This window comes from Lysobacter sp. 2RAF19 (assembly GCF_052115395.1).
Lineage (GTDB): Bacteria > Pseudomonadota > Gammaproteobacteria > Xanthomonadales > Xanthomonadaceae > Noviluteimonas.
The window spans coordinates 57672-115342 of record NZ_JBFRGO010000005.1 but is presented as its reverse complement, the minus strand read 5'-3'; the positions used below and the strand labels follow the sequence as shown (position 1 = coordinate 115342).

The following is a 57671-nucleotide window of genomic DNA, read 5'->3' as shown; positions in this document are numbered from 1 at the left end:
CACGATCAGGCGCGAGCCCGGACGCAGCACGCGTTGCGCCTGGTCGAGTGCGACGCCCAGGCCGGCGTCGTCTTCGGGCGGCGCGGCGTACCAGCGCACGAGCGCATCCAGCACGCGCAATGCGCCGCGCGGCCCGCCTGCCGGGGGAATCGGCGCTTCGCGCTGGCTGCCGCGCAAGGCGGCGACACGGTCGCCATCGCGCAACGCGGCCCATGCGGCGATCGCGCCCGCGCGCGCGGCCTGCACCGACTTGAAGCGCACGCGCGTGCCGAAATACAGCGTCGGCGCGGTGTCGGCGACGAGCAGCGTCAGGCGTTCGCGTTCGGCCTGGAACAACTTGGTGTGCGGCCGCCCGCTGCGCGCGGTGAGGCGCCAGTCGATGTGGCGTGCGTCGTCGCCGATCGCGTATTCGCGCGATTCGGCGTATTCCATGCCGCGGCCGCGCATCGGCGAGAGCGCATGGCCGGTGACGCCATGCCGGCCGCGACGCGGCGCGCGCCGCCCGAGTGCGAGCGCACGCAGCCCGACCAGTTCCTGCAGCGTGGGCACGATGCCTTCCTGCGGGGGCACGGCACGAGGCATGGTCAGGGCAAGGGCACCTTGTCGAGCAGCGCGCGCACGAGGCGATCGCCGTCCCAGCCTTCGGCCGTGGCTTCGTAACTGGGCAACACGCGATGGCGCAGCACGTCGGGCGCGATCGCACGCACGTCTTCGGGCGTGACGAAGTCGCGTCCGGCGAGCCATGCGCGCGCACGCGCGCAGCGCTCGAGCGCGATCGAACCGCGCGGGCTCGCGCCCCAGGCGATGCGGCGCGCAAGGGAAGCGTCGTAGCGCGTCGGCTCGCGCGAGGCGAGCACCAGTTCGATGAGGTAACGCTCCACCGGTGGCGCGAGATGCAGGTCGAGCACGGCGGCGCGCGCTTCGAAGACGTCGTCGATCGGCATGCGTTCGACCGCTTCGGTCGTCGCCTGCAGCACGTTGCGCGCGCGTTCGCGGGCCAGGCGCAGGATTTCGGTTTCCGCCGCCGCGGCCGGATAGCCGATGCGCAGGTACATCAGGAAACGGTCCAGCTGCGCTTCGGGCAGCGGGAAGGTGCCTTCCTGTTCGATCGGATTCTGCGTCGCCATCACCAGGAACAGCGCCGGCAGCGGATAGGTCTGCCGGCCCACGGTGACCTGGCGTTCGCCCATCGCTTCGAGCAGGGCCGACTGGACCTTGGCCGGCGCACGGTTGATCTCGTCGGCCAGCAGGATGGGATGGAAGATCGGCCCGGGCTGGAATTCGAAGCGGCCGTCCTGCGGGCGCCAGACCTCGGTGCCGGTGAGATCGGCGGGCAACAGGTCGGGCGTGAACTGGACGCGGGCGAAGGCGGCATCCAGGCGCGCGGCGAGCGCACGGATCGCGCTCGTCTTGGCCAGGCCCGGCGCGCCTTCGACGAGCAGGTGCCCGTCGGCGAGCAGCGCGATGAGGAGGCGTTCGATCAGTTCGCCCTGCCCGACGATCTCGGCCGAGAGCTGGTCGCGCAACGCGGAAAAGGCGGCGTGCAGGCGGGACGGCGGTGCGGTGTGGCTGTCGGCGCGATTGTCCATGCTGGGGCGGGGGATCCCGGGCGGTGTCGGGCCGAGTTTGACTGGTTCGCGGCCCGTTGGTTCACCCGGAAACGGCAACGGGGCCATGAGGCCCCGTTGCATTCATCCTTTGGCGAAGAAGATCAACCGCGCTGGGAGACCATCATCACCTTCGGCGTCACGAAGATCAGCAGCTCGGCCTTCTCCTTCGTGCGGCCCTTCTTCTTGAACAGGTTGCCGATCACCGGCAGGTCGCCCAGCCACGGCACCTTGGTCACGTCGGCGCGGTCGCGGAACTCGTACACGCCGCCGATCACGACCGTCTGGCCGTTGTCGACCAGCACCGCGGTGTTGATTTCGCGCTTGTTGATCTGCGGCACTTCACCGATGTCGGTATCGATGAAGCCTTCGATCTCGTCCTTCTTGATGGCCATGTTGAGGAACACGCGGCCGTCGTTGGTGATCGTCGGGGTGACCTTGAGCTCGAGCAGGACGTCCTTGAACTGCACGTTCGGGATCGCCGCACCGGAGCCCTGCTGCTGCGCGATCGTCACGTAGCCGACTTCCTGGCCCTGGCGGATCACCGCTTCCTTCTGGTTGCTGGTGACGATGCGCGGGTTGGAGATCACTTCGCCGCGGCCTTCGGTCTGCAGCGCGGAGAGCTCCATGTCGAGCACGTAGCCGGCGTTGATGATCGACAGGGCGAGCGAGCCGGCCGCACCGACGACCGGGAGGTCGACGTTGAGCGACTTGGCCGGCGGGACCGGGCGCACCGCACCGCTGTTGGCGGTGTTGCTGGCGACGTTGCCGTTGAACAGCACGTTGTTGTTGGCGCCGGCGATGCCGAACTTCGCACCCAGTTCGCGGGCGAAGGATTCGGTGGCGATCACGATGCGGGCTTCGATCAGCACCTGGTCGACGGGCTTGTCGAGCAGGCCCACGAGGCGGCGCACTTCGGCGACCTTCGACGGGATGTCGATGATCAGCAGCGTGTTGGTGCGGCGGTCGAAGCTCATGCTGCCGCGCGGCGAGAGGAAGCCGCGCTGGCTGTTCGCGCCACCGCCACCGCCACCGGAGCTGGACTTGCTTTCTTCGGTCAACAGCTTGGCGATGTCTTCGGCGTTGCCGTAGTTGATCGGGATGTACTCGGTGATCATCTCGGCGCGGTTTTCGATCGCGATGCGCGCGTCTTCCTTCGCCTGTTCGTACTTGGCGATTTCGTCCTGCGGGGCGACCCACACCACGTTGCCGTCGCGGCGCTTGTCCAGGCCCTTGGCGCGCAGGACGATGTCCAGCGCCTGGTCCCACGGCACGTTGATCAGGCGAAGCGTGACGTTGCCGGCCACCGTGTCGGAAGCGACGACGTTGAGGTTGGATTCCTCGGCGATCAGCTGCAGGACGGTGCGCACCGGCACGTCCTGGAAGTTGAAGGTCACCGGGCGGCCGCCGTAGACCTTGGCGGGCGCGTTGGACGTGGTGGCGCCGACGGCGGCGTTCGCACCCGGCTTGGCGGCGGCGCGCGGCACGACTTCGACGACGTATTCGTTGCCCGTCTGGTAGGCCATCGACTCGTACTGGCCGTTGGTGGCCAGCACCAGCTTGGTGCCCGCGCCGTCGGCCCGCGCTTCGATGCGCTGCACCGGCGTCGCGAAATCCTCGACGTTGAGCGGCTTGGCCAGCGAGGCCGGCAACCTGGCGTTGCCGACGTCGATGATCACGCGCGAGCCTTCATTGCGGATGTCGGGAACCGCGCCCGAACCGCTGAAGCGCAGGCTCAGCCGGCCCGAGCCGCCGTCGCCGCGCTTGAAGTCGATGTTGGAGACGGAGATCGTGCCGGGCACGTTCTTGCTCGGATCGACGTTGGGCGTGGGCGCGTTGGCCGCGGTGGCCGCGGACTGCGCTGCGAGGACGCCCGTTGCCTGGGCGGCATCCGCGGCGCCGAAGGCCGTCACGAGCCCGATCGCGAGCCCGAGCACCCCGGCCCGAAGGAAGGGGCGCCGTGCAGGCCGCATCGGTGTGGCGTTGTGCAAGGTCATCGTCCTTTCCCCTTATTGATCTTCGAGCGCGACGGTCGCAGGGCGTTCCAGCCAGCCGCCCGCACCATCCGGCACCAATTCCACGAGTTCGATCCGGTCTTCATAGACCGCGGTCACGCGACCGTCGGCCTGCCCCAAATACACGCCGGGGCGAACGCGATACGTCACCTTGTCCGGCGCCATGACCAGCGCGATGAGGTTGGACCCGCTGCCGAGCGTGCCGACCATGTCGAGGCTGTCGAGCGGGAACTGTTCGAGCGTCTGCTTCGGGCGGTTCGGGTCCGGGCGCGGGCCGCTGCCGCCACTGATGTCGCTGAAGGCTTCGCTGAAGGGATCGCGCAAGGCCTGGGCGGCATATTCGAAAGTCTCGAACTGCTGCATCACGGGCAGCGGATCGAGCGGCGGCGCGGGACGCGCCTTCACTTCGGCGACCCATTTCTCGAGGTCTCGCGCCGGTTCGGGGCCGCTGTTGACGCTGCGGCCGCAGGCGGCGAGCACGAGCAGCGCGATCGCCAACAGGACGCGGGAGGTGTGCTTGGAAGTCATCACTTCTTCCCTCCCTTCGGCGGAGGCGCCTTCTTGCCGCCCTTGGCGGGGGCACCGGCACCGGGCGTCTCGTTGTCGTCGAGATAACGGTAAGTCTTCACCGTACCGGCAAGCTGCAGGATGCTGTTCGGGCCGATCTTGGCGCCCGGCGTCGGGTTGCGCGGCGTCAGCACGATGTTGTGCATCGTCATGATCACCACGCGCGGCAGCGAAGCCACGCCGCTCACGAACGCGCCGAACTGGTGGTAGGTGCCCACCATGCGCAGCTGGATCGGCTTCTCGGCGTAGAACTCCTTCGGCGCTTCCGGACCCGGCTGGAAGAGCTCGTTGGTGATGCCGGTGGCGAGCGCGGTCTGCGAGATGTCGATGATCAGGTCCGGCATCTCGGTCTTGCTCGGCAACTGGCGCAGCATCTGCTGCAGTTGCTGCTCCATCTGCGCCAGCTGGAGCTTGAGCGGTTCGAGGTTGGCGGCCTGGCCCTGCTTGTCTTCGAACGTCGCGCGCAGGTCGGCTTCCTTGCGGTCCAGGTCGGCGAGCTGGTCGCGCTGCCCGGTGATCACGAAGTACCAGACCAGGCCGATGATGACCGCCGCGATCAGCGCGCAGAACGCGATCTTGTACGACTGCGGCCACGACGCGGTGTTGTTGAGGTTGACGTCCTTCAGCGCCATCTTCTTCTGGCTCATGGCGCGGCTCCATTCGTCGGGGCGGCGGCGGGCGCCGGCGCGGCCTTGGCCGGGGCGGCGGCGGTGCCGGCGCTGGCGGGCGTGACACCGGTGGGCGGCGCGACCGTCGGCGCGGCATCGGGGATGCCGTCCTTGTTTTCGTCCTTCGGCGCGTTGGGGTTGGCGAGCTTGACCTGCAGGTCGAACTCGTACGGCAAGCCCTTGTTGGTGCCGCGCGCTTCGATCACCGAGAGTTCGGGGTTGGTCATCCAGCCCGAGCTTTCGAGGTTGCGCATGTAGGTCGAGACGCGCGCGTTGGACTGCGAGCGGCCCTTGAGCGTGAGCATCTCGCCGTTCTGCTGGATCGAGGCGAGCGTGACGCCGTCGGGGATCGTGCGCACCAGCGAATCGAACAGATGGACCATCTGCGAGCGGTTGGCCTGCAGCTCTTCGATCACCGTCTTGCGCGCGAGCAGCTTGGCCTTCTTCTCGTCGAGCAGCTTGATCTCGTCGATCTTGGCCTGGACCTTCGTGATTTCGCCTTCGAGGTAGGCGTTGCGGTCGGTCTGCCCGTCGATCTGCGCGTTGTAGAACATGTAGATCAGGAAGGAGAGGACGACCGCGCCCAGCGCGGCCGCGCCCACCATCGCCATGAATTCCTTCTGGCGCTGGCGCCGGCGCTCGGCGCGCCAAGGGAGGAGGTTGATCCGTGCCATCAGTCGAAGCTCCTCATGGCCAGGCCGCAGGCGATCATCAGCGCGGGGGCGTCCTGGTTCAGCGCATGCGCCTGCACGCGCGGACCGAGCGTCATCTGCGCCAGCGGGTTGGCCATCACCGTCGGCACGCCCAGTTGCTCTTCGACCATCGCGGCGATGCCGGGGATGGAGGCGCAACCGCCGGCGAGGACGATCTGGTCGACGCGGTTGAATTCGCTGCCGGCGTAGAAGAACTGCAGCAGACGGCTGACCTGCTGGACCATCGCTTCCTTGAAGGGCTCCAGGACTTCGATGTCGTAGCTTTCCGGCAACCCGCCCTGGCGCTTGGCCAGGCCGGCTTCTTCGTAGCTCAGCCCGTAACGGCGCATCACTTCGTCGGTGAGCTGCTTGCCGCCGAACACCTGCTCGCGGCTGTAGAGGCTGCGGCCGTTGCGCAGGATGTTGAGCGTGGTCATCGTCGCGCCGGTATCGACCAGGGCGATGATCCCGTCGCGCGGCGCGCTGAGGGTATCGGCGAGCAGCGAGAAGGCGTTCTCGATCGCGAAGGCCTCCACGTCCATCACCTTCGCGGTGAGGCCGCCCAGTTCGAGCGCGGCGACGCGGGCATCGACGTTCTCGGTGCGCGAGGCCGCGAGCAGCACCTGCACCATGTCCGCGTTGCCCGGCATCTGGCCCAGCACTTCGAAGTCGAGGTTCACTTCCTCGATCGGGTACGGGATGTAGTTGACCGCTTCGAGCTCGACCTGCGATTCCAGGTCGGTCTCGTCCAGGTCGCCCGGCATCGGGATGATCTTGGTGATCACCGCCGAGCCGGCGACGGCCGCGGCCGCGTGCCGGGCGCGGGCGCCCGAGCGGTTGACGGCGCGCTTGATGGCTTCGCCGACGGCTTCCACCTCGACGATGTTCTTTTCCACCACGGCATTGGGCGGCAGAGGTTCGACCGCGTAGTGCTCCACGCGGTAACGGTTCCCGGATCGGGAGAGCTGCAGCAGCTTGACGGCAGTCGAGCTGATGTCGACCCCGATCAGCGGCGGCTGACTGTTTGTGATCAATCCCACGTTTTCTCCCCTATTCACGGGCGCTTACGCGCACTTCGTGCCCCGAAGCATTAAATAACGGACTTTAAACGATCTGGCAACCTCCCCTACCCCGGGCGCCCATCACAAGTCCGACATTCCCCTTCCTGAACGGCCTTGGCGGTCACTTCCGGCCGCCGAGGCATTCCCCACGCCTCCTCTATACTCCTTGTCCCAAGAAGCCCGCAATCGGATTGGTTTGATGTCTCGTTTTCGTCGTGTGCTGCGTTGGGGTTTGGTGGGTTTTCTGGGTGCGGCCGTCCTGGGGGTCCTCGGGCTCGGGCTGCTTTACTTCCTGATCGCGCCGAAGCTGCCCGACGTGGACCAGCTCCGGAACGTGGCTCTGCAGGAGCCGATGTACGTGTACGCGCGCGACGGGCGCCTGATGGCCCTGTTCGGCGAAACGCGGCGCTACCCCATCCAGATCGAGAAGGTCCCGCCGCGCCTGAAGCAATCCTTCATCGCCATCGAGGACTCGCGCTTCTACGAGCACCACGGCGTCGACTACAAGGGCGTGGCGCGCGCGGTGTGGCTGCTGGCCACCACCAACGACAAGCGCGTGCCGGGCGGTTCGACGATCACCCAGCAGGTCGCGCGCCAGTTCTTCCTGAGCTCCGAATACAGCTACTCGCGCAAGATCGCCGAGATGATGCTGGCGATGCGCATGGAGAAGGAGCTGACCAAGGATGAGATCCTCGAGCTCTATCTCAACAAGAGTTTCTTCGGCAATCGCGCCTACGGCGTGGCCGCGGCGGCGGAATTCTATTTCGGCAAGTCGCTCGACCAGCTCTCGCTCGACGAGATGGCCACGCTCGCGTCGATCCCGAAATTCCCGTCCAGCGGCAACCCGATCACCAATCCCGAACGCGCGAAGATCCGCCGCGACTACGTGCTGCAGCGCATGCGCGAGCTGCGTTTCATCTCGCCGGCCGAAGAACAGGCCAGCGCGTCGGTGGCGATGCACGCCACGCCGCATGAGCGCCCGATCGAGGTGTACGCGCCGTACGTGGCCGAGATGGTGCGACAGGAAATGGTCGCGCGTTTCGGCGGCGACGTTCTGACCAAGGGTTACCACGTCACCACGACGATCGACCCGACGCTGCAGGCCGCCGCCGACCAGGCGATCCGCGATGGCCTGTTGGTGTACGACCACCGCCACGGTTGGCGCGGCGCCGAGAAGCAGGTGGAACTGCAGGCGAACGAAACGCCCGAAGCACTGCGTGCGCACCTGCGCGGCGTCATCACCCAGGCCAATCTGTTGCCTGCGCTCGTCACCGGCACCGAAGGCGGCAACGCGACCGTCATGCTCGGCGACGGCACGGAACTGACCCTCGATGCCAAGTCGAGCCAGTGGACCGGCAAATCGCCGGGCGAGCTCCTCAAGCGAGGCGACATCGTGCGCGTGCGCAAGGACCTCCCGCGCGCCACGCTCGACAAGGACGGCAAGCCGGTGCCGCCGCCGGCCGATGCCACGACCACTTACGCGCTCGACCAGGTGCCGCGCGCGCAGTCGACGCTGATTTCGATGGAAGCCGACACTGGCGCGTTGCGCGCCCTCGTCGGCGGCTACAGCTTCGCCGCGAACAAGTTCAACCGCGCCACGCAGTCGCGTCGCCAGCCCGGTTCGAGCTTCAAGCCCTTCCTGTACGCGGCGGCGTTCGACCGGGGCTACAACCCCGCCTCGATCGTGCTCGACGCGCCCGTCGTGTTCCGCGACCGCGTCGGCCACCTGTGGCGCCCGCAGAACGACTCGGGCAACTTCGCCGGCCCGATGCGTCTGCGCGAAGCGCTCGTGCAGTCGCGCAACCTGGTCTCGGTGCGCCTGCTCGACGCGATCGGCGTGGACTACGCGCGCAAGTACATCAGCCACTTCGGTTTCCCGATCGACCAGCTGGTGCCGAACCTGTCGATGTCGCTCGGCAGTTCGTCGCTGCAGCCGCTGGCGGTCGCGCGCGGTTACGCCGTGTTCGCCAACGGTGGTTTCCTCGTCACGCCCTACCTCGTCGACGACGTGAAGGACCGCAGCGGCAAGGTGATCTTCAAGGAAAAGCCGCTGGTGGCCTGCCGCGGTTGCGGCATGCGCAACGGGCAGTTGGTGACCTCCACGGTCGTCGACGGTTTCGACCTGGGCAATGCGCCGGCGTCGCCCTCGACGGTGAAGACCTCCAAGCCCGCCGAACCGGTGAAGCTCGCCGAAGGCACCACGCTCGCGCCGCGCGCGATCGACGAACGCACGGCCTACCAGCTCGTGTCGATGATGCGCGACGTCGTGCAGCGCGGCACCGGCACGGCCGCCAAGGTCCTCGGCCGCGAAGACGTCGGCGGCAAGACCGGTTCGACCAACGACCATCGCGACGCGTGGTTCTCCGGCTTCGGCGGCAACATGGCGACCACCGTGTGGGTCGGCCGCGACGACTACAAATCGCTCGGCTACCGCGAGTACGGCGGCAAGGCCGCGTTGCCGATCTGGATCGACTACATGCGCGTCGCGCTGCAAGGCCGCCCGGTGATGGCGAACGACCCGCCCGAGGGCATGGTCGAAGTCGCGGTGGGTCCGGGCGGTCACCTCATCCCGGGCAGCACCGGCGGCATCACCGAATGGGTGAAGGCCGAAGACCTCGAACGGATGGAAAGCTACGTCGACTACGGCCCCGACGACCAGGCGCCGAGCGAAGACACGTACGACATCTTCTGAGCCCGCGCCGGCCACGGCCGGCGTGACGGTTCGCGCGCGGGTCGATGCGTTACAGTCGGCCCGGGTCGACTCGGGAGACGCACCATGCACCACGCCCAGCAACACGCGCAGACCCGAACCCTCGAACGCCGCCGCCGCCTCGCCCACGAGGCCGCGCGCCTGATGGCCGAAAGCGGCATCCGCGATTTCCACCAGGCCAAGCGCAAGGCCGCCGAACGCCTGGGCATCCACGACGACGCATCGCTGCCGCGCAACCGCGAGATCGAAGATGCGTTGCGCGAATACCAGCGCCTGTTCCAGGGCGACGCGCAGGCGGCCGGCTTGCGCGCGCGCCGCGACGCCGCATTGCGCGCGCTGGAATTCTTCGCGGTGTTCGACGCGCGCCTCGTCGGCCCGGTCCTCGACGGCACCGCCGATCGTTACTCGCCCGTCGCCTTGCACCTGTACACGGACGATGCCGAAGCCGTCGTGCGTTACCTGGAGCAGCACCTGATTCCCGCCGAGTCGCGTTCGCGCCGCATCCGCTTCGATCGCGAACGCGCCGACGACGTGTCGGTGTGGGTGTTCAGCGCCGAAGACCTGACTTTCGACCTGACCGTGCTGCCGCGCGATGCGCTGCGGCAGTCGCCGCTGTCGTCGATCGACGAGAAACCGATGAAGCGTGCGTCGCTGACGCAACTGCGCGAGCTGATCGCCGAAGACGAGATCGCCGGTTACGAAGCCGGGAAATAAAAAAAGCCCCGCGGACGCGGGGCTTTTCGTTTTCGCATCGATCGGTCAGCGCTTGGCCAGGTCGACGTAATCGCGCTCGGCGTAACCGGTGTAGATCTGGCGCGGACGGCCGATCTTGGCTTCCGGATCGGTCTGCTGTTCCAGCCAATGCGACACCCAGCCGGCGGTGCGCGCGATGGCGAACATCACGGTGAACATCTCCGTCGGGATGCCCAGCGCCTTGTAGATGATGCCCGAGTAGAAATCGACGTTCGGGTAGAGCTTGCGCTGCACGAAGTAATCGTCCTTCAGCGCGGCTTCCTCGAGCTTCATCGCCACGTCGAGCAGCGGGTCGTTGACCCCGAGCTCGCCGAGGACCTGGTAGGTCATCTCGCGGATGATCTTCGCGCGCGGATCGAAGTTCTTGTAAACGCGATGGCCGAAGCCCATCAGGCGGAAGCCCGATTCCTTGTCCTTCGCCTTGGCGACGGCCGAACCGACGTTCTCCGGACGGCCGATTTCTTCGAGCATCTTGAGCACGGCTTCGTTCGCACCACCGTGCGCAGGGCCCCACAGCGCGGCGACGCCGGCGGCGACGCACGCGTACGGGTTCGCGCCGGTGGAACCGACCAGGCGCACGGTCGAGGTCGACGCGTTCTGCTCGTGGTCGGCGTGCAGGATGAAGAGCAGGTCCAGCGCCTTGGCGGCGACCGGGCTGAGCTCCAGCGGCTCGCTCGGCACTTCCTTCATCATGTGCAGGAAGCGCGTGGTGTATTCGAGGTTGTTCTTCGGATAGCGGATCGGCCAGCCGATCGAATAGCGGTAGCAGGCGGCGGCGATCGTCGGCACTTTCGCGATCAGGCGGATCGCGGCGAGGCGGCGCTGTTCGGCGTCTTCCAGGTCGAGCGAGCCGTGGTAGAAGCTCGCCATCGAACCGAGCATGCCGACCATCATCGCCATCGGATGCGCGTCGTGGCGGAAGCCGTAGAGGAAGGTGCGGAAGGCCTCGTGCATCATCGTGTGATGCGTGACTTCGTGGTCGAAGGCTTCGAATTCGGTCTTCGACGGCAACTCGCCGTGCATCAGCAGGTAGGCCACTTCGAGGAAGCTCGAATTCTTCGCGAGCTGCTCGATCGGGTAACCGCGGTACAGCAGCACGCCTGCATCGCCGTCGATATAGGTCACGGCCGACTTGCACGCGGCGGTGGCGGTGAAGCCCGGATCGTAGGTGAAACAGCCGGTTTCCTTCGGCAGCTTCGCGATGTCGATGCAGGGCTGGCCGAGCACGGGATGCTGCACCGGCAGCGCGACGTTCTTGTCGCCGGCGGTCAACGTCACCTGGTCGAGTTTGGACACAAGACGCTCCTTCGAAAACGTAGAGCCGCGGGCGGCCGCGGAAGGCCGGAATTATTGCATGGGAACCGTTTTCCCGACGCGCGACTTTCGACCCGGCGCGCTGCCCCGGATTTGAAGGAATGCACTAAAAAACAGCCGCCCGAGGACCAGGGCCGGAAACGAAAACGGCCGCCCTGGGGCGGCCGTCGTCTGCATGCGGGCCCGAAGGCACGCCGCGGATTACTTCTGCGCGTAACGCTTGCGGAACTTGTCCACGCGACCGCTGGTGTCGACCAGCTTGTTCTTGCCCGTATAGAACGGGTGCGTGGCCGACGAGACTTCCACCTTGATCAGCGGATACTCGTTGCCGTCCTCCCACTTCGTCGTTTCCTTGGAGGCAAGCGTCGAGCGCGTGAGGATCTTGAAATCGGAAGTCACGTCGTGGAAAACCACTTCGCGATATTCGGGATGGATGCCGGCCTTCATGGCTGCCACCGGGTCTGAGCTGGGAAAGAGCGGCATTCTAGCCGGCCGGCTGAGCTCGGCGCAACCCATCCCACCCCCAAAAGGCTGAATCCCCCTACCCGGCCGCCAGCGCAGAGGCCACGCGGGCCTCGAACGCCGCCTGGTCGTAGCGCAGCAGGATCGCGACATTGTCGGGCCGGCCTTCTTCACGCCGCCAGTCCACGATCGTGGCGCCGCGTGTGTGGCGGCCTTCCAGTTCGATCGTCATCGGGCGCTGCGCGATGTCGAGCGTACTCGCCGGATCCAGGGCGTAAGCCATCGCCAGCGCGTCGGCCGAATGCCAATTCTCCCCGCGGCGCGCGGCGGCCCAGTCGCGCGTGCGGCGCGAGATCGCATCGTAGAAGCGCGCGCGCGGCGAATTCGCCTGCAGCCACTGCTCGAAACGTTCGTGCGGGAACCCGTGCGCCATCACCGCTTCCCAATCGACGAGCTCGGTGCGCGCGAACGAGGAAAACACGATGTGCGCCGCTTCCGGATCGAAAGCGATGTTGAACTCCGCCGCCGCGGTGATGTTGCCGTGCGCGGTCACCGCGCCGCCCATCACGACCAGGCGCGCGATGCGCGTGGGCAGCGTCGGATCCAGTGTCAGCGCGAGCGCCAGATTGGTCAGCGGGCCGAGCGCGACGAGCAACAGCTTGCCCGCGTGCGCATGCGACAGGCGCAGGATCGCGAGCGCCGCATGTTCGGTTTCCGCGGCGCGGGCCGGCGCGTCGTAGGCGATGTCGCCGAAACCATCGAGGCCGTGGACATAGCCCGCATCGCGCGCCGGATGGAGCAGCGGCGCCTGCGTGCCCGCGAACACCGGCACCGGATGCTGCGCGACTTCGCAGAGTTTCAGCGCGTTGCGCACCGTGTGCGCGAGGCCCACGTTGCCCGCGGCGATCGTCAGGCCGACGACTTCGTGCCGCGGGTCGTCGAAGGCCATCAGCAGCGCGAGCGCATCGTCGACGCCGGGATCGGTGTCGATCAGGAGGGGAATGCGGGTCATGTGTTCGAAACCTTGTGCCTATGCGGAAGCGTAGCGCGCCGCGCCGCCGACCCAACGGTCGATGACGCGATCGGCCAGCGCGGGGTCGTCGGCGAGCAAGCGATCGGCGAGCGCGCGCACCTGCGGCAACATCGCCGCATCGCGCGCCAGGTCGGCGACGCGGAACGCGGCCAGGCCCGTCTGCCTGGTGCCGAGTAGCTCGCCCGGCCCGCGCAGTTGCAGGTCCTTTTCGGCAATCACGAAGCCGTCGTTGGTTTCGCGCATCGTTTCCAGGCGCTGCCGGGCCATCAGCGACAGCGGCGATTGATACAACAGCACGCACGAAGACACCGCGCTGCCTCGCCCCACGCGCCCGCGCAACTGGTGCAACTGCGACAGGCCGAGGCGTTCGGCGTTCTCGATGATCATCAAGGACGCATTGGGCACGTCGACGCCGACTTCGATCACGGTGGTCGCCACGAGCAGATCGAGCGCGCCTTCCTTGAACGCGCGCATCGTCGCCTGTTTCTCGGCGGCCTTCATGCGCCCGTGCACGAGGCCGACGCGCACCTTCGGCAGCGCGGCGGACAGTGTCTCGAACGTTGACTGCGCCGCTTGCGCCACCACTTCGTCGGAATCATCGATCAGCGTGCACACCCAATACGCCTGCCGGCCTTCGGCGCACGCCGCGCGGATGCGTTCGATCAGTTCGGGGCGGCGATCGCTGCTCAGCGCGACCGTCTGGACCGGCGTGCGGCCCGGTGGAAGTTCGTCGATCGCCGAAACGTCGAGGTCGGCGTAGGCCGCCATCGCCAGCGTGCGCGGGATGGGCGTCGCGGTCATCACGAGTTGATGCGGCACGCTGTCGCCGCCGGCGCCCTTGTCGCGCAAGGCGAGCCGCTGGTGCACGCCGAAGCGATGTTGTTCGTCGACGATCGCCAGTGCGAGATCGTCGAACACCACGCCTTCCTGCATCAACGCATGCGTGCCGACCACGACCTGGGCTTCGCCCGAAGCCACCGCCGCGAGCACCTGCGTGCGCGCCTTGCCGGTGACTTTTCCCGCCAGCCATGCGACGCGCACGCCGAGCGGCTCGAGCCACCCGCGCAGGTTCACCAGGTGTTGCTCGGCAAGCAACTCGGTCGGCGCCATCAACGCGGCCTGGCGCTTGCCTTCGACCGCGAGCATCGCCGCGAGCGCGGCGACGACGGTCTTGCCGCTGCCGACGTCGCCTTGCACCAGGCGCAGCATCGGATGCGGTTGCGCGAGATCGTGGCGCAGTTGTGCGTAGACGCGCGCCTGCGCACCGGTGAGCGCGAAGGGAAGCGAGGCTTGCAAACGATCGGCCAACACGCCGGGCGCGTCGAGCACCGGTGCGCGATGCCGCTGCAAGGCGATGCGCTGGCGTCGCAGGCTCAGGTTGTGCGCCAGCAATTCTTCGAGCGCAAGCCGTTGCTGCGCCGGATGCGTGCCTGCGAGCAAGGCATGGATGTCCGCATCGCGCGGCGGGCGATGCATCGTGAGCAAGGCATCGCGGAGCGAGGGCAGGTTCAATTCGGCGCGCATCGCCGACGGCAGCAATTCCAGCGCGTCGGCGTCGGGCAACTTGTCGAGCGCCTGGCCGATCAACTTGCGCAATGCGCCGGGGCCGATGCCTTCGATCGCCGGATACACCGGGTCGAGCAATTCGCCGAGCGCGTCGTCGGCATCGCCGACCACGCGGTAACTCGGATGCACGATCTCCATGCCCTTCTGCCCCGCGCGCGGTGTGCCGTAGCAGCGCACGCGCGTGCCCGGCGCGAACTGCGCCGCCTGCTGCGCGCGGAAATGGAAGAAGCGCAGCAACAGCGTGCCCTGCGAGTCGTCGCCGATGGCCACGCGCAACGAAGGGCGAAAGCGGAATCCGCGATCCACCGCTTCGACCACGCCTTCGACCTGCGCCGGCTGGCCCGGCTTCAGGGCACGGATCGGCGTGAGCGAAGTGCGGTCTTCATATTGGCGCGGCAGGTGCAGCCACAGGTCCTGCAGCGTGAGCAGGCCGCGCGTGGCGAGCTTCTCGGCCACGCGCGGGCCCACGCCCCCGAGCGAGGACAGCGGTGCATCGCCTGCGGCGGCGAATCCGGGAATGGGTCGTGCGACGCGCGCCACGAAGTGCGTGCGATGCGTCAGCGCAGGACGAGGATGGCGTCGACCTCGAACTGCGCGCCGCGCGGAAGCCCGGACACCTCGATGGTCGAACGCGCGGGGAACGGTGCGTCGAAATACTCCGACATCACCTGGTTGACGACCGCGAACTGCCCCAGGTCGATGAGGTACAGGCCCAGGCGCACGACGTCGGCGAGCGAGCCGTCGGCGGCTTCGCACACGGCCTTGAGGTTTTCGAACGCGCGGCGCGCCTGCGCCTCGATATCGCCTTCGACCAACAGGCCGGTGGCGGGATCCAGCGCGATCTGGCCGGAGAGGAACACCGTGTCGCCGGCGCGCGTGGCCTGCGAATACGGCCCGATGGCCGCGGGCGCGCGGTCGGTATGGATGGGCTGGCGGGGCATCGGTCGAGCTCCGTTACGTGAAGGTGATGCGCGAAGTGTAGCGGCCTCTACAGGCGCTGCACGCCATGCACCACGTGCAGGCGGCGCACGCGACGGATCACGTCGGCCAGGTGCTTGCGGTCGTGCACTTCGATCGAGAAGCGGATCGCGCTGATGTTGCTGTCGCGCTCGACGTATTCGACGCGGTCGATGTTCGATTCGGCCTGCGCGATCGCGGCGGCGACCTGCGCGAGCACGCCCGGCCGGTTGTCGACTTCGATCTTCAGCGCGGCCTGGTAATCGCCGCTGACTTCGCGATCCCAGCCCACGGGCACCCAGCGCTCGGGATTCTTGCGCAGCTCCACGACGTTCGGGCATTCGATCCGGTGCACCACGATGCCGCGGCCGGCGGTGTGGTAGCCCATGATCTCGTCGCCCGGGATCGGCAGGCAGCAGTTGGCGAAGGTGATGACCCCGCGTTCGGCGCCGGTGATCAGGATGCGGTCGGTCGAGGGGCGGAACAGGCCGGCGGCGTCGAGCAGCTCGCTGTTGTCCATGACATCCGGCGCGCGGCGCGCGAGCACGTTGGCGACCTGCGACGGCATGCGGTTGCCGAGCGCGATGTCGGCGAGCAGCGCTTCCAGGCGCGGATAGCGGTGCTCGGACAAATACGCTTCCAGATGCTGCGGCGGAAGCCGGTCGAGCGAAGTGCCCAGGGTTTCCAGCGAACGGTCGAGCATGCGATGGCCGAGCTGCACGGCGTCTTCGTGCTCCAGGTGCTTGAGCTGGTGGCGGATCGCGGTGCGCGCCTTGCCCGAGACCACGAACTCCAGCCACTGCGGCTTGGGCGTCGAGGACTTGGCGGTGATGATCTCCACCGTCTGCCCGCTCACCAGCTTGGTGCGCAGCGGCACCAGCGCGCGATCCACGCGCGCGGCCACGGCCTTGTTGCCGACATCGGTATGCACCGCGTAGGCGAAGTCGAGCACCGTCGCGTTGCGCGGCAGCGACAGGATCGCGCCCTTGGGCGTGAACAGGTACACCTCGTCGGGGAACAGGTCGACCTTGACGTTCTCGAGGAACTCCAGCGACGAACCGGTCGAACGCTGCGATTCCACCAGGTTGGCGATCCACTGCGACGCGCGGCTCTGCGCGCTCGTCGGCGTTTCGCCGCCATGCTTGTACGACCAGTGCGCCGCGATCCCGCGTTCGGCGATCAGGTCCATCTCCTCGGTGCGGATCTGCACTTCGATCGGCGAACCGTAGGGCCCGAACAACACCGTGTGCAGCGACTGGTAACCGTTGGTCTTGGGGATCGCGATGAAATCGCGGAAGCGCCCGTCCAGCGGCTTGAACGCGGTGTGCACGACACCGAGCGCGTGGTAACACTCCGGCACGGTGCGCACGACGATGCGGAAGCCGAACACATCCATCACCTGGTCGAGCGTCTTTCCTTCCGCGCGCATCTTGCTGTAGATGCTCCACGGCGACTTGATGCGGCCGACCAGCCGATACGAGAAGCCTTCCTTCGTCAAACGCTGCGCCAGGCGCGCTTCGATCTGCGTCAGCGATTCGCGGCGCACGACCGGCTGCATGCGGATGCGCTTTTCGATCACCGCGTGCCGCCACGGATGCAGCCCGCGGAAGCCCAGGTCCTGCAGCTCGGCCTTGATCAGGTTCATGCCCAGGCGCTGCGCGATGGGCGCGTAGATCTCCAGGGTTTCGGTCGCGATGCGGCGGCGCGCTTCGACGCTCTGCGCGCCCAGCGTGCGCATGTTGTGCAGGCGGTCGGCGAGCTTGATCAGGATCACGCGCAGGTCGCGCGCCATCGCCAGCAGCATCTTGCGGAAACTTTCCGCGGCGGCTTCCTGGCGGTCGCGGAACTGGAGCTTGTCCAGCTTGGTGACGCCGTCGACCAGGTCGGCCACCGTCTCACCGAACTCCTTGGCGATCGCCAGGCGCGTGAGCGGCGTGTCCTCGATCGTGTCGTGGAGGATCGCCGCGATCAGGGTTTCGACGTCGAGGCGTTCTTCGGCCAGCACCGTCGCGACGGCGACCGGATGCGTGATGTAGGGCTCGCCCGACTTGCGGGTCTGGCCGACGTGGGCGGCGGCACCGACGGCCCATGCGCGGCGCAGCAGGCCTAGCTGGTCGACGGGCAGGTAGGACGCGGCCTTTTCCAGCGCGAGGACGTACTCGGGGACCACCGGGGTCGACGGCGGCTCGAGCAGATGCGCGGATTCGGGGGACGGCATGCAGGCAGCCTACCGCTTTTGCCCCGCCCCACAAAGGAAAAGCCCCGCTGGCGCGGGGCTTCGGGACTCAGTCGTCGCCCTTGGACATATCGTCGTCGGCGACCACTTCGGCGGCGGCCCATTCGAGGGCTTCGCGCTCCTTGCGCTCGCGCTCGGCCTTGTCGACCGCGTCGATGTAATCGGTGTCGATCTGGCGGGCGGCGATCTCGCGCAGCGCGAGGACCGTCGGCTTGTCGTTGTTTTCGGTGTTGTCGATGCGGGGCTCGACGCCGTTGGCGAGCTGGCGCGCGCGCTTGGCGGCCATCATCACGAGTTCGAAGCGGTTGTCGACCACTTCCAGGCAATCTTCGACGGTAATGCGGGCCATGGGGCTCCGGGGCCTTGCGGCCAGGCTGGATCAGAAGGGGCGCGATTGTAGGGGGGCGGCCGTCGCCTCTGCAAGCCCGGTCCTTTGAAATCAGTGAGTTGCGTTCACGAATCCGCCAGCAGGGCGGCGATCAGCGCCCCATGGCGCGCCTGCTGCATCGGCCGGCGCAGGCGGCTGGCCACGAAAATCGCGCACATCTCGTCGACCGCGGCCTCGAAATGCTCGTTGACGATCACGTAGTCGAAGTCGGCGTAGTGCGACATCTCTTCACGCGCGGCCGCGATGCGGCGCTGGATCGTGGCTTCGCTGTCCTGCGCGCGCTTGCGCATGCGCTCTTCGAGGGCTGCGCGCGAGGGCGGCAGGATGAAGACGCTCACCGCCTCGGGCACCTGCTTGCGGACCTGCAGCGCCCCCTGCCAGTCGATTTCCAGCAGCACGTCGTGGCCGGCCGCCAGCTGCGGTTCGACCGACTGCTTCGCCGTTCCCTTCCAGTCGCCATGCACGAGTGCGTGTTCGAAGAAATCGCCCTCGGCGACCATGTGCCGGAATTGATCGGCGCTGACGAAGTGATAGTGCTCTGCGTGCCGCTCGCCCGGGCGCGGGTCGCGCGAGGTGAACGAAATCGACAGGCGGATGTTGCGGTCGCGCGCCAGGCACGCGTTGACGATGCTGGATTTGCCGGCGCCCGAGGGCGCGGCCACGATGAACAGCGTTCCGCGCATGTGGCTCATTCGATGTTTCCGGCTATTCAATATTTTGAATCTGTTCGCGGATCTGGTCGATCAATACCTTGAGCTCGACCGCCGCATTGGAAGTCCGCGCATCGACCGACTTGCTGCCGAGCGTGTTCGCCTCGCGGTTGAATTCCTGCAGCAGGAAATCCAGGCGCCGGCCCACCGGCTCCTTCTGGCCCAGCGCGCGCTTGAGTTCGGCGACATGGCTGTCGAGGCGGTCGAGTTCCTCGTCCACATCGAGTTTCTGCAGGCCGAGCACGAGTTCCTGTTCGAAGCGGCCCGGATCCACCGGCTGCGCGAGATCGGCCAGGCGCGTTTCGAGTTTCTGCTTCAGCGCCCCACGGATGGTCGGCACGAGCGTGCGGACATCGGCGGCGATGCGCGCGATGCCGGCGTTGCGTTCGGCGATCACCGCGGCGAGGCTGGCGCCTTCGCGTTCGCGCGCGGCGACGAAGTCGGAGATCACCGCGTCGAGCAGCGACAAGGCTTCGGCGTGGAGCGCGGAAGTGTCGGTCGCCCGCGTGCCGAGCACGCCGGGGAATTGCAGCAGTTCGGTGAAACCGATCTGCAACGTCGGGAAACGGTTCTGCAGGTCGCGCGCGATGTCGGCCAACTGTTCGACCACGGCCGTGTCCACGCGCAGCGCCTCGCTGCCTTCCGGCGCCCGCAGGCGCATGCCGACGTCGACCTTGCCGCGCGAAATGCGCGCACTGATCCGTTCGCGCATCGCCGGTTCCAGCGCGCGCAGGTCGTCGGGCAGGCGGGTGCCGATTTCCAGGAAGCGATGGTTCACCGAGCGCAGCTCGCACGACAGCGTGCCCCAGGGCGTCGGGCGTTCGCCGGAAGCGAAGGCGGTCATGCTGCGGATCACGGGCTGTCCAATGGCGTCGCGCGGGGCGATGGAGGGCGGATGGTAATCTAGCGGCCCGCATCCTGCGTTCCCCCCGGAATTCCCATGACCGTCGTGCGCCCCAGCGGCCGCATGCCCGAACAACTGCGGGCCGTCTCCCTCCAGCGCGGGTTCACCCGCCACGCCGAGGGTTCGGTGCTCGTCTCCTTCGGCGACACCCGCGTGTTGTGCACCGCCAGCGTCGAAAACCGCGTTCCCCCCTTCCTCCGCGGCAAGGGCGAGGGCTGGGTCACGGCCGAGTACGGCATGCTCCCGCGCGCCACGCACACCCGCTCCGATCGCGAGGCCGCGCGCGGCAAGCAGGGCGGCCGCACGCTGGAAATCCAGCGCCTCATCGGCCGCGCGCTGCGCGCCTGCGTCGACCGCAACGCGCTGGGCGAACGCACCATCACGCTCGATTGCGACGTCCTGCAAGCCGACGGCGGTACGCGCACGGCCGCCATCACCGGTGCCTACGTGGCCCTGGTCGATGCGGTGCGCCAGTTGCAGCAGCGCCGCGAAATCACCAAGGACCCGATCTTCGGCGCGGTGGCCGCGGTGTCGGTCGGCATCTACAAGGGCGTGCCCGTGCTCGACCTCGACTATGCCGAAGACAGCGGCTGCGACACCGACATGAACGTGGTGATGAACGACGGCGGCGGCTTCATCGAACTGCAGGGCACGGCCGAAGGCCACGCCTTCCGCCGCGACGAACTCGACCGCCTGCTCGCGCTGGCCGAAACCGGCATCGCGCAATTGTTCGCCGCGCAGCGCGAGGCCTTGGCGCAAACGTGAACGCGGTGCGCAAACTGGTCCTGGCAAGCGGCAACACCGGCAAGCTGGTCGAACTCCGCGACCTGCTCGCCGATGCGGGCCTGGCCTTGCACGCGCAGTCCGAATTCGGCGTGCGGGACATCGACGAGACCGGCCTGACCTTCGTCGAGAACGCATTGCTGAAGGCGCGGCATGCCGCGCGCGAAACCGGCCTGCCGGCGCTCGGCGACGATTCGGGCCTGTGCGTGGATGCGCTCGGCGGCGCGCCCGGTTTGTATTCGGCGCGTTACGCCGGTGCGCACGGCGATGCGCAGGCGAACATCGCCAAGTTGCTGGACGCACTGCGCGATGTTCCCGACGCGCAACGCACCGCGCACTTCCACGCCGTCGTGGTGTTGCTGCGCACGCCCGAGGATCCGCAACCGATCATCGCTGAAGGCCGCTGGCCCGGTCGCATCCTGCCTGCGCCACAGGGCGATGGCGGATTCGGTTACGACCCGGTGTTCCTCGACCCGATGCTCGGCCGCTCCGCCGCGCAACTGGATGCGCCGACCAAGCACGCACGCAGCCATCGCGGATTGGCGCTTGCCACGTTGCGCGCGCGCCTGCACGAACTTTAAGTCTTCGCACCGCGATGTCCCTGCTCACGCCCCCGCTGTCGCTCTACGTCCACCTGCCGTGGTGCGTGCGCAAATGTCCGTACTGCGATTTCAATTCGCACGAACAACGCGGCGTGCTCCCCTTCGGCGCCTACGTCGATGCGTTGATCGCCGACCTCGACCAGGACCTGCCGCTCGCGTGGGGACGCGTGGTGCATTCGGTGTTCTTCGGCGGCGGCACGCCGTCGTTGTTCCCGCCCGAAGCGATCGATGCGTTCCTGCAACAGGCCAGCGCGCGCCTGCGCTTCGCGCCGGGGCTGGAAATCACCCTGGAAACCAACCCGGGCACCGCCGAACACGGGCGTTTCGAAGGCTATCGCGCCGCGGGCGTGAACCGTTTGAGCTTCGGCATCCAGAGTTTCGACGATGGGTGCCTGCAACGCCTGGGGCGCATCCACGACAGTCGCGAAGCCGACAGCGCGGTGAAGCTGGCGCAGGACGCGGGCTACGACAACATCAATCTCGACCTGATGTACGCCTTGCCCGGACAAACCCTCGACATGGCGGTGAACGACGTCGAGCGCGCGCTCGCGCTGCAACCGGCGCACCTGTCGCATTACCAACTCACGCTCGAACCCAACACCGTGTTCGCCGCGCGCCCGCCGCAGGGCATTCCCGATCTCGACGAAAGCTGGGACATCCAGGAGGCCTGCCAGGCGCGGATCGCGCAAGCGGGCTTCGAACAGTACGAAGTCTCGGCCTACGCGCAGCCCGGGCGACAGTCGGCGCACAACCTCAATTACTGGCGCTTCGGCGATTACCTCGGCATCGGCGCCGGTGCGCACGGCAAGCTCACGCAGGGCGCGTCGCAATCGGTGCTGCGCCGCTGGAAGGTCAAGCACCCCACCGACTACCTGTTGAAGGCCGGCACGCCCGCGAGCATCGGCGGCGATGAAACCCTCACGACGCAACGCCTGCCCTTCGACTACATGCTCAATGCCCTGCGCCTGCATGAAGGCTTCGCGCTGGATGCCTTCGAGGCGCGCACCGGGTTGCCGCGCGCGGCCATCGCGCCGCAACTGGACCAGGCGCGCGAACTGGGCTGGGTCACCGTGGACACCGCCGGTCACGTGCGCCCGACCGAGCTGGGCCGGCGCTTCACCAACGACGTGATCGAACTGTTCCTCGCCGACGACTGACGCAGCGGGTCGGTGCCCGACCCTGCCCGTCGATCCACGCCGTGAAGCGGCATGGATGCGGCAGCGCAACGCATTTGCGAGTGGCGGGCGCCACAATGGCGTGTTATCTAGCGTCAACCGTTCCGCGCGAGCGACCGATGCCCGTTTCGTTCGACCTGCCCGGCACCCATACGCCTCCGGCGACCCTGGCCTCCGCCAACCTGCCGCGCCGCGTGCGCCGGGTGATGGAGCACCTCCTCAGCTTCGTCTCCGACGAGATGGCCCGCCATCTGTCGCAGATGCTCAACGAGGCCGAACAGCAACTGTTCCGGCTCGCCGACCACGCGCGCAATCCGGGCATCCAGGCCGGGCACATGGAAACCCTGCGCACGCTGCGGCTGAACCGGGCCGACCTGGTGCCGCGTTACCTGATCGGCCTGGAAGCCGCGCTGGCCGGGATCCGCGATCCCAAGCTCGCGCAGAAGATCGGCGGCACCGGCGCCAAGCCGCCCTCGTTCCGCAACCTCAGCCTGGTCGACGACGACTCGATGGACGAGGAATCGGTGCTGCGCGATATCGCGCTGCGCCACGAATCGCGCGCGAGCCTGCCGCTGCACCTGCTCGGCCAGCGCTTCGGCGTGCTCGCCGGCGCGCCGGCCTTCGACGCCGAACGGCTCGCAGTGGGCCCGCAGATGCTGGGGCGCATCCTGCGCGAAGCCACCAATGCGCTGCAGCTCGGGCTCGAGGCCCGGCTGCTGCTGTTCCGCACCTTCGACCGCATCGTGATGGTGCATTACTCGCACCTGGCCGAGACGATGAACGCGCTGCTCGAGCGCGACGGCATCCTCCCCAGCCTGGCCTACGTGCCGCTGCGCCTGCGGCCGACCGTGCAGAACGCCAAGCCGCAGCCGCGCCGCGAGAAGGGCGCGCCCGCGCCGCACGCGGGTGGAGGCGGTAGTGGCGGCGGCGAGGGGAGCTTCGCACTCGGCGGCGACGCCGAGGCTCCGCGTGCGACCGGCGCGGCCCCGGCCGAATCCGAAGGCGAAGGCGAGTCCGCCCCGCCCCCGCAGCCGCGCGTCGGTGGCGGCCGTGGCCGCGTCATGGGCCCGCGCGAACAATTGCGTCCGCACACCGCCTGGATGGGCGAAGCCGACGGTGAAGAGACCGGTTACGACGAAGACCAGGCCTATGCGCTGTTGCAGCAACTGCTGTCCGGCCGTCGCGACCTGATCGGCAAGCTGCGTCCGGGCCGCCCCGAACGTGCGCGCATGGAACTCACCACGCCCGACCTGTTGCGCGCGCTCGACTCGTTCGTCGCCTCGCCCGCCACCTCGCCCACCGGCAGCCCGCGCAGCCTGCTCGACATCAAGCAGACCCTGCTCGCGCAATCGCGCCAGGTGCACGGCAAGGGCGCGGCGTTCTCGCGCGAAGACAACGACGCGTTCGAACTGCTGGGCATGCTGTATTCGCAGATCGAGCGCGAAGTGCGGCGCGACACCCCCGCCGTCGGCCTGCTCGGCCGCCTGCAGGTGCCGCTGCTGCGCGTGGCCTTGCAGGACCGCGCGTTCTTCGTGCGCCAACAACATCCGGCGCGCCAGTTGCTCAACGCGGTCGCCGAGTCGGGCGCCACGTGGCTGGGCGACGAGGAAGTCGATCCGCAACTGGTGCATTCGCTGCGCGGCGCGGTCGAACATGTCGTCCAGAATTTCCGCGAAGACCCGGCCGCGTTCGACACCGCCAACCGCGAACTGCAGGCCAGCCTGCAACAACTCGCGCGCAAGGCCGAAGTCACCGAGCGCCGCCATGTCGAAGCGGCGCGCGGCAAGGAAAAACTCGAACTCGCCAAGCGTCGTTCCAACGAAGTGATCGAAGTTTCGGTGCGCGACCAGCGCCTGCCGAAGTTCGTGCGCGCGCTGCTCAACCAGGCCTGGGCCGACGTGCTCACCCTCTGCCTGCTGCGGCATGGCGAGGATTCGGAAGAGTGGCAACGCCAGCTCGAAGCCACGCAGCACATCGTCGCGGCCACCACCGGCAAGGCGACGGGCGAAGTCGACCCGCAACTGACGCAGCAGATCGAAAGCTCCCTGGTCCAGGTCGGATACCACATCGACGAAGCCGCGGCGATCGCGCGCCGCCTGACGACGGGCATCGCCGAAGACGAAGACGATCCGGCCTCGCGCACCGAACTTGCGATGAAGCTCAAGGCGCGCGCGCGCCTGGGCGAAGACTCGGAGACGCCGAAGCCGAAGATGGCGCCGCGCAATCCGGACGAACAGGCCGCGTACGAACACCTGCGCACCCTGCCCTTCGGCACGTGGTTCGAATTCGTTTCCAACCAGCAGGGCGACCGCGTGCGCCGTCGCCTGTCCTGGTTCAGCCCGATCACCGACAACGCCCTGTTCGTCAACCAGCGCGGCCAGCGCCTGGCCGAACAGTCGCTCGACAGCCTGGCGCGCATGATGGCGATCGGGCAGGCCTACATCGTCACCGCCGACAAGGGCCGCATCGTGGATCGCGCGTGGCAGGCGGCACTGAGTGCGTTGCGCAGTTTCGCCGGCGGCAAGGACAAGCAGGAGGAGGCATGATCGACGAATTCCGCCGTGCCAAGCGACGCAAGGTCGCCGACACGGTGATCGTGGTGGACACGATGGTCGATGCGGTCGTCGGCCGCCTGGGCAACCTGTCGGAGACCGGCATGCTGTTGATGGCGAACACCGCGATGCAGGAAGACGCGCTGTACCAGTTCCGCTTCAACCTCAACGATCCGCAGGGCCGCGAGGCGCCGATCGAAGTGGGCGCCCACCTGTTGTGGCAGGACGCCGCCCACGCATCGGGCCAGCGCTGGAGCGGGTTCCGCTTCATCACGGTGCCCGACGACCACATGAAGCAATTGCGCGAATGGATCGACGGGCCCGGCGGCCAGTACGAGTAACGACGAAAAAAAAGCCCCGCGAGAGCGGGGCTTTTCGATTCAAGCGCCGATCAGGCTTTCGGCGGGAATGCCGAGATTCTTGTGCAGGTTGCGGATCATGGCGACGGTGAGCTTGCGTTTGCCGTTCAGGACTTCATAGACGCGGTTGACCTGGCCGATGCTCGGCACCAGGTCCTTCGCGGTCAATCCACCCTGCTCCATCCGGAAACGGATCGCATCGATGGGGTTGGGCGCGTCGATCGGGAAGTGCCTGGCCTCATACGCCTCGACCAGCATCGAAAGCACTTCAAGGTAAGCGCCATCGTCGCTGTCGATATCGGGGTCGAGATCCACCAGGCGCGACACTTCCCGGAGCGCCTCCCGGTAATCCAGCTCGGTGCGAATCGGGTTGATGTTCATGCGTGCTCCACGGTCGCTGCATCCACGTTGTCGTATTGCGCATGCGTGCCGACGAACTTGATGAACACTACGCCCGTCCTGTACGCGATGGCGACGATCAGCCGGTAGTCGTTGCCCTTGATGTTGAAGACGACACGGTTTTTCCCAAGCACGCTGGCATTGCGGTAGTGCGCCTTCACGTCCGCGGGCGTGCGCCATTGGGCGCTCTTCGCCTCGTCGTACCACGCCTTCAGTGCTTGCTCGGTTTCCGGATGCCTTTCCCAGAACGTCCGCAGCGTCCCTACCGCGATGATCTTCATTGCCGGGGATCCTAGTCCCATTTTGGGACTGGCGCAACGGTCCCCCTTTTTTGCGGTTCAGGCCAGAATGGCGTCCCCCTCGTCGCCAACGTGCTCGCCATGTCCGCCAACCTCGCCACCCTGTACGCCGACCACCTCGACACGCTGAAGCGGCGCGCGGATGAAGCGTTGCAGCGCGGGGGCTTCGATGCGCTGGTGGTGCCGAGCGGACGCCTGCACTTCCAGTTCTTCGACGACCGCGACTATCCCTATGCGGTGAATCCGCAGTTCAAGGCCTGGCTGCCGCTGGTGCGCGTGCCCGACAGCTGGCTGGTGTACGAGCCCGGGCAGCGGCCGAAGGTGATCTACCTGCAGCCGTTCGACTATTGGCACGTGGTGCCGAGCGCGCCGTCGGGCGACTGGGTCGAGCACATGGACATCGTCGTCATCCGCAAGCCCGAAGAAGCCTTGCAGCATTTGCCGAAGGACGCCGCGCGCTGCGCGATCCTCGGCGAACCGCAGAGTGCGCTCGGCGATTTCGTGCCGAACAACCCCGAGCCCGTCGTCGCGTACCTGGAATACCACCGCGCGTTCAAGACGCCGTACGAGATCGAAAAGATGCGCGCCGCCAGCCGCATCGGCGTTCGTGCGCATCGCGCCGCGGAACGCGCGTTCCGCGCCGGCGCGAGCGAGTTCGGCATCCACCTGGCCTATTGCCAGGCCGCCGGGCAGGACGCGAACGACCTGCCGTACGGCAACATCGTCGCACTGAACGAACACGGCGCGGTGTTGCATTACACCGATCGCGACCGCATGCCGCCCAAGCCCGTGCGCAGTTTCCTGATCGACGCCGGCGCCAGCCACGACGGCTATGCGTGCGACATCACGCGCACCTATGCGCACGATACGGGCGACGAATTCCAGGCGATGATCGATGCAGTGGATCGCGCGCAGCTGGTGATGTGCGACCAGGTCCGCAACGGCGTCGACTATCGGCAGCTGCACCTGGACGCGCACTTGTCCCTGTCGAGCATCCTCAAGGAATTCGGCCTGATCACGGTGTCTCCTGAAGTCGCGGTGGAAACCGGCGTGACCTCGGCCTTCTTCCCGCACGGCATCGGCCATGGCATCGGCTTGCAGGTGCACGACGTGGCCGGCTTCGCACAGAGCGATCGCGGCGGCACCCTGCCCAAGCCCGACGGCCATCCCTACCTGCGCCTGACGCGCACGCTCGCACCGGGCATGGTGGTCACCATCGAGCCCGGCATCTACTTCATCGACATGCTGCTCGACCAGCTGAAGGATCGCGGCCTGGGCCCGAGCGTCGACTGGGGCCGCGTGGATGCGTTCCGCCCCTACGGCGGCATCCGCATCGAAGACGACGTGGTGTGCACCGACGATGCGCCGATCAATCTGACGCGCGAAGCGTTCGCGGGGTGAGCCACGGTCGGGCAGTACAATCCCCACCCCATGCGCCTGCTCCTGCAAGAACGGCCCACCGGCCGCGAGGCTCCGCGCTTCGTCCAGCTCCAACTCGAAGCCGACCTGCTCGGTGGCTGGACCCTCGTGCGCGAAACCGGGCAGATCGGCGGGCGCAGTTCCCTGCGGCGCGAGCAATACCTCGACCAGGGCACCGCGCTGGCCGCGTTCGAACACGCCCGCGACCTGCAACTGAAGAAAGGCTTCCAACTGATGTTCGTGCAGGGCGCCGACGCACCGCGCCCCTGACCCTTCCCATTTCCGCGAGAACCACCGCGTGACCCCCACCCTGAAGAACGATCGCTTCCTGCGCGCATTGCGTCGCGAACCCGTCGACGCCACGCCCGTGTGGCTGATGCGCCAGGCCGGCCGCTACCTGCCCGAATACCGCGCCACGCGTGCGAAAGCCGGCAGCTTCCTGGCGATGGCGAAGAACCCCGACCTCGCCTGCGAAGTCACGCTGCAACCGCTGGCGCGCTTCGACCTCGACGCCGCGATCCTGTTCTCCGACATCCTCACCGTGCCCGACGCGATGGGCCTGGGCCTGTACTTCGTCGAAGGCGAAGGCCCGAAATTCGAACGCCCCGTGCGCACCGCGGCCGACATCGCGAAGCTCGCCGTCCCCGACATGGGCAGCGAACTGCGCTATGTGATGGATGCGGTGTCGGTGATCCGTCGCGAACTCGACGGCCGCGTTCCGCTGATCGGCTTCTCCGGCAGCCCGTGGACGCTCGCGTGCTACATGGTCGAAGGCGGCGGCAGCGACAACTTCTCGAAGGTCAAGCGCCTCGCGCTCGACGATCCGAAGGCGATGCACGCGTTGTTGTCGATCAACACCGATGCGGTGATCGGCTACCTGCGCGCACAACGCGAAGCCGGCGCGCAGGCGCTGCAAGTGTTCGATACGTGGGGCGGCGTGCTGTCGCCGTCGATGTATCGCGAATTCTCCTTGCCTTACCTGACGCGCATCGCGCGCGAACTCGAACGCGGCGACGCGCCGCTGATCCTGTTCGGCAAGGGCAATGCGCCGTATCTCGAAGAACTCGCGGCCAGCGGCGCCGAAGGCGTCGGCGTGGACTGGCTGATCGAACTCGACGAAGCCGCACGCCGCACGCAGGGCAAGGTCGCGCTGCAGGGCAACCTGGATCCGGCGATGTTGTACGGCTCGCCCGACAGCGTGCGTGCACGGGTGCGCGAAGCGCTCGATAGCTATCAGGCGGGCAACGGCGGGTCGCGCGAAGGGCACGTGTTCAACCTCGGACATGGGTTGTCGCCGGATATGAATCCCGAGCACGTGGGCGCACTGGTCGACGAAGTGCACAAGCACAGCGCGCGCTGAGGGCGCATTCGGGCGACAGACGGAATTGTCCGCAGGGCGCAAGCGAAAACCTTCGCTGAAGAAGCGCTTCGTCCTCCACGCGGAATGTAGGTGCCGACCCCGAATGCGCATAAATTCGGGGCGTGCGACGACGTCTGCCACACGTGCATTCTTCGAACACTGCGGTCCATCACCGTGGCGCATCCCCTTCGCCCACGAGGACTGCGATGCCCGAGGTCGCCGACCCGGGCACCGATCCTGACCCTTTTGCATTGCTGTCGCTGCGCGTGGGACACGAACACGACCGACTCGTGCGCGTGCTGAAGGTGTATCTCAGGGTCACGGTAATCGACGTCATTGCGCTGGAGCACGCCGCAGCCGTCGCAAATTGGAAAGCGGTGCGCCGACTGGCCGAGCGCATTACCGAAGGATGTCGCGTCATCGAAGAACCGGCGGCGGCGGCGGTGTTCGCCTCGATCCTGGGAGCGACGTCGGACTTGGAGATTCGCACGGCGTTCTTTTTCGATTACTCGGTGCGGGCGCCAGAGTTGCTGGCCCTTTTGGAGAGGGTTTCGGATTTCCTGACCAGTGACCGCGTGCCAGAGGATCCCTGAGCTACGAAAGGAAACACGCCCACCGCCTCAACTGATTAATTCTCAGCTGCGAACCCCGCCTTCCTTTCCATATCCGTGCAGATGCTGGCCCCCTGCTCCTCGGATTCGACCTTTCGCCAACAAACCTCAAGCGCTGCATTCTTCGGAAGCATGTAGCGACCCCACTCATACCCCGATCGCAGAATCCCTGCTGCCTGCGGTGAATCTTGTGCGGCAGCTTTGCCAATCCAGGACATCGCTTCTTCCGAGGAGTATCGAGGAGGCTTCTTGGGCGACGCCGCTTCGAGCCACACCAGTGCCAAGTAGCCGACTGAAAATTGGTACTCGGGATCGCCCGCTTGTGCCTTCGGCAAGGCGAGGTCAATCGCTCTGCCGAAATCACCAGCTTGGAGAGCCTCGTCTGTCGCAGGCTCAAGTTGTTCGTCCGGAACCGCTCGTCCTCGATCAACGGCGCAGGCTGGAAGGCTGATTGCGAGCAGAAGGGCATACACAAATTGCTTAATGGCCAATTTTCCGAGGCAATACCCTGCATAGCTTTCAATGTTGTGACCGCCCCAATGTTGCAGAACGCCCGCTCCTTACGAGGAAGTGGTCTTGGAAAATATCGCCTTGCTGCTCAAGGTCATCGCTCTGGAGCGGCTTGCCCGACAGGAGTGGCCAATAGTCGTATGCACGATCCAAGGCTGCGCCGTAGACGTTGATTCCCTGCTCGTGCTGCCAAACGTGCGTCACTTCTTGAATAGACCAAGAACGGACCCCGGTCTCAGCTAACGAAAAGTCGTCAGCCACTCTGTCGTTCGTTCAACTTCAAGCACGACCAACTGTGCTCGATTCCGCCGGCGCTCCTCCAATGCACCTAGCACCCTGATCTCTATACATCGAAGCATCCTTTCCGATAATCGAGATTATCTGGTTCGCGGAGATTAGTCGTGTGATCTCAATTTGCGTTGGCTTCCTGTCAATACGGCGACTTGTAACAATCAGTTGATTACCTCTCAGGAAGAAATCTCCATTCGGGGCAAACTGATCAACGTAATCCCGGAAGTCACCCGCCTTGACATGAAAACTACTTGCGACGCTGCCACTTGTCGTTACGAACCTGACTTCCTTGTCACTCAATAGAGCCGCGTTATAGCTGTCAGGCACTTCGATCATGCACCCGCCAAAGGCGTAAGAACGCTTCTCCCGCTCCGCCATGGAGCCGGGTGCAGCACACGCTGTTAACAAACCTGCTGTAGCAAACACCACTGCAAACCGCATGAATTTAGTCCTCTAGCAAGTACACGCATCCGTTGGAATTGCATGCGATCTGCACATCTGGTGTTGCGAATGGATTGATCTTGTTCAGGAATGATCCAGTGTCGTATATCTTCCATCCGTTGCGGACAAGCGCCGGGGCACTGCTGAGTGTTAAACCAACCAGTTTGCCTCCAGCAAATTCGGCGATCTCGCCGGGGACGGATCCAGTTGATTTCACCAGCATATCTTTCAGGTTCGTGGACCACATTTCTGTTAGCGAATGCGAAATGTTTGCATACCCATAAGTTGCAGCAGCATCGGCGTCCGGGTCCAGACGCAACATGTCAGGGTGCGTTTCAAGCAACTCTTCGTTGGTCATCAGCGAATACTCTGCATGCGTTTTATGCGCCGCCCCTGAAATCGCCGCGTGTTCACGGGGAGATAGGTGCCTCTCGTCATTGAAGGCACGCCCAAACGCCGCGGTGATCGCACCATTCGCAAACTTCCCACCCGATAGCTCCGATGAAGTACCGCCTATGATCGCGGCGGCCGCGACGCGCCCCGGCGCATTACCGATACGACCAATCCCTGGCGCAAACGCCTGCGCTACGCCTGCCGACGCAAACCCATCGCCAAAGCGCCCGCCCTGCAAGCTCGCCATCACACCACCCGTTGCCCCATGCGCCAGCACCTTGGCGCCGTACGCACCCCAGGTAATACCTGAGCCGAATGCGTTGCTTGTCGAGGTCGCCTGTGCCCATTGCGCAGTGTTGAAGTAGGTCCCTACGCCGTAGAACATCCCCGCCGAGAACGCACCGTACAACGCGCCCTGCGTGCTGCCGGTGGAGATTCCACCCGCGGCGGCACCTGCACCTACGACGAAGACGAACTTCATTGACGGTGCGACATACGTCGCAACAATTGCTGCGGCAATCGTCACGGCGATGCCCAGCCACTGCCGCTCCTTGATCCCGATCATCCCGCTCGGATCGGTATACGTCAGCGGGTTGTTGAACACGTATGTGTACGCGTTCCAGCTCTGTGGATTGAACGGCGCTTGGATCACGGGATCGGGCTGCAGGAACCGCCCGATGTCCGGGTCGTAGATCCGACCGTTCATATGGATCACGCCGAGGCCGTCTACCATTTCATGGCCGGTGAACCCACGCGTGGTGAAGTTCGACTTGATCGTCGTCGTCCAATCCGGGTGCGTCGGATTGCGACGCTCACCGAACGGGTGGAAGTCGTGGCTTTCGATGACGGCGCCGGTGGCGTCAGTCACCTTGACGACGTTCCCCAGGCGATCGTGGAAGAGATAGCGCGATGTCACGACGCTGCCCACGATGGATTGCATGAGGACACCGCCGACGTTGCGTCGCGTCGTCACGACGCCGCCGTCAATCACGATCTCGACGTTGCCGAGGTACAGCGTGCGCCTGCCGCCATCCTCGCGCTTGTAGCGCTGGCCATCGCTGCCGTACCAGAAGCGCGCACGCGTGCCGTTGCCCAGGGCGATCTCGTGCGCCTGGTTGTCGGCGGTGTAGCGGATCGAGCGGTCGTTCGCGGTGCCGGGCAGATCGCGTAGTGTCTGGTTGCCGCGCGCGTCGTAGTGGTAGTTCGCGGTTTCGCCTCCGACCTGGAACTGCGCCACCTGATGCGGACCGCCTGCGCCTTGCGCACCTGTGCCGCAGCGTGCGCGCCCCGCATAGACCAGCGTGCGCACCGCGCCCTCGACCGCCTTGTTGCACGCATTGCCCAATGCGTCGTAATCGGCCGCGTAGGTGAGCACGCTTCCGCCACCCACCGATGCCGTACTGCGCGTCAGGCGATTCAGGCGGTCGTACTCGAACGCCTCCAGGTAGCGGCCTTCCTTCAACTGCGAGAGCAGGTTGCCATTGGCATCCCATGCGTACTCCTCGCCCACCAGGTGGCACGCGGTGTTGCCCGCGCACAGGGTGGCCAGGCGGCCGTTGTCGGAGCGGTGCGTGCGCACGATGTCCATCGCCGCGCTGTTGCCGCGGCGCTCGCGCACGGGCTTGCCCCAGACGTCGGTCGACAGCGTTCGTTGATACGTCTGCGCGCTGGCGGGACAGAGCGTCGCCGCATCGCTCGCGCTGCTCTCGCACACGGCCGCCGCCATGCCGCGCGCGTTGAACTCGGTGCGTGCCCAACGGCCTGAGGCATCCTGCACTTTCGCCGCACGGCCCAGCGCGTCGTACTGCACGGCAGTCACGTAATCGGTGCCGTCGATGGTGGTCGTGCTGCCTGATGGACGGCCTAGTCCGTCATAGCGATAGCGACGTTCGAACGACACGGCCAATTCGCCCTGGCCGCTGCCGGGGGTGTGCGTGTAGTTGCCGCCGATCATTTCGTCCGCGGGCGCGCCGACGGCGCCTGCCGTGTCGAACGCGAAGGTCGAGCGCGACTCGATGGTGCCGTCGGGCTGCCGCACGGTTCTGCGCCACGCGCGGCCGCGGGCGTCGAGGTCGTTCTCGATGCGGTTGCCGCTCGCGTCCTGTTGCGCGATCAGTTCGCCCAGTGCGTTGTGGGTGAACTGTGTGAGGCCGCTGTCGGGGTCGTCCTGCACGGTCTTGCGACCGAGCACGTCGTAGGTGAAGGCATTGACGATCTGTCCGCCGCCGGCATCGCGCACGATCCTGGCCAACGTGCCATCGGCGTTGTACGCGAAGCTTTGCGTGAAGCCGGCGGCATCGGTCACCGCGATCCGTTCGCCCAGGCCGTTGCGCGTTTCGGTCGTCGTATGGCCGCGAGCATCGGTGATCAGCGTGCGCAGCCCGGCGTAGCCGGTGGAGACGATCGCACCATCGGGCGATTGCACGTCGGTGGGCCGGCCCAACAGATCGACACTGGTCATGGTCGATGCGCGCCCGCTGCACTGGTTCGCCAGCACCGCGCTGTCCAGGCTCACCGACTTGCCCGGCAGGAAGAACGGATTGGAAACGCGCAGCGGCTGTCCGCTGGCATCGTAGGAAGTGCAGACAGCCACGACATCCTGTCCGGACACGCCGACGTTGAAGGTCTCGCTGGCCTGCAGGATCGGGCGGCCGAGCAGATCGAACCAGGTCCATTCCGTGGGCGCGGCATCGGACAGCGTGCGGCTGCGGAAGCGCGCACCCACCGGACAGGTCACGCCGCCGCTGCCGCACCAGCGATAGGTGGTGATGCGTTCGCTGCCGCCGTTGCCGGAACCCGGCACGCTGCCGGGCACCGTTTCGACCCAACTGTAATAGGCACGGCCAAGCGTGCCAGGAAGGGCAAGCGTGTCGACACCGTTGGCATCCTGCGCGTGCGCGACGCCACCGAAGAGGTCGCGCGCGAGCACGGTCTGTGTCGCGTGCTCGCCGTTGGTGAAGGGCTCGATCGTCGCGACCGGGAAGCGGCCCTTGCTGTCGAATTGCGTGCGCGCATAGCGCTGCACTGTTTCGGGCGCGCCGGGCTGGAACGCCAGGGCCTCTCCGCATCCGCTCGCGGGCGCGGCGCAGGCCGCAGCGACGATCTTGTTGCCGTAATCGTCGTACGTGAATTGCTTGCGCAATTCGAGCGACGTGTTCGGCTGCGTGCGCTCGGCGGTCAGCAAACCGGTGGCCGCGCCGCCCATCGCATATTCGAAGGCCGTCGTGCGCACCACATCCGCTGCTCCCGCGCGGCGGTGCGTGACGGTGGAGCCCGTCAAGCGGCCCAGGCGCCACAGGGCAGCGTTGTCGCCGTAAGTGTTCGCAGTGACGACGCTGGCCAGCGCGCTCCCGGCGGTGCCTTCGTAGGTATCGACGACCGTGGTCACCGCGTTGCCGTGGGTGCCGTAGTCGAAGGCCGTGACCACGCGGCTGGTCTGGCCGCCGACGAACGGATCGCGCAGCTTTTCCTCCGTGCCCGCGGTGCGCACATGGACCGGCGCTTGCACGCCGGGGGCGAAGGCCGCAACAGACGTCCCGTTGCTGTCGGTATCGGCTTCCCACAGTTGCGTATGCGCGGAGAACCAACTGCCGCCCAACGACGCAAACCCCGCACCGGGGGATGCGTAGCAGGCATTCGCGATCGGCTGGGCGATGCATCCCGACGGCGTGTAAGCCTGGTTCGCGACCATCGCCTTGGTGGTGCTCGCCGGCAACCCGGTGAAGGGGAAGTGCTGGTGGTAGGCCGTCGTGGTGACGACGTAACCGCCCGTGCGATTGGGATCGATCGTCGCGATTTCGCGGAAGCCGAGGAAGCCGCGCCCGCCGGCCTGTACCTTGGCGCCGGCGTAGCGGTAGTACAAACGCGCCATCGCATCGGGCGCGCCTGCCTGCGGCGAGGAACTGGCGGCCTGCGCGACCACGAAACTGGGCGCCTTGAAATCGCGCACGGGCGCGCCACGCCCCCAGTGGTTCGCATCGCGCGAACCACTGTCGGGCAGGTGGACACCGGGGTTGCTGAGCGCTGCGTACGTCAATTCCGTTCGCGCGCCAAGGCCATTGGTGATCGACACGATCGCATCGCGCGGCTTGCCGCGACTCGCGGCGTCGGGTTGTGCGAGATAAAACTCCGATCTGTCGTTGAACACACGGATGGCGAAATAATCCAACCCGCCATCGCCATCGAGGTCGGTGAACAGGTTCACCACGCTGCGCGGATCGCAGCCGGTGTTGAAGCAGGCCATCGCGTCGGGCACCGGTTCGACTGCACCCAAGCCGCCCGTGCGCGTGCCGTGTTGCACGTAATAGCGCGCCACGTTGTAGGCATCGGGTTGGATGAAGAGCAGGTCGCTGCGGCCGTCGCCATTGACGTCGGCGGTCTTGACCAATTCCGGCCACATGAAGCTGCCGAGCTGCACGGTCGGCAGGAAGCCCGCACCGGAGTTGAGCGCGTAGCGCCACAATCCGTTGGCGCCCGAGGCGATGTCGGTCAGGCCATCGCCGTTGAAATCCCCCAGCACGGTGTGCGCGCCATTGGCGGTGTCCAGTGGGATCTGGGTCTGGCGCTTGAACTCGATCGTGGTGGGCGTCAGTTGCGACACCCCGTAGGCGTATGCGGTCTGTGTCGATCTGTTCCCGTTGCCCGGCCGGCAGATGTCCTGGTCGGTGGCGTAGCACGCGACCTTCCACTGCGTCGTGACAGTGAACACCAGGTCCGATGCTGCGTCGCCGTTGAAATCGTTCAGGGCGAAGCGCCGTGGCTCGCGCAGGATCGGCGCCGACTCGGTACAGCCATCGACGGTGCCGGGCGGACATGACGGCGGCGGCTCGGCACGGAACGTGGCCCGGCGTTCGGCGCCCCAGCGCCAACTCGCGCCCGCGCGTTCCATCAGCCGCGCCTGCACGCCGTTGCTGTTGTAGTAGACGACATCGAGCAGCCCGTCGCCGTTCAGATCGTTCAACTGCGGGTGGAACGCCGCGACGCTCACCGGGATGTGGATGCCGGCCAGCAGGTCGACGTGCGTGTTGAACGGTTGCGAGGTGCGTCCCTGCGAGGGGTACAACATCCATGCGCCGTTGCCGGCGACGAACAGATCATCGCGCCCGTCACCGGTGTAGTCGAACAACTGCCAGCTGCCTTCGCCCAGGCCCGACATCAATTCGTTGGGCGTGCAGCCGGCGAGCACGCTGCCCGAGAATGTTTGCCTGCCGGCCCCATCGAGTTGGCCGAAGGCGACCATGACGTGTTCGGTCGGACACGTTTCGCCGGACGATCCGTCCTTGAGCCAGACCAGGTCCTGGCGGCCATCGCCATCGATGTCCCCGAGCTTGAGGCCCTCGAACTTGACCGTGCTGCCGAAATCGCCCGGATCCCAACTTCCCCAGGTGCTGAACACGTTCCTGGCGCCACTCCACGCGAACGTGGTCGCGGGCAAGCACACGCCGCGCGTGGAATCGCGGCATTCCTGCACGTGCGTCAGCAGGTCGGCGCCGCTGCCCGAAACGCTGGCGGCGTAAGTCAGTTGATAGAACCGCGCCTGGTTGGCGGTCCCGCACCCGGCCGCCGCGGAATTGCATGCGGTAATACTGGCCAGCCGCCGCGTTTGCGTGAGCACACCCCCGGCGGCATAGCCGCGACGCCACGCGTTCTCCGGATACGCCGCATAGTTGAACATCACCTTGGCGTACGGCGCAGACGCGCCCGTACTTTGCCCGGCCAATGCGACGCGTCCGGTGTAGCGCACCTCGCTCAGCAGATGCTCGCCCGTGCCCGCACCGGCAGGATCTTCGAGGTAGCGGTAGTCGATGTAATTGCCGGTCGAATCCTGGAAGCGTGTTTGCGCCCACGACAACGCGAAGCCGGTCTTGCCCGGCGCCGTGCTGTTGAAGTAGCCGTCGGGCCGGTTCGCACCCGCGTCGGAATCGCGATCGCCATACCAGCTGATCGAACCGTCCTTGCGCTCCACGGTGAAGAACGCCACGCCGTTCGTGCCACCGACGGGCGTGTAGGCGCACACGCGCTGGAACGATTCGATCTCGGTGCGCAGGTTGAGGACGGTCATGCCGCCGACGGCTTGGCACGCTGCCGCACCCGCGGGCGCAGGAATCACGCGCTGGCCATCGAGGCAATAGCGATCGTTTGCGCTGAAGTCGACCGGCGACGGCGTGCCATCTGTCGCCACGCCACCGACGATGAAGTCGCCCGCTTCTCGCGTTGCGCGACATCGGCTGATCGACGACGTTCCGCCGATCGACCAGCCCCGGCCGAGCGGACCGTCGCCACCCTGGCTCGAATAGCGCAGGCTGAGTTTCGGATCCACGCCCGCCGTCCCCGGCACGCCGTACAACGCAATGCTGTAGGTCGCCGCACCCGATTCGTCGACGCGGAACTCGGCCGCGGTGGCGCCGACACCATCGGACGCCGAATCGGGCGCAATGCTGCTGGCGCCGCTGCCGTCGCCGATCGTCGGCGGCGCAGGGGGCGCGACCGTGATGCTGGCGGTGGCCGACGTCGTCTGCGTTCCGCGCGTATCGACGGCGCGCGCAGCAATGGCGTGCGTGCCATCGGCCGGCGACCAGGAGAAGGTGTAAGGCGCGCTGGTGTCCTCACCGACCTTCGCACCACCGGCGAGAAACTCGACGCGCGCGACACCGTCATCGGAATCGCTGGCCGACGCGGACAAGGTCACCGTCGTGCCGCTGAGGAATTGCTGGCCATGCGTCGGTGCCGCGAGGCTCACGGTCGGCGCCGCGTTCACCGTTGGCGTGCCGTGCACGTCGACCGTGGACAGCGTCGAGGCACTCCAGCCGCCCGCCTTGAGATGGAACCGCGCGCCGCTTGTCCTGATCCACGACGCCGATGCAACGCCATCCTGCGAGCGCGCGAACAGCGTCGGATTGTTGCCTGCAAGATCCGTGACCCAGACTTCCGCGCCAGGCGCGCTGCTGTTCCAGCCGACGTTCACGGTACACAGCGCACCGCCCCATGGAATCGTGCAGGGATTGGGCGCGGCGGTGAGCGTCCCGGAGACGATGGCCGGCACCGTGACGTGGCCGGATCCGCCCAACAGCACCGGGCCGCCGACGGGCGAGAGCGCGTAGACGTACAGCGCCTTGCCCGGGTGTTGCGCGCGGAAGTCATCGAACAGCGGAATGTAAAAACGGTAGGTGCTGCCGGTCAGGTTGCATTGCGCCGCGATGGACGCCTCGCTCCAGCCATTGGCCTTCGTGCGGACGACGAAGTAACCGATACCGGCCGGCCCTCCGACATAGACATCGACATCGTTCGGCTCCACGCGCCCGGGCTGGCACGTCCAGCCATGCAGCTCGGCGTGTCCGTTGGCCAGCGCGACGCCGTCGATGTGGCCTTTTTTCGCGGGTGGGGGTGGGGGCTCTTCGTAGCAGTCCCAGTTGTAGCAGGCGACGTCTTCCCTGCGACGGAGCTCGGCCTCCTCGCTCTCCTGCGCGCTTTCCCCGCCACTCTGCGGCCCGGCCATCGCCGTCGGCGCAACGAGCGCGATCGCCCACGCGACCACCCAACCGCGCCACATCCCTGATGGCGCCCACCGCATGCGCATTCCTTGCGAATCCTTGCGACCTGGAAGAGGTCACAGGGTTACCCAGCAAGGCGCGCGCAAGTAGCGGACTTCATGGTTGATGCGGGACGAATTTTCTCAAGCGTAGCTAGCGAACGAGGTCGCCCGAATCGACGGGCCCGGTGTAACGCGCGCTCCAACCATCGCCCGTTTTGACTTGCACATTCGTGAAATACGCAGGCAAGCCTTCCTCCCATTGCGGCCCCGACTGCAACTGATAGTGCAGGTGCACGAGGAACGCATCGCCCGACATGCCCATCGCACCGATGACCTGGCCTTGCGCGACGCGCTGGCCGTCGCGCACGCGCACGCTGCCCTGCTTCATGTGCGCGAACAGGCTGTATTCCCCGTTGCCGTGGTCGATCAACACGTAGTTGCCGAGGAAAAGTGTCAGGTCCTTCATGATCGCTTCCTGCGCGAACGGCGGCGGCCCATCCTTGCGGTTGTCGCGCATGCCATCGCGCATCGCGTGCACCACGCCTGCGCCGGTCGCGTGCACCGCCGCGCCGTAGCCGAACCAGTCTTCGGGTGTCGCGCCGTCGGTGCGATACAGCTTTCCCGTCGCGTCGGCGATCGTGAAGTCGTGCGCGTAGCGCATGAAATTGGCATTGATGCCGAAGTGCGTGGTCATGCCGCCGGTGATGTCCAGGCGGCGATGGTGCGCGAGCAGATCGTGTCCGTCGTGCACGAAGATCTCGCCCTCCAGCGGCAGGCGCAATGCGGTCTTCGGTGCGAAGGCGTGCGGTGCGGCACGCACTTCGACGCGCTGCTCGGGGTCGTCTTCGCCCGCGCGGAACGTGGCGACGTAACGCAGGTCGCCGAGCCATGCATCGCCCGGGAACGATGCGAAGGGATTGAACACGACCAAGCGGCCCTTCGCCGGTAGTGTGCGATTGGCGAGGGTCGCGAGCGACATCGTCGTCGCATCGCCGTTGCGGTCCAGGCGCCGTTGCGAAAAGAAATGGCCGTCGCGATCGAACAGCGTCACTTCCAGGCCCGTCAGTTCCATGGCCCGGTCGCCATCGTTGGAGAACACGATGTCGAAGTTCAGGTGCTGGGCATCGCGCGTGCGATCAATCAGCGGCTGCGCGGGCAGCAGGGTCGCGGTGGGCGCGGCGGCCAGGGGCGCGGCGGCGAGCAGCAGGGTCAACAACCACGGGCGCATGGCGGTTTCCATCGAGGGGGCATCCCATCCGATACCGCCCCCCAGCCGCCGGTTGCACGACCGGCACACGATTCACATGGGCCGGTCTAGGATGGCGCGTCCCGCGGGATCGAACCTTTCGCGCCGCGCGGGCCATCCACCCCTCGTCCCCCGCCGAGCAAAGCCGCCATGTTCCTTCGATTCGCGCTGGTGCTCGCCCTTGGCCTCGTGTCGTCCCATGCGCACGCGGCGCAGGCGGTCTACGCGCTCGATCCGGTGCACACGCGCGTGATGTTCGCCGTCAGCCATGCGGGCTTCTCCAACCCGATGGGCACGATCTCCGGGACCACCGGCACGCTGGTGTTCGATCCCGACAATTGGGCGAGCGCGCGCGTGGAGGCGAAGATCCCGGTCGATCGCCTCGACCTCGGCGACAAGAAGTGGAACGACGCCGTGCTCGACCGCACCTTCCTGGATGTGAAAAAACATCCGGTGGCGACCTTCGTGTCCACGCGCATCGAGCCGGCCGATCCGATGCACGCGAAGGTCTTCGGCAATCTCACCCTGCATGGCGTGACGCGCGAAGTGCAGCTCGACGTCGTGTTCCACCAGGCCAAGCGCCATCCGATGCCGCCGTTCCGCCGCACCGCGGGGTTTTCCGCGACGGGCACGCTGAGCCGCTCGGCCTTCGGAATCACGTCGTGGAAGAGTGTCGTCGGCGATGCGGTGGAAATCCGCATCGAAGCCGAAGGCGCACGCACGCGCGAAGATGCGTCGGATGTACCCGCGGCGTCGACGCAAACCGCGCCGCCGGGAACCTCGACCCTCGCGCCGCCCTCCAATGCGACCGTCGTGCCCGCATCCAACGCAACGATCACGCCGTAACCTATCCAACCCTCGAATGAGCGCCGCCCCGATGCCGACCGCACTGCCCGCCCCGCGCCTGCGCAACGTGGACCGTTGGGGCGCCGTCAGCCAGGTGTTCCACTGGCTCATCGTGCTCGGCATCCTGGCGATGGCGATCATCGGCCTGACGATGGTCGAGATGCACAGCAGCCCGGCGAAGGTGCGGATGTTCGCGCTGCACAAATCGATCGGACTGACGATCCTCGCGCTGGTGACGCTGCGCCTGCTGTGGCGCCTGTATGCCGGTGCGCCGCCGGTGATCCCGACGATCCCGCGCTGGCAGCATGCGATCGCCAACCTTTCGCACATCGGCTTGTACGTGTTGTTGTTCGCCGTTCCGCTCAGCGGTTGGGTGATGAACTCCGCATCCGGTTTCCCCCTGTGGTGGTTCGGTTTGTTCCGCGTGCCTGCGCTGGTGGCGCGCGATCACGACCTGCACGAGCTGACCGAAACCGTGCACGAAACCCTGTTCTGGATCCTGATCGCGTTGGTGCTCGTGCACGCCGGCGCGGCCCTGTTCCATCATCTGTTCCAACGGGACGCCACGCTCGCGCGCATGTTGCCGCGCGGATGGCTCCACGCCCCGGACGCCAACGAGGAGCTCCGCCATGGTTGATCGTTCGTCTCGCATCGCGCTCGCCGTCGCGCTGGCCACGGTGTCCTTCGGCGCCCTTGCGCAGGAGTACGCGCAGGCCGCCGGTTCGTCGCTGCAATTCAGCGGGACCTACCAGGGCGATGCGTTCTCCGGGAGCTTCCCCGGATTCAGGACAAGCCTGAGCTTCGATCCCGCGCAACCGGCATCGGGCAGGCTGAACGTCGAGATCCCCATTGCATCGGCGACAGTCGGCAATGAAGAGATGGATCCGGAAATGCGCGGCGCGGGGTTTTTCGACGCTGCGCGCTTCCCGAAGGCGACCTACACGGCGACCGGCTTCCGCGCGATCGGGGGCGGCCAGTTCCAGGCCAACGGCACGTTGTCGCTGCGCGGCGTGAGCAAGCCGGTCACCCTCACGTTCACATGGACGCCGGGCGCCCAGCCCGTGCTGCAGGGCACGGCGAAGGTCAATCGCCTGGACTTCGGCGTGGGCGGCGGCGAATGGGCCGATACGAGCCTGTTGCCGAACGAAATCACGGTCAAGACGCGGGTGGTCTTCAGCAGCCCGAGGTGATCAGCCCACGAAGGCGCGGACGCGGTCTGCGTCGAAGGGCCAGTCCAGTTCGGCGTCGTTGAGCTCGTCGCGCAACACCGGTACGCGCGCTCCGTAGCGCGCTTCCAGGGCTTGGTCGTCGTCGATCCACACCGGTTCGAAGTCGGGCGTGCGCGCCGCGGCGAGCACCGCCAGGGCCTCGTCGCAGAGGGGGCAATCGTCGCGCTGGAACAGACGCAGGCGCATGGTGCTGGCGTTCGGGTATCGGAGCGGACAGGGGAATAGAATACGGGCTTCCCGCAAGCAGTCCCGTGAATCCATGGCCGTCAGCACTTTCGACCTGTTCAAGATCGGCGTCGGGCCGAGTTCCTCGCATACGGTCGGCCCGATGCGCGCGGCGTGCCGCTTCGCCGAGAAGTGGCTCGATGCCTCGGGCAAGCTGTCGCAAGTGGCGCGCGTTCGCTCGGAGGTGTTCGGTTCGCTCGCGCTCACCGGGCGCGGCCACGGCACCGACAAGGCCGTGCTCATGGGCCTGGAAGGCCACATGCCGAATCTGATCGACCCCGACGTCATCCCGCCTGCGCTCGAGCGCATTCGCGGCACCAGGCGCCTGAACATTCTCGGCAAGCACGAGGTGGCCTTCGACGAGAAGCAGGACCTGGTCATGAACAAGCGCCAGAAGCTGCCCTTCCACACCAACGGCATGCGCTTCACCGCGTTCGACGCCGACGGCAACGTGCTGGCCACGCGCGATTACTACTCGGTCGGCGGCGGCTTCGTCGTCAACCAGGACGAGGCGGCCGAAGACCGCATCGTGGCCGACACCACCGAACTCGCGCATCCCTTCCACAGCGGCGCCGAATTGCTCGCGCAAGCGGAGAAGACGGGCAAGACCTTCGCGCAGCTGATGTTCGACAACGAGCATGCGTGGCGCAGCGACAACGAGATCAAGGACAACCTGCGCGAAATCTGGCGCGCGATGCAATCGTGCGTGCAGCGCGGCATCCGCGAGGGCGGCACCTTGCCCGGCGGCCTGCACGTGCAGCGCCGTGCGCCCGCGTTGTTCGCCGAGTTGTCCGAGCGGCCCGAAGCGGCGATGCGCGATCCGCTCACCGTGCTGGACTGGGTCAACCTGTACGCGCTCGCGGTGAACGAAGAAAACGCCGCCGGTGGCCGCGTGGTCACCGCGCCGACCAATGGCGCGGCCGGCATCATTCCCTCGGTGCTGCATTACTACGACCGCTTCATTCCCGGCGCGAACGAACAGGGCGTGTTCGACTTCCTGCTCACCGCCGCGGCCGTCGGCATTCTCTACAAGGAGAACGCGTCGATCAGCGGCGCGGAAGTCGGTTGCCAGGGCGAAGTGGGCGTGGCGTGTTCGATGGCGGCCGCGGGCCTGACCGCAGCGCTCGGGGGGACGCCGGGCCAGATCGAGAACGCCGCCGAAATCGGCATGGAGCACAACCTTGGCCTGACCTGCGACCCGATCGGCGGCCTGGTGCAGATCCCCTGCATCGAACGCAACGCGATGGGCGCGGTGAAGGCGATCAATGCCTCGCGCATGGCGCTGCGCGGCGACGGCAAGCACAAGGTCTCGCTCGACAAGGTCATCAAGACCATGCGCGACACGGGACGGGACATGCAGGACAAGTACAAGGAAACCTCGCGCGGCGGCCTGGCCGTGAACGTGATCGAGTGCTGAGAGCTAGGAATGGGGATTAGGGAATAGGGAACAGAGGGCCGCCCCGAACGCGCCGACGATTCCCCATTCCCTATTCCCCATTCCCGCTTTCCCCGGCATACACTCGCCCCATGGCCGACGCCAAGGGGACGCTGCGCCGCTTCCTGCTGCTGACCGGGCTTTATTACGCCGGGGCGGTACTCGCGTCGCTATACCTGCGCACGCCCGACGACGTCACCCTGTTCTGGCCCAGTTCGGGCATCGCGCTCGCGATGGTGGTCAGTTGGGGCAAGCGCTGGGCGGTGGTCGTGCCCTTCGCGATCATCGCGCTGCACCTGACGGTGTTGCCGGTCCCCGTCACGTTCGTTCCCTATTCGATCCTGAGCAACACGCTCGCGGCCCTCGCCGCGGGTTGGTATTGCGAACACGCCAAACGCGCCGATGGCCTGCACCTGCGGACCTCCGACGGCCTGATGTTGTTGCGCAGCGGCCTGGTCCTGGCGGTGACGAGCGCGACCATCGGCACCGCGGGCCTGCTGCATGCCGGCATCACCGCGCCGGTCGACGCGGGGCGCGCCTGGTTGCTGTGGGCGCTCGGCGACGTGCTCGGCATCACCACGTTCGCACCGGTGATGGCGCTGCTGCTCGGCCCCGGCGGATTGCGCGAAGGCCTGTGGCGCGATCCGGTCGGCCGCCGCGAGCAGATCGTCTGGGCGTTCGCCCTGCTGCTCTCGCTGGCCGGCATCGTCAGCGCCGGGCGCACGGGCAATCTGTACGCACTGGGCCTGGTGAGCATGCCGCTGGCCCTGTTGCTGTGGGCCGCGGTGCGTTTCTCGCCGATGACCACGATGGTCGGCACCATCCTCGTGGTCACCTTCATCAGCCTGCTCACGGGGTTGGGGCTGGGCGGCTTCACGCGCCCGCTCACCCTGCTCGATGCCTCGGTGCTGATGTTGTTGCTCGTGCTGATCTCGGTGATCCCGGTGATGCTCGCGGTGGCGACCTACGAACAACGCCACACCGCGACCGCACTGTATCTGCGCGCGACCCGCGATCCGCTCACCGGCCTGCTCAATCGCAACACCTTCGAGGAACGTGCGCGCGAGCGGCTCGCCGATGCGACGCAGCCCGACCTGAGCCTGCTCTACCTGGACCTGGACCACTTCAAGCTGGTCAACGATTCGGCCAGCCACGTCGCCGGCGACGACATGATCCGCACCGTCGGCCGCATCGTCGGCGCGGAATTCGGCGACGAGGCGCTGGTCGCGCGCACCGGTGGCGACGAGTTCGCCGTGCTCGTGCCGGTGAGCGAATCGCAGGCGATCACCTGCGGTCGCCGCCTGCTCGCCTCCATCGACGGCCTGCGCCTGTCCTGGGGCGACCAGATGCTCACCGCCGCGGCGAGCATCGGCATCGCCCACAGCCACGCGCCGCATGGCGATTTCGACGTGCTGCTGTCGCATGCGGATGCAGCGTGTTTCGCGGCGAAGGAATACGGCGGCAATCGCCTGGTCGCCGCCTCGCGCGAAGGCGACGAACTCAAGTTGCGCACCGCGTCGATGCGTTCGGCCTTGCAGGTGCGCGAAGCGCTCGACCAACGCCGCTTCAGCCTGTTCTGCCAGCCGATCGTGCCGCTGGACCCGGCCTCGTCCATGCAACACAGCATCGAGATCCTGTTGCGCTGGACCGATGCGCAGGGCCAGGTGCGCGCACCCGCCGAACTCATCGCCGCCGCCGAACGCTATCGCCTCGGCCCGCGGCTGGACCGCTACGTCGTCGAAGCGGTGTTGCAGTGGCTCGAAACGCATCCCGAGCACGCGGCGAGCATCCACCACTGCGGCATCAACCTGGGGGGCGGCACCCTCGTCGACGAGGAATTCCACGACTACTTCGCCGCGCGCCTGCGCCACAGCAGCGTGCCGCCCGAGCGCCTGTGCCTGGAGATCACCGAAACCAGCGTCGTGCGCGACCGCGCGCGTGCGCAGCGCTTCATCCAGCGCATGCGCGACCTCGGTTGCCGCTTCGCGCTCGACGACTTCGGCACGGGCTTTTGCTCGTTCGGATACCTGCAACACCTGGACGTGGATTATCTGAAGATCGACGGCAGCTTCGTGCGCGATCTGGGCAAGTCCGAACTCGCCGACGCCGTGGTGCGTTCGATCACCGACATCGCGCACGTGCTGGACAAGCGCACGGTCGCCGAACAGGCCGAAACCCTCGCGCAGCTGGACAGCCTGCGCGCGATGGGCGTGGATTTCGCGCAGGGTTACGCGATCGCGCGGCCGATGCCGATCGCGACGTTCTTCGAGGCCCTCGCGCCGGCGAAAGTCGGTTGATCGCGTAGCGCGAAGACATCGTCGAGCATCGCCGCGGCGGTGATGTCGGCGCCCGCACCCGGACCCTGGATGACGAGCGGTTGTTTCGCATAGCGCGCGCAATGGATGGCGACGCGATTGTCGGTGCCGCCGCCGGCCGCGAGCGGATCGTCCTGCGCGAGCGTTTCCAGGCCCACGCGCGCGACGCCATCCTGCCAGCGCGCGACGAAATGCAATCGACCGTTGCGCGCTGCGTCCAGGCGCGCCTGCATCGGTGCGTCCAGGGCCGTCAGTGCGGCGTCGATGTCCGCGGCCTGCGCAAGTGCGGGCGGCACCAGCGATTCGACTTCGACCGCATCGCCTTCGAGCGAGACACCCGCCGCGCGCGCGAGGATCAGCAGCTTGCGGCGCACGTCTTCGCCCGACAGGTCGATGCGCGGATCGGGTTCGGTATAGCCCGCCGCACGGGCTTCGCGCACCAGCGTCGAGAACGGCACGCTGCCGTCGAAACGCGCGAGCAACCACGCGAGCGATCCCGACAACACGCCGGCGAAGCCATGGATCGCATCCCCGCCGGCCTGCAGCGCGCGCAGGCTGCGGAGCAGCGGCAAGCCGGCGCCGACGGTCGCGGCATCGCCATAGCGGGCGCCGCTCGACTGACAGGCGTGTTCGATCGCTTCGGCGCGCGCGAGTGGACCGCCGCGTCCCAGTTTGTTCGCCGTGACCACATGCCAGCCGCGCGCGAGCCAATCGGCATGACGCTCCGCGACGGCCTCGCTGGCGGTCGCATCGAGCACGACGTGGGGGGCCGCTTCGCGCAGCGAAGGGCCGACGGTGACGCGCGTGTTCGCGATGTGGACCAGCGCCAGGCCCGGATCGCCCAGTTGTTCGAGCCGCGCGATCACCGCGCGGCCCACGTTGCCCGTTCCCAGGAGCGCAATTCGGATTTTATCGGCACCGATCACGTCGCGACCTCGCGCCGCTGCTCGCGCACGACGGCGTGCACGCGGTCGAGTGCGTCGACGATGTCGGCGAGCAAGTCGTCCGCATGTTCGATACCGATCGACAGTCGCAGCAGTCCATCGCCGATGCCCGCCGCTGCGCGCGCCTGGGGCGACATCGCCGCATGCGTCATCGTCGCCGGATGCGCGATCAGGCTTTCCACGCCGCCGAGCGATTCGGCCAGCGTGAAGCAGCGCAAGCCGTCGAGGAAGGCGCGCACGGATTCAACGCCGCCCTCGAGTTCCAGCGACAACATCGCGCCGAAGCCCGACTGCTGGCGCTTGGCGAGCGCGTGCCCCGGGTGGCGCGGCAAGCCCGGATAGTGGACCGCGCGCACCACCGGATGGTCGTCGAGCAAGGCCGCGATCGCGTGCGCGTTTTCCTGGTGCACGCGCAGGCGCGCACCGAGCGTGCGCAGGCCGCGCAGGGTGAGGAAGCTGTCGAAAGGCGCGCCGGTGACGCCGAGCGCGTTCGCCCACCAGGTCAACAGTTGATGGTCCTCCGGCGTGCGGGCGATGACCGCGCCGCCGACGACATCGCTGTGGCCGTTGATGTACTTGGTCGTCGAATGCACGACGAGGTCGGCACCGAACGCGATCGGTTGTTGCAATGCAGGCGAGAGGAAGGTGTTGTCGACCACGGCGCGTGCGCCGGCCGCATGCGCGGCGTCGATCGCGAACCGCAGGTCGGTGACGCGCAGCAAGGGGTTGGACGGTGTCTCGATCCACACCAGCGCGGGCTTGCGCTCCAGCGCCGCGGTCAGCGCGCGCGGGTCGGACAGATCGGCGAGCACGAGTTCGAAATGACCCTTGCGCGCGAGCGCGTCGAAAAGGCGCCAGCTTCCGCCGTACGCATCATGCGTGGCGACCAGCACGTCGCCCGGCTTCAGGCACGCGTTGAGCACGAGCGTGATCGCCGCCATGCCTGTCGCCGTCACGACGGCGCCAGCGCCGCCTTCGAGGTCGGCGAGTGCTTCGGCGAGCAGGTCGCGCGTGGGGTTGCCGCTGCGAGTGTAGTCGTAACGGCGCTTGTCGTCGAAACCGGCGAAGCTGAAGTTCGAAGAGAGCACGATCGGCGGAACGACCGCACCGAACGCTTCATCGCGGTCGATGCCGGCACGCACCGCCACGGTGCACGGATGCACGACGCTCATGCGCACGCCTCCGTGCAACAGTCCAGCGCACGCGCCAGCACCTGCGCGATCGCGTCGGATTCCTTGAGGAAACCATCGTGCCCGTAGGGCGAATGCAACACCTGCAAGCGCACGGGCGCGGCGATGCCGGCGGCGAGCGCGCGGATGTCGTCGGGTGGAACCAGGCGGTCCTCGGCGAAGGCGACGAGCGTCGTCGGCACCTGCACATGGGAGGGGAGAACGTCGTGCAGGTCGATGGATTCGGACAAGCGCACGAACGCCGTCGCCGAGGTTTTCTGCGCCCAGGCCGCACCGCGCTCGGCGAGCCAGTCTTCTGAGGCGCAGCGCGCGCTGCCGCCGTCCACGATCGGCGCCGCGTCGAAGCGCGCACCGAATTCCTCGGGCGTTCGATAGCTCAGCATCGCGAGCTGTCGCGCGAGCGACAGGCCATGCGCTTCATCGCATTGCAATTGCCCGAGCGCGACCACGTTGCGTTGCAGCGCGCGCCATGCGCTTGCGAAGGGATGCGGGCGATGCGCGCCGGCGATGGCGACCAGGTGTTGGACGCGTGTGGGGTGCGATGCCGCGAAGGCGAGGCCGACCATCGCGCCGTAGGAGCAACCGACGATCGCGTCGAGCGTTTCAATGCCAAGTGCGTCGAGGACCGCGACGAGCGCCGCCGCCTGGTCGTCGGTATCGATCGGCGCATCCAGTGCGCCATCGCTGCCGATCCAGTCGAACGACACCACGCGATGCGCCGCCAGCCACCGTGCATCGGCCTGCGCTTCGAACCACCCGCGCTCGGCGAACGCTTCGGATGCGGCGACATGGCGATGGGCGGAGATGCCGCCGAGCACGGCGACGACGGGCAGGTGCGCGGCGCCGCGCGTTTCCCAACGCACGCGCACCTGGTGGGTGCCACCGTGCTTCAGGGTCAGGATCAAGGGCAATTCGCCGCGTTGCGCATCGGGAGCGGGTTGCGCAACGACACGCAGGACAGGCGGAGTGGCGAGGGTTCGAATCGCGGCGGCGGGCATTGCAACGCTCCTGGCAGTGGGATGCCATCGAGCGTTGCGGGGGTGGCGATGCGAATCGAAGGCCGCGCCATGGGGCGCGAGCGTCGATCCATCTGCCGGTGGGCGCGGGCCCCCGCAGGATTTGGCACCAACGCCCATCGCTTGCGCGATGTCGCGGTTGCCCCGGCGTCTGCGGGCCTGTCCCTCAGCCGGTCTCGATGGATGGCCGCAGGATGCCGCGCGATTTCCGGATTGTCAATCGCTTCATGCCGATGAAGCGATGCCTTATTGATGAGCGTGACGGGCGTGTTGCCAAGTCGCCTTCACGCTCGGCCATAATTCGCGCCATGCCTTCCTCATTCCGTTGTCTGCCCGTCGTCCTGGGCACCCTTCTCATCGCCGCTTGCGGCTCCGCCCCGCCCCAAAAGGCCACTGTTCCCGTCGATGCCGCGACCGTGGCCGGCGCGCCGGCGCCCGTGGAAATTCCCGAACGGTACGTCTCGAAAGAAACCCCCGCCGAGGAACTCGACTCGGTCGCCACCTGGCAAACCGCCGATGGCCCGACGTGGCTGATCGCGACGGGCAAGTCGTCGCATCGCCTCTCGGTCTACGACGCCTCCAACGGCACCCTGCTGCGCACCTTCGGCGCCGAAGGCAAGGGTGAAGGCCAGTTCGATCGACCGAACGGGATCGCGGTGTACGGCGATTACGTCTTCGTCGTCGAACGCGACAACCATCGCGTGCAGGTGTTGAAGCTGCCGGACTTCAGCTTCGTCGGTTTCTTCGGCGAGAAGGAATTGCGCAGCCCCTACGGGCTGTGGGTCAACGAGACCGAACCGGGCGAGCTGGAGGTCTACATCACCGACAGCTTCATGTACGGCAAGAAATTCGACGAAGTGCCGCCGTTCGAGGAACTCGACCAGCGCGTGCGCCGTTATCGCGTGCAGTTCGACCAGGCCGGCCGCCTGCGCGCCAACTACGGCGGCGCGTTCGGCGATACCAGGGAAGCCAGCGCGCTGCGCATGGTCGAATCCATCGCCGGCGATCGCGCGAACGATCGTCTGCTCATCGCCGACGAAGACAGCCGTCACGAATCCACGCTGCGCGAATACAGCTTCTCCGGCCAGTACACCGGCCGCAGCCTGCCGCAGGACAGCTTCGCGGCCGAAGCCGAAGGCGTGGCCCTGTGGACCTGCCCGGATGGCGGCGGTTACTGGATCGCGGTCGACCAGCTCGCACCGCTGACGTTGTTCCACCTGTTCGATCGCGTGACGCTGGAACCGCGCGGTACGTTCCGCGGCGATGTCACCGCACATACCGACGGCGTGGCCCTGCATGCGGCGGCGATGCCGGAATTCCCGGGCGGTGCGTTGTTCGCCGTGCACGACGACAAGGCGGTGACGGCATTCGACCTGCGCGAAGTCGCACGGCAGATGCACCTGGCGCCGGATTGCGTCGACTGACGATGCGCGCCGTCCCGCAATGGCGATTGTTGGCGTGCGCGATGCTCGCGTGCGTCGCGATGCACGCGCACGCGGGCAAGGTGTATCGCTGGGTCGACAAGGACGGCATCGTGCACTACGGCGACCATCCCCCTGCCGAAGCGGCGAAGGCCGGCGCACGGGTGAAGGTCATTCCCGTGCGCGCCGAACCGGGCGCGATGGCGCGCCTGCGGCTGGAACGCGAGGAAGGCGCTTCGCTGGCCTACGCCGACAATGCGATCGCAGGCCCCGTGGAAGTGCTGCTGAAATTCACGCGCGAAGTGAACACGCGCGGCGAACCCGATCTTCCCGCACGCGCCACCGTGCCGGCGAACACCAGCGTCCTGCTCTCGCGGCTGATGCCGGCCGCACCGGGCACGGCGGAGTTCGGCCTGAGCATGGAGGTGGTGCCCGGGGATCCGCGCGCGAAGCCGCAGGACGTCGACTATCTGCTGCCGATTCCGCGGGAGCGCCTGCGCATCGAACAGGGCTTCAACGGGCGCTTCAGCCACCAGGACACGCAGAACCTCTACGCCATCGACTTCCGCGCGGCCCAGGGCACGCCGGTGTTCGCCGCGCGCGGCGGCACGGTGATGCAGGTCGAATCGGATTTCGACAAGGCCGGCCTGGACCTGGAGAAATACGGCGGCCGCGCGAACTACGTCCGCATCCTCCACGACGACGGCACCATGGGCCTGTACGCGCACCTGCGCACCGAAGGCGTGCTCGTGCGCCCCGGCCAGCGCGTCCGCGCGGGCCAGAAGATCGGCCTGTCCGGCAATACCGGCTTCACCAGCGGGCCGCACCTGCACTTCGCCGTGCAGGTGAACCGCGGGATGCAACTGGTGTCGATCCCCTTCCGCATGGCGGGCGTGACCGACCAGCCCTGAGGCACCCGTATAATCGCGGGCTTCCTGACGCTCCCAGTGCGCCCGTGCGCACCTTCGCCATGTCCGATGTCTCCCTCGAAGCCGCGCGCCGCCGCACGTTCGCGATCGTCTCGCACCCCGACGCCGGCAAGACCACGCTGACCGAAAAACTGCTGTTGTTCGGCGGCGCGATTCAGATGGCCGGTTCGGTGAAGGGCCGCAAGGCCGCGCGGCATGCGACGTCCGACTGGATGGCGCTGGAAAAGGAGCGCGGCATCTCCGTCACCTCCTCGGTGATGCAGTTCCCCTACGAGGGCCGCATCGTCAACCTGCTCGACACGCCGGGCCATGCCGACTTCGGCGAGGACACCTATCGCGTGCTCACGGCGGTGGACTCGGCGTTGATGGTCATCGACGTGGCCAAGGGCGTGGAGGAACGCACCATCAAGCTGATGGAGGTGTGCCGCCTGCGCGACACGCCGATCATGACCTTCATCAACAAGCTCGACCGCGAAGGCAAGCCGCCGATCGATTTGCTGGACGAAGTGGAATCCGTGCTCGGCATCCAGTGCGCGCCGGTCACCTGGCCGATCGGCATGGGCCAGCGCCTGAAGGGCGTCGTGCACCTGGTCACCGGCGAAGTGCATCTGTACGAACCGGGCCGCAACTTCACGCGCCAGGATTCGACCATCTTCCCCTCGCTCGACGATCCGGGCGTGGAAGCGCGCATCGGCGCGCCGATGCTCGCCGAGCTGCGCGACGAACTCGAACTCGTGCAGGGGGCCTCGCATCCCTTCGATCCGGCGGCTTATCTCGCAGGCAAACAGACGCCGGTGTTCTTCGGTTCGGCCGTCAACAATTTCGGCGTGCAGTTGCTGCTCGACTTCTTCGTCGAACACGCACCGCCGCCCAAGCCGCGCGCGACCACCACGCGCGAAGTCGGCCCCTACGAGCCGCACCTGTCGGGCTTCGTGTTCAAGATCCAGGCGAACATGGACCCGCAGCACCGCGACCGCGTGGCGTTCATGCGCATCTGCTCGGGCAAGTTCACCGCGGGCATGAAGGCGATGCAGGGCCGCACCGGCAAGGAAGTGAAGCTCGCCAACGCGCTCACCTTCATGGCCAGCGATCGCGAGATCGTCGAAACCGCGTATCCGGGCGATGTCATCGGCATCCACAACCACGGCACGATCTCCATCGGCGACAGCTTCAGCGAAGGCGAAACGCTGTCCTTCACCGGCATCCCGAACTTCGCGCCGGAGTTGTTCCGCCGCGCGCGCCTGCGCGATCCGCTCAAGCTCAAGCAATTGCAGAAGGGCCTGGCGCAGTTGTCGGAAGAAGGCGCGACGCAGTTCTTCCGTCCGCTGATGTCCAACGATCTGATCCTCGGTGCGGTGGGCACGCTGCAGTTCGACGTGGTCGCCTATCGCCTGAAGGACGAGTACGGCGTGGATGCCACCTTCGAACAGGTGCAGGTGGCCACGGCGCGGTGGATCCGCTGCGATGACGCGAAGAAGCTCGAGGAGTTCCGCGAGAAGAACGCGATGCACCTTTCGCTCGATGCCGCCGGCCAGCTGGTCTACCTCGCCCCGACGCGCGTCAACCTGCAGCTGGCGCAGGAGCGCGCCCCCGCCGTGACCTTCATGGCCACGCGCGAACACGCCCACGCCGTCGCCGTGGAATAAAAACTCCAGCGGGCGCGCGGATGCTCGGGGCATGGATGCCGCCCTGCAAGAAATACACGCCCGCGAAGAGCGGCTCAGCGCGCTGACCCATGGCGTCGGCGCGCTCCTGGCACTCGCGGGCGGCGCGGTCCTCATCGCGCTGGCCGCAGTGCACGGCGATGGTTGGCAACTGGCCGCCGCGATCGTCTTCTCCATCAGCCTGCTGCTGCTCTACAGCGCGTCCACGCTCTATCACGCAATCCAGGACCCGCGCGCCAAGCCGGCGCTGAAGGTGTTCGACCATTGCGCGATCTACCTGCTGATCGCAGGCACCTACACGCCTTTCACGCTCATCGGCCTGCGCGGCGAGGTGGGCCGCAATCTGTTCATCGCGATCTGGTCGCTGGCCGCCGCGGGCATCGCGTTCAAGCTCTTCTTTACCGGGCGCTTCAAGTTGCTCTCCACCCTCGTCTACGTGGCGATGGGTTGGCTCGTGCTGCTGGCGATCAAACCCGTGTGGCAGGCGCTGGACGCATGGACGCTGGGCTGGCTGCTCGCCGGCGGCGTCGCCTACACGCTGGGCACCGTGTTCTATCACCGGCCTTCGATGCGGTATTCGCACGCGGTGTGGCACTTGTTCGTCATCGCCGGCAGCGCGTGTCATTACATCGCGGTGCTCGCGCAGGTGCATGCCACGGCGTGAGGCGCGCCTTCACTGAATCGCGCGCAACGCGTTCACCGTCGTTCGACGGCTGGGCCCGGATGGTGTGGCGATGGAAGCGCCAGGTCTTGCGACACTCAAGCGACATCCCTGGTGGACCGCCCTGGGGGTGTTCGCAGTCGCGATCGTCCTGCTGCTGATCTTCTGGGACTGGAACTGGTTCAAACCGCTCGTCGAGCGCCAGGTCGAAGCACGCACGGGGCGCACGTTCGAGATCACCGGCAAACTCGACGTCGATCGCCTGGGCTGGACGCCGATCGTGAAAATCGGCGGGTTCCGGTTCGGCAACGCCACGTGGTCGAAGGAACCGATCATGGCGAAAGCCGACGACCTGCAACTGGCCGTCGAACTCAAGCCGCTGCTCTTCCATGGCGAAGTGCGCATTCCGCAGATCCGCCTGCGCAACCCCGACCTTCGACTGGAATACGGCCCGAACCGCGTCGGCAACTGGACCTTCGGCGAGCCGTCGACCGGCACGACGCACTACGGTGCGCTGTGGATCGACGATGGCCACGTGCGTTTCATCGACGCGCCGAACAAGACCGACATCGCGGTGGCCGTGCGCAGCGATCTGCGCGATCCGACGTCGAAGTCGCCGCCGATCCTCGCCGAAGGCGGCGGTGCATGGGAGGGGCGCAAGTTCCGGATACACGGGCGCGCCGACGCGCCGCTGGAATTGCGCGAAGCCACGCGTCCGTATCGCATCGACGTGCATGCCACGGCGGGCAACACGAAAGCGCACGCGCGGGGCACGCTGCTCGATCCGATTCGCATGCGCGGGTTCGATCTGAAATTCGCGTTGGCGGGGCCGAACCTCGCGGAGCTCTATCCGCTGCTGGGGATGGCGATTCCCGACTCGCCGCCGTATGCCTTCGACGGCCGGCTCACGCGCGAGATCACCCCGTCCAGCCGCACCGGCACGAAAGACACCGGCAACCTCTGGCACTACGACGATTTCACCGGGAAGCTCGGCGACAGCGACCTCAGCGGCGATGCGAGTTTCGAAACCGGCCGCAAGCGCCCGATCCTCACCGCGAACCTGGTCTCCAAGCGCCTGGACTTCGACGACCTCGCCGGCTTCATCGGCAAGGCGCCGCAGGCCGGCGCCGGCGAAACCGCGACGCCCGACCAACGCAAGCAGGCTGCCGTCGAAGCATCGAAGGCGCGCGTGTTGCCCGACCATCCCTACGAGCTCGACAAGCTGCGCGCGATGGACGCGAACGTGCGCTGGAAAGCGCATCGCATCAATGCGCCGAAATTGCCGATCGACGACATGGACGCGCACTTGTTCATCGATGCCGGCCTGTTGCGCCTGGACCCGTTGAACTTCGGCGTCGCCGGCGGCGACATCCGTTCGACGATCCGCATGGACGCGCGCGAATCGCCGATCCGCACGCGCGCCGACATGCAGGTGCGCAACCTCCATCTCTCGCAGTTGTTGCCGACGGTGGAACTGACGAAGGATGCGATCGGCAACATCGGCGGCGACATCCACATCACCGGCACGGGCAATTCTATCGCGGGCATGTTGGGCACGGCCGATGGCGATGCGCAGTTGGGGATGGGCAAGGGACAGATCAGCAACCTGTTGATGGAATACGCGGGCATCGACATTGCCGAGGCGCTGAAATTCCTGGTCGAAGGCGACCGGAAGATCCCGATCCGCTGCGCCTTCGGCGACTTCACGATCAAGGATGGCGTGATGCGTACGCGCAGCATGGCCTTCGACACGACGGACACGATCATTCTCGGCGATGGCTCGATCAGCATGAAGGACGAAACCTACGACCTGCGCCTGCGTCCGCGGCCGAAGGATCGCAGCCTGTTCTCCTTCCGCGCGCCGCTGCTGGTCGACGGGACGTTCCGCGATCCCTCGTTCCGCCCGGACATGAAACGCGTGGGTTTGCGCGCGGCATTCGCGCTGACGCTCGGCACCATCGCGCCGCCTGCGGCCCTGCTGGCCACGCTGGAACTCGGCCCGGGCAAGGATGCCCAGTGCGGCGGCCGTTACGCCAAGTGATTCAACTCGCGATGTAGCGCTGGAGCTGGTCGATCTCGACCTGCTGGTCTTCGATGACGGCCTTCACCAGGTCGCCGATCGACACCACACCGAGCACCGCATCGCCATCGACCACCGGCAGGTGGCGGATGCGCTTGTCGGTCACCAGTTGCATGCAATGGTCGGCGGTGTCGGCCAGGCCCACGCGCACCACGTCGCTGGTCATGATGTCCGACACCGGCGTGGTCGCCGACGAGCGGCCCTGCAGCACGACCTTGCGTGCGTAATCGCGCTCGGAAACGATGCCGATCAGGCGGCCGCCCTGGATCACCAGCAGCGCGCCGATGCGTTTTTCGGCCATCAGCTTGATCGCCTCCAGGACCGGTTGGTCGGGGCCGATCGCGAAGACTTCAGGCGCTTTCGATTCGAGCAGGTGGCGTACCGTGCGCATCGTCGTGTCCCTGAGCTGGCACCTGTCCCGAGGATACTCCCCTCGCCGGCCGCCAGGCGTCGACGAGGTACAGGGGGCGCTGCTTGGCCTCCTCGTACAGGCGTCCGAGATATTCGCCGATGGTCCCCAGCGCGATGAGCTGCACGCCGCCGAGGAACAGGATCACGGCCATCATCGTCGGCCAACCGGCGACCGGATCGCCCCACGCCAACGCTTTGACGATGACCCACACCGCATAGATGAAAGCGAGCAGCGCGGTCAGCAGGCCGATGTAGGTGGCCACGCGAAGGGGCGCGGTCGAAAAGCCGGTGATGCCTTCGATCGCGAAATTCCACAGGCGCCAGAAGTTGAACTTCGTCTGCCCGGCGGCGCGCGGTGCGCGGACGTAGGGCACCGCGATCTGGCGGAAACCGACCCAGCCGAACAGGCCTTTCATGAAGCGATTGCGTTCGCGCAGTTGCCGCAGCGCGGCGACCGCGCGCGGCGAAAGCAGGCGGAAATCGCCGGTGTCGGGCGGCACGGGCGTACGCGAAAGACGGCCGATCACGCGATAGAACGCATGCGCCGTCGCACGCTTGGCCCAGGTCTCGCCTTCGCGCGCCTGGCGTTGGCCGTGCACGTCGTCGAAACCTTCGCGCCAATGCGCGACGAATTGCGGAATCAGTTCCGGCGGATCCTGGCCGTCGGCATCGAGGATCAGCACCGCGTCGTCGCCGACATGGTCCAGGCCCGCGGTGAGCGCGGCTTCCTTCCCGAAGTTGCGCGACAGGCGCAGCAGCGCGACGCGCGCATCGCTGGCGGCGATCGATTGCAACACCGACCACGTCGCATCACGGCTGCCGTCGTCGACGTACAGCACGCGACCGGGCAGGCCGTCCTGCGCGAGGCCGTCGAGCACGGCCTGCAGGCGCGGATGCAGCAGCGGCAGCGCCTGCGCCTCGTCGAAGGCCGCGACGAGCACGGTCAGGCCGGGCTGGGCCGAGCCGGCGCGGCGGGTGAACTCGTCGGTGCGGTGCGCTTCCATGCGGCGATGTTAGTGCAAGGCCGCTCAGTCCAGCGCGCGCAGCCAGGCCGCGCCGCCCAGGTGGTTGGCCTGGCGCTGGATCGCCGCGCTGCGCCGCTGCACATAGGGCCCGGGCTTGCCGGCGTCGTACTTGCGCGGGGCGGGCAGGACCGCGGCCAGGCGTGCGGCCTGGTCGGGCGTCAGCCGGCTCGCGTCGCGGTTGAAGAAACGGACCGCCGCGGCTTGCGCGCCATAGGTGCCGTCGCCGAATTCGGCGATGTTGGCGTACATCTCGAGGATGCGGCGCTTGGGCCACAAGGCTTCCATCAGCACCGTGTACCAGGCTTCCAGGCCCTTGCGCACCCAACTGCGGCCGCTCCACAGGAACAGGTTCTTGGCCGTCTGCTGCGAGATGGTGCTCGCGCCGCGCAGGCGCTTGACCGGCGTGCCGCGTTTTTCCGCACGTTCGACCATGCGCTGGTTGTGCGCGCGGGCTTTTTCGATCGCCGCGATGTCGAAGCCGTGGTGCGTCGCGAAGTTCTGGTCTTCCGCGGCGACCAGCGCCACGGGCAGGGTCGGGGCGATCTGGTCCAGGTCGCGCCAGTCGTAGCGCGTGCGGTAGGCGAAGTCGCCTTCGCCGATGGCCTGGAAATGCCGCGCGACCATGAACGCGCTCAGGGGCGGATCGACGAAACGCAGCACGAGCAC

The 57671-nt window shown here is 66.9% G+C and carries 49 protein-coding genes, 1 pseudogene and 1 riboswitch (2 of these 51 cut by a window edge); of the genes and pseudogenes, 21 read left to right on the top strand and 29 right to left on the bottom strand.

All coding sequences use genetic code 11. The features are described from left to right. The 7 genes from AB4059_RS15770 to AB4059_RS15740 form a co-directional block, all read right to left on the bottom strand. Positions 1–582, bottom strand: the 5' portion of a protein-coding gene (locus AB4059_RS15770; RefSeq protein ID WP_498980193.1) for a DUF58 domain-containing protein. Its footprint begins 333 nt before the window's first position; only the first 582 of its 915 coding nucleotides appear in the window; the start codon lies at positions 580–582; its stop codon lies off the left edge, out of view. Between the two features lie 2 nt (positions 583–584). After that, positions 585–1589 (bottom strand): AAA family ATPase, encoded by a 1005-nt coding sequence (locus AB4059_RS15765; protein ID WP_498961080.1) that lies wholly within the window; start codon positions 1587–1589, stop codon positions 585–587. A gap of 122 nt (positions 1590–1711) precedes the next feature. Then, positions 1712–3604 carry a type IV pilus secretin PilQ gene (locus AB4059_RS15760; RefSeq protein WP_498980191.1) on the bottom strand — a complete coding sequence of 631 codons (1893 nt, stop codon included), beginning with the start codon at positions 3602–3604 and terminating at the stop codon, positions 1712–1714. A 12-nt stretch (positions 3605–3616) separates the two neighbouring features. After that, positions 3617–4150 (bottom strand): pilus assembly protein PilP, encoded by a 534-nt coding sequence (locus AB4059_RS15755; RefSeq protein WP_498980189.1) that lies wholly within the window; start codon positions 4148–4150, stop codon positions 3617–3619. Next, positions 4150–4836 (bottom strand): type IV pilus inner membrane component PilO, encoded by a 687-nt coding sequence (locus tag AB4059_RS15750; protein ID WP_498980187.1) that lies wholly within the window; start codon positions 4834–4836, stop codon positions 4150–4152. The genes AB4059_RS15755 and AB4059_RS15750 overlap by 1 nt, the downstream gene beginning before the upstream one ends. Then, positions 4833–5531: a PilN domain-containing protein gene (locus AB4059_RS15745; RefSeq protein ID WP_498980186.1), complete on the bottom strand. Its 699-nt coding sequence runs from the start codon at positions 5529–5531 to the stop codon at positions 4833–4835. The genes AB4059_RS15750 and AB4059_RS15745 overlap by 4 nt, the downstream gene beginning before the upstream one ends. Further along, a complete protein-coding gene (locus tag AB4059_RS15740; protein WP_498961090.1) occupies positions 5531–6589 on the bottom strand; it encodes a pilus assembly protein PilM in 1059 nt (352 codons plus the stop codon). The genes AB4059_RS15745 and AB4059_RS15740 overlap by 1 nt, the downstream gene beginning before the upstream one ends. Positions 6590–6809: 220 nt before the next feature. Between AB4059_RS15740 and AB4059_RS15735 the strand changes: the two genes are divergently transcribed. Further along, positions 6810–9302 carry a penicillin-binding protein 1A gene (locus AB4059_RS15735; protein WP_498980185.1) on the top strand — a complete coding sequence of 831 codons (2493 nt, stop codon included), beginning with the start codon at positions 6810–6812 and terminating at the stop codon, positions 9300–9302. 84 nt (positions 9303–9386) lie between these two features. Beyond that, positions 9387–10034, top strand: a complete 648-nt coding sequence (locus tag AB4059_RS15730) for a hypothetical protein (protein WP_498980183.1) — start codon at positions 9387–9389, stop codon at positions 10032–10034. 45 nt (positions 10035–10079) lie between these two features. Here AB4059_RS15730 and AB4059_RS15725 read toward each other — a convergent pair whose 3' ends face one another. The 9 genes from AB4059_RS15725 to AB4059_RS15685 form a co-directional block, all read right to left on the bottom strand. Then, positions 10080–11369, bottom strand: coding sequence for a citrate synthase (locus tag AB4059_RS15725; protein WP_498980181.1), 1290 nt, complete (start codon positions 11367–11369; stop codon positions 10080–10082). Positions 11370–11588: 219 nt separating this feature from the next. Beyond that, positions 11589–11834 carry a type B 50S ribosomal protein L31 gene (locus AB4059_RS15720; protein ID WP_498961096.1) on the bottom strand — a complete coding sequence of 82 codons (246 nt, stop codon included), beginning with the start codon at positions 11832–11834 and terminating at the stop codon, positions 11589–11591. Between the two features lie 94 nt (positions 11835–11928). Beyond that, a complete protein-coding gene (locus AB4059_RS15715) occupies positions 11929–12861 on the bottom strand; it encodes a nucleoside hydrolase (RefSeq protein WP_498980180.1) in 933 nt (310 codons plus the stop codon). 18 nt (positions 12862–12879) lie between these two features. Further along, positions 12880–14988 carry an ATP-dependent DNA helicase RecG gene (recG, locus tag AB4059_RS15710; protein WP_498980179.1) on the bottom strand — a complete coding sequence of 703 codons (2109 nt, stop codon included), beginning with the start codon at positions 14986–14988 and terminating at the stop codon, positions 12880–12882. 17 nt (positions 14989–15005) lie between these two features. Further along, positions 15006–15389, bottom strand: a complete 384-nt coding sequence (locus AB4059_RS15705) for a RidA family protein (RefSeq protein ID WP_498980178.1) — start codon at positions 15387–15389, stop codon at positions 15006–15008. 47 nt (positions 15390–15436) lie between these two features. Continuing rightward, a complete protein-coding gene (locus AB4059_RS15700; RefSeq protein WP_498980176.1) occupies positions 15437–17623 on the bottom strand; it encodes a RelA/SpoT family protein in 2187 nt (728 codons plus the stop codon). A 67-nt stretch (positions 17624–17690) separates the two neighbouring features. Next, on the bottom strand, positions 17691–17990 hold the full coding sequence (gene rpoZ / locus AB4059_RS15695) for a DNA-directed RNA polymerase subunit omega (RefSeq protein WP_498961106.1): 300 nt from the start codon (positions 17988–17990) through the stop codon (positions 17691–17693). A 104-nt stretch (positions 17991–18094) separates the two neighbouring features. Continuing rightward, positions 18095–18712, bottom strand: coding sequence for a guanylate kinase (gmk, locus tag AB4059_RS15690; RefSeq protein ID WP_498980216.1), 618 nt, complete (start codon positions 18710–18712; stop codon positions 18095–18097). 22 nt (positions 18713–18734) lie between these two features. After that, positions 18735–19595: a YicC/YloC family endoribonuclease gene (locus tag AB4059_RS15685; RefSeq protein WP_498980174.1), complete on the bottom strand. Its 861-nt coding sequence runs from the start codon at positions 19593–19595 to the stop codon at positions 18735–18737. Positions 19596–19679: 84 nt separating this feature from the next. On the opposite strand from AB4059_RS15685, the gene rph reads away from it, so the two are divergent. The 5 genes from rph to AB4059_RS15660 all read left to right on the top strand — a co-directional run bounded on the left by rph (position 19680) and on the right by AB4059_RS15660 (position 25096). Then, a complete protein-coding gene (gene rph / locus AB4059_RS15680; RefSeq protein ID WP_498980173.1) occupies positions 19680–20408 on the top strand; it encodes a ribonuclease PH in 729 nt (242 codons plus the stop codon). 5 nt (positions 20409–20413) lie between these two features. After that, entirely contained in the window at positions 20414–21007 is a 594-nt protein-coding gene (gene rdgB / locus AB4059_RS15675; RefSeq protein ID WP_498980171.1) for an RdgB/HAM1 family non-canonical purine NTP pyrophosphatase, read from the top strand. A gap of 14 nt (positions 21008–21021) precedes the next feature. Further along, positions 21022–22185 (top strand): radical SAM family heme chaperone HemW, encoded by a 1164-nt coding sequence (gene hemW, locus AB4059_RS15670; RefSeq protein ID WP_498980170.1) that lies wholly within the window; start codon positions 21022–21024, stop codon positions 22183–22185. A 137-nt stretch (positions 22186–22322) separates the two neighbouring features. Further along, positions 22323–24749 (top strand): DUF1631 domain-containing protein, encoded by a 2427-nt coding sequence (locus AB4059_RS15665; RefSeq protein WP_498980169.1) that lies wholly within the window; start codon positions 22323–22325, stop codon positions 24747–24749. Beyond that, the gene (locus AB4059_RS15660; protein WP_498961118.1) at positions 24746–25096 is read left to right on the top strand and encodes a PilZ domain-containing protein; all 351 of its coding nucleotides are present in this window, start codon (positions 24746–24748) and stop codon (positions 25094–25096) included. Before AB4059_RS15665 ends, AB4059_RS15660 begins: the two co-directional genes overlap by 4 nt. A 39-nt stretch (positions 25097–25135) precedes the next feature. Here AB4059_RS15660 and AB4059_RS15655 read toward each other — a convergent pair whose 3' ends face one another. Both AB4059_RS15655 and AB4059_RS15650 read right to left on the bottom strand, forming a co-directional pair. Further along, positions 25136–25495 carry a helix-turn-helix domain-containing protein gene (locus AB4059_RS15655; RefSeq protein WP_498980167.1) on the bottom strand — a complete coding sequence of 120 codons (360 nt, stop codon included), beginning with the start codon at positions 25493–25495 and terminating at the stop codon, positions 25136–25138. Continuing rightward, positions 25492–25794, bottom strand: a complete 303-nt coding sequence (locus tag AB4059_RS15650; RefSeq protein WP_498980165.1) for a type II toxin-antitoxin system HigB family toxin — start codon at positions 25792–25794, stop codon at positions 25492–25494. The genes AB4059_RS15655 and AB4059_RS15650 overlap by 4 nt, the downstream gene beginning before the upstream one ends. Positions 25795–25893: 99 nt before the next feature. Between AB4059_RS15650 and pepQ the strand changes: the two genes are divergently transcribed. The 4 genes from pepQ to AB4059_RS15630 all read left to right on the top strand — a co-directional run bounded on the left by pepQ (position 25894) and on the right by AB4059_RS15630 (position 29184). Then, positions 25894–27213 (top strand): Xaa-Pro dipeptidase, encoded by a 1320-nt coding sequence (pepQ, locus tag AB4059_RS15645; protein WP_498980164.1) that lies wholly within the window; start codon positions 25894–25896, stop codon positions 27211–27213. 30 nt (positions 27214–27243) lie between these two features. Next, complete coding sequence (locus AB4059_RS15640; RefSeq protein ID WP_498980162.1) at positions 27244–27501, top strand: WGR domain-containing protein; 258 nt, start codon at positions 27244–27246, stop codon at positions 27499–27501. A gap of 28 nt (positions 27502–27529) precedes the next feature. Further along, entirely contained in the window at positions 27530–28591 is a 1062-nt protein-coding gene (gene hemE, locus AB4059_RS15635; protein WP_498980160.1) for a uroporphyrinogen decarboxylase, read from the top strand. Positions 28592–28797: 206 nt separating this feature from the next. Next, a complete protein-coding gene (locus AB4059_RS15630) occupies positions 28798–29184 on the top strand; it encodes a hypothetical protein (RefSeq protein WP_498980159.1) in 387 nt (128 codons plus the stop codon). A gap of 35 nt (positions 29185–29219) precedes the next feature. Here the strand turns inward: AB4059_RS15630 and AB4059_RS15625 are convergent, their stop codons facing one another. From AB4059_RS15625 to AB4059_RS15610, 4 genes are all read right to left on the bottom strand, one after another. Beyond that, the gene (locus AB4059_RS15625) at positions 29220–29693 is read right to left on the bottom strand and encodes a hypothetical protein (protein WP_498980157.1); all 474 of its coding nucleotides are present in this window, start codon (positions 29691–29693) and stop codon (positions 29220–29222) included. Between the two features lie 298 nt (positions 29694–29991). Then, on the bottom strand, positions 29992–30444 hold the full coding sequence (locus AB4059_RS15620) for a hypothetical protein (RefSeq protein ID WP_498980155.1): 453 nt from the start codon (positions 30442–30444) through the stop codon (positions 29992–29994). 4 nt (positions 30445–30448) lie between these two features. After that, the gene (locus tag AB4059_RS15615; protein ID WP_498980153.1) at positions 30449–38413 is read right to left on the bottom strand and encodes an FG-GAP-like repeat-containing protein; all 7965 of its coding nucleotides are present in this window, start codon (positions 38411–38413) and stop codon (positions 30449–30451) included. A gap of 106 nt (positions 38414–38519) precedes the next feature. Next, positions 38520–39608 (bottom strand): M23 family metallopeptidase, encoded by a 1089-nt coding sequence (locus tag AB4059_RS15610; RefSeq protein ID WP_498980152.1) that lies wholly within the window; start codon positions 39606–39608, stop codon positions 38520–38522. 156 nt (positions 39609–39764) lie between these two features. Between AB4059_RS15610 and AB4059_RS15605 the strand changes: the two genes are divergently transcribed. Genes AB4059_RS15605 through AB4059_RS15595 form a run of 3 tightly spaced genes read left to right on the top strand, consistent with a single transcriptional unit; the run spans position 39765 to position 41650 of the window. Then, the gene (locus AB4059_RS15605; RefSeq protein ID WP_498980150.1) at positions 39765–40460 is read left to right on the top strand and encodes a YceI family protein; all 696 of its coding nucleotides are present in this window, start codon (positions 39765–39767) and stop codon (positions 40458–40460) included. A 16-nt stretch (positions 40461–40476) separates the two neighbouring features. Beyond that, positions 40477–41097 carry a cytochrome b gene (locus tag AB4059_RS15600; RefSeq protein ID WP_498980149.1) on the top strand — a complete coding sequence of 207 codons (621 nt, stop codon included), beginning with the start codon at positions 40477–40479 and terminating at the stop codon, positions 41095–41097. Continuing rightward, positions 41090–41650: a YceI family protein gene (locus tag AB4059_RS15595; RefSeq protein WP_498980147.1), complete on the top strand. Its 561-nt coding sequence runs from the start codon at positions 41090–41092 to the stop codon at positions 41648–41650. The genes AB4059_RS15600 and AB4059_RS15595 overlap by 8 nt, the downstream gene beginning before the upstream one ends. Here AB4059_RS15595 and AB4059_RS15590 read toward each other — a convergent pair whose 3' ends face one another. Beyond that, positions 41651–41875 (bottom strand): glutaredoxin family protein, encoded by a 225-nt coding sequence (locus tag AB4059_RS15590; protein WP_498980145.1) that lies wholly within the window; start codon positions 41873–41875, stop codon positions 41651–41653. Positions 41876–41948: 73 nt separating this feature from the next. Here AB4059_RS15590 and AB4059_RS15585 point away from each other — a divergent pair, with 73 nt between their 5' ends. Together AB4059_RS15585 and AB4059_RS15580 are read left to right on the top strand one after the other, a co-directional pair. After that, on the top strand, positions 41949–43331 hold the full coding sequence (locus AB4059_RS15585; protein WP_498980144.1) for an L-serine ammonia-lyase: 1383 nt from the start codon (positions 41949–41951) through the stop codon (positions 43329–43331). A 110-nt stretch (positions 43332–43441) separates the two neighbouring features. Beyond that, positions 43442–45646, top strand: coding sequence for a putative bifunctional diguanylate cyclase/phosphodiesterase (locus tag AB4059_RS15580; protein WP_498980142.1), 2205 nt, complete (start codon positions 43442–43444; stop codon positions 45644–45646). 5 nt (positions 45647–45651) lie between these two features. Here AB4059_RS15580 and AB4059_RS15575 read toward each other — a convergent pair. From AB4059_RS15575 to metX, 3 genes and pseudogenes are all read right to left on the bottom strand, one after another. Beyond that, positions 45652–46590 (bottom strand): annotated as a pseudogene (locus AB4059_RS15575) (Rossmann-fold NAD(P)-binding domain-containing protein); the annotation flags it as partial. After that, positions 46587–47780: a cystathionine gamma-synthase gene (gene metB / locus AB4059_RS15570; RefSeq protein WP_498980141.1), complete on the bottom strand. Its 1194-nt coding sequence runs from the start codon at positions 47778–47780 to the stop codon at positions 46587–46589. The gene metB and the pseudogene AB4059_RS15575, both read right to left, overlap by 4 nt. Continuing rightward, positions 47777–48796 (bottom strand): homoserine O-succinyltransferase MetX, encoded by a 1020-nt coding sequence (gene metX / locus AB4059_RS15565; RefSeq protein ID WP_498980140.1) that lies wholly within the window; start codon positions 48794–48796, stop codon positions 47777–47779. Before metX ends, metB begins: the two co-directional genes overlap by 4 nt. Before the next feature lie 85 nt (positions 48797–48881). Further along, positions 48882–49000: riboswitch (SAM riboswitch) on the bottom strand. 230 nt (positions 49001–49230) lie between these two features. On the opposite strand from metX, the gene AB4059_RS15560 reads away from it, so the two are divergent. The 5 genes from AB4059_RS15560 (at position 49231) to AB4059_RS15540 (ending at position 55530) form a co-directional block, all read left to right on the top strand. Continuing rightward, a complete protein-coding gene (locus AB4059_RS15560) occupies positions 49231–50238 on the top strand; it encodes an NHL repeat-containing protein (RefSeq protein WP_498980138.1) in 1008 nt (335 codons plus the stop codon). 2 nt (positions 50239–50240) lie between these two features. Further along, positions 50241–51146 carry a peptidoglycan DD-metalloendopeptidase family protein gene (locus tag AB4059_RS15555; RefSeq protein WP_498980136.1) on the top strand — a complete coding sequence of 302 codons (906 nt, stop codon included), beginning with the start codon at positions 50241–50243 and terminating at the stop codon, positions 51144–51146. A gap of 59 nt (positions 51147–51205) precedes the next feature. Continuing rightward, positions 51206–52810, top strand: coding sequence for a peptide chain release factor 3 (locus tag AB4059_RS15550; RefSeq protein WP_498980135.1), 1605 nt, complete (start codon positions 51206–51208; stop codon positions 52808–52810). Between the two features lie 31 nt (positions 52811–52841). After that, positions 52842–53492: a PAQR family membrane homeostasis protein TrhA gene (trhA, locus tag AB4059_RS15545; RefSeq protein ID WP_498980134.1), complete on the top strand. Its 651-nt coding sequence runs from the start codon at positions 52842–52844 to the stop codon at positions 53490–53492. Positions 53493–53562: 70 nt separating this feature from the next. Further along, positions 53563–55530, top strand: coding sequence for an AsmA family protein (locus tag AB4059_RS15540; protein WP_498980133.1), 1968 nt, complete (start codon positions 53563–53565; stop codon positions 55528–55530). Position 55531: 1 nt separating this feature from the next. Here AB4059_RS15540 and AB4059_RS15535 read toward each other — a convergent pair whose 3' ends face one another. The 3 genes in view from AB4059_RS15535 to mtgA are tightly spaced (at most 24 nt apart) and all read right to left on the bottom strand, a layout consistent with a single transcriptional unit that may run on beyond the window. Continuing rightward, positions 55532–55960: a CBS domain-containing protein gene (locus tag AB4059_RS15535; protein WP_498980132.1), complete on the bottom strand. Its 429-nt coding sequence runs from the start codon at positions 55958–55960 to the stop codon at positions 55532–55534. Further along, entirely contained in the window at positions 55920–56984 is a 1065-nt protein-coding gene (locus AB4059_RS15530; RefSeq protein ID WP_498980130.1) for a glycosyltransferase family 2 protein, read from the bottom strand. The genes AB4059_RS15535 and AB4059_RS15530 overlap by 41 nt, the downstream gene beginning before the upstream one ends. A 24-nt stretch (positions 56985–57008) precedes the next feature. Further along, a protein-coding gene (mtgA, locus tag AB4059_RS15525) for a monofunctional biosynthetic peptidoglycan transglycosylase (protein WP_498980128.1) crosses the window boundary here: on the bottom strand, positions 57009–57671 show its 3' portion. The gene runs 123 nt beyond the window's last position; the window shows 663 of its 786 coding nt (coding positions 124–786); its start codon lies beyond the right edge, outside the window; it ends in the stop codon at positions 57009–57011.

Excerpts from the sequence above, each read along its gene's own strand:
- AB4059_RS15765 (WP_498961080.1), bottom strand. The coding sequence starts at position 1,589 with ATGGACAATCGCGCCGACAGCCACACCGCACCGCCGTCCCGCCTGCAC.
- AB4059_RS15760 (WP_498980191.1), bottom strand. The coding sequence starts at position 3,604 with ATGACCTTGCACAACGCCACACCGATGCGGCCTGCACGGCGCCCCTTC.
- AB4059_RS15755 (WP_498980189.1), bottom strand. The coding sequence starts at position 4,150 with ATGACTTCCAAGCACACCTCCCGCGTCCTGTTGGCGATCGCGCTGCTC.
- AB4059_RS15750 (WP_498980187.1), bottom strand. The coding sequence starts at position 4,836 with ATGAGCCAGAAGAAGATGGCGCTGAAGGACGTCAACCTCAACAACACC.
- AB4059_RS15745 (WP_498980186.1), bottom strand. The coding sequence starts at position 5,531 with ATGGCACGGATCAACCTCCTCCCTTGGCGCGCCGAGCGCCGGCGCCAG.
- AB4059_RS15735 (WP_498980185.1), top strand. The coding sequence starts at position 6,810 with ATGTCTCGTTTTCGTCGTGTGCTGCGTTGGGGTTTGGTGGGTTTTCTG.
- AB4059_RS15730 (WP_498980183.1), top strand. The coding sequence starts at position 9,387 with ATGCACCACGCCCAGCAACACGCGCAGACCCGAACCCTCGAACGCCGC.
- AB4059_RS15720 (WP_498961096.1), bottom strand. The coding sequence starts at position 11,834 with ATGAAGGCCGGCATCCATCCCGAATATCGCGAAGTGGTTTTCCACGAC.
- AB4059_RS15715 (WP_498980180.1), bottom strand. The coding sequence starts at position 12,861 with ATGACCCGCATTCCCCTCCTGATCGACACCGATCCCGGCGTCGACGAT.
- AB4059_RS15705 (WP_498980178.1), bottom strand. The coding sequence starts at position 15,389 with ATGCCCCGCCAGCCCATCCATACCGACCGCGCGCCCGCGGCCATCGGG.
- AB4059_RS15700 (WP_498980176.1), bottom strand. The coding sequence starts at position 17,623 with ATGCCGTCCCCCGAATCCGCGCATCTGCTCGAGCCGCCGTCGACCCCG.
- rpoZ (WP_498961106.1), bottom strand. The coding sequence starts at position 17,990 with ATGGCCCGCATTACCGTCGAAGATTGCCTGGAAGTGGTCGACAACCGC.
- gmk (WP_498980216.1), bottom strand. The coding sequence starts at position 18,712 with ATGCGCGGAACGCTGTTCATCGTGGCCGCGCCCTCGGGCGCCGGCAAA.
- rph (WP_498980173.1), top strand. The coding sequence starts at position 19,680 with ATGACCGTCGTGCGCCCCAGCGGCCGCATGCCCGAACAACTGCGGGCC.
- hemW (WP_498980170.1), top strand. The coding sequence starts at position 21,022 with ATGTCCCTGCTCACGCCCCCGCTGTCGCTCTACGTCCACCTGCCGTGG.
- AB4059_RS15665 (WP_498980169.1), top strand. The coding sequence starts at position 22,323 with ATGCCCGTTTCGTTCGACCTGCCCGGCACCCATACGCCTCCGGCGACC.
- AB4059_RS15660 (WP_498961118.1), top strand. The coding sequence starts at position 24,746 with ATGATCGACGAATTCCGCCGTGCCAAGCGACGCAAGGTCGCCGACACG.
- AB4059_RS15655 (WP_498980167.1), bottom strand. The coding sequence starts at position 25,495 with ATGAACATCAACCCGATTCGCACCGAGCTGGATTACCGGGAGGCGCTC.
- AB4059_RS15650 (WP_498980165.1), bottom strand. The coding sequence starts at position 25,794 with ATGAAGATCATCGCGGTAGGGACGCTGCGGACGTTCTGGGAAAGGCAT.
- pepQ (WP_498980164.1), top strand. The coding sequence starts at position 25,894 with ATGTCCGCCAACCTCGCCACCCTGTACGCCGACCACCTCGACACGCTG.
- AB4059_RS15640 (WP_498980162.1), top strand. The coding sequence starts at position 27,244 with ATGCGCCTGCTCCTGCAAGAACGGCCCACCGGCCGCGAGGCTCCGCGC.
- AB4059_RS15630 (WP_498980159.1), top strand. The coding sequence starts at position 28,798 with ATGCCCGAGGTCGCCGACCCGGGCACCGATCCTGACCCTTTTGCATTG.
- AB4059_RS15620 (WP_498980155.1), bottom strand. The coding sequence starts at position 30,444 with ATGCGGTTTGCAGTGGTGTTTGCTACAGCAGGTTTGTTAACAGCGTGT.
- AB4059_RS15615 (WP_498980153.1), bottom strand. The coding sequence starts at position 38,413 with ATGCGCATGCGGTGGGCGCCATCAGGGATGTGGCGCGGTTGGGTGGTC.
- AB4059_RS15610 (WP_498980152.1), bottom strand. The coding sequence starts at position 39,608 with ATGGAAACCGCCATGCGCCCGTGGTTGTTGACCCTGCTGCTCGCCGCC.
- AB4059_RS15605 (WP_498980150.1), top strand. The coding sequence starts at position 39,765 with ATGTTCCTTCGATTCGCGCTGGTGCTCGCCCTTGGCCTCGTGTCGTCC.
- AB4059_RS15600 (WP_498980149.1), top strand. The coding sequence starts at position 40,477 with ATGAGCGCCGCCCCGATGCCGACCGCACTGCCCGCCCCGCGCCTGCGC.
- AB4059_RS15595 (WP_498980147.1), top strand. The coding sequence starts at position 41,090 with ATGGTTGATCGTTCGTCTCGCATCGCGCTCGCCGTCGCGCTGGCCACG.
- AB4059_RS15590 (WP_498980145.1), bottom strand. The coding sequence starts at position 41,875 with ATGCGCCTGCGTCTGTTCCAGCGCGACGATTGCCCCCTCTGCGACGAG.
- AB4059_RS15585 (WP_498980144.1), top strand. The coding sequence starts at position 41,949 with ATGGCCGTCAGCACTTTCGACCTGTTCAAGATCGGCGTCGGGCCGAGT.
- AB4059_RS15580 (WP_498980142.1), top strand. The coding sequence starts at position 43,442 with ATGGCCGACGCCAAGGGGACGCTGCGCCGCTTCCTGCTGCTGACCGGG.
- metB (WP_498980141.1), bottom strand. The coding sequence starts at position 47,780 with ATGAGCGTCGTGCATCCGTGCACCGTGGCGGTGCGTGCCGGCATCGAC.
- metX (WP_498980140.1), bottom strand. The coding sequence starts at position 48,796 with ATGCCCGCCGCCGCGATTCGAACCCTCGCCACTCCGCCTGTCCTGCGT.
- AB4059_RS15555 (WP_498980136.1), top strand. The coding sequence starts at position 50,241 with ATGCGCGCCGTCCCGCAATGGCGATTGTTGGCGTGCGCGATGCTCGCG.
- AB4059_RS15550 (WP_498980135.1), top strand. The coding sequence starts at position 51,206 with ATGTCCGATGTCTCCCTCGAAGCCGCGCGCCGCCGCACGTTCGCGATC.
- trhA (WP_498980134.1), top strand. The coding sequence starts at position 52,842 with ATGGATGCCGCCCTGCAAGAAATACACGCCCGCGAAGAGCGGCTCAGC.
- AB4059_RS15540 (WP_498980133.1), top strand. The coding sequence starts at position 53,563 with ATGGAAGCGCCAGGTCTTGCGACACTCAAGCGACATCCCTGGTGGACC.
- AB4059_RS15535 (WP_498980132.1), bottom strand. The coding sequence starts at position 55,960 with ATGCGCACGGTACGCCACCTGCTCGAATCGAAAGCGCCTGAAGTCTTC.
- AB4059_RS15530 (WP_498980130.1), bottom strand. The coding sequence starts at position 56,984 with ATGGAAGCGCACCGCACCGACGAGTTCACCCGCCGCGCCGGCTCGGCC.